Here is a 52983-nt window from a genome sequence, read left to right on the forward strand (position 1 = left end):
GTCGGGTCCAGCGGGCCCATAGACTTCCAGGACCTGGCTGTGGGGGCGGGCGTGGGCGTCCGCTACAATCTGGGCTTCGCGCCCATCCGCATCGACCTCGCCACGCCCGTCGCGCGGCGCAAGGGCGAGCCGGCGATCCAGGTCTACCTCAGCATCGGGCAGAGCTTTTGAGCACGCCCTCCGATACGCCGCCCTCGGGTGGGGACGGTGGCGAAGGCGCGGTCGCCGAGGTCCTGAAGCGGCCGGCGCTGCCCAAGGCCATCACCGCGGTCGCCTTGTCGCTGCTTGTCCTTCTGGTCGGCGCGCTGGCCGTGGGCCGTTACGGGGTGCTGCTGCCGCAGGTCCGGCTGCTCATCGAGGCGCGGACGGACGGCCTGAAGCTGGGCCGGATCGGGCGGCTCAAGGTCGAGGGGCTGAGTGGCGACATCTGGCGCGACGCGCGCGTCCGCCGGCTCACGATCCGGGACGAGAAGGGCGTTTGGCTAGAAGCCAATAATGTCCATATCACATGGCGTTACCTGGAACTTCTCCGACGCCGGTTCGACGCCGACCTGATCGAGGCGCAGAGCGTCCGGGTCATACGCCGCCCAACCCTGGCCCCCAAGGGCAAGGACCGCGGGCTGCCGGTCTCGTTCCATATCGACGAGGCGCGGACGAGACTCGTCCTCGAACCCGCCTTCAGCAGTACGCGCGGCGTCTACGACCTCGGGTTCGACCTGGACATGGAGCGAAAGGGCGGTCGCCGGGGGAAGGTCCAGGCGGCAAGCGTGCTCCATCCGGGCGACCGCCTGCATCTCGACTTCGCCTTCGGCGCCGCCGGGCCGATGCGGATCGTCGCCGACGCGGTCGAAGCCAAGGGCGGAGCCCTGGCAGGCGCCGCCGGCCTGCCGCACGACCAGCCGTTCCGCCTGGCCATCCGGGCCGACGGCACGGTCTCGACAGGACAGTTCTCGGCGACCGCGACGAGCGGGAGGCTGACTCCGCTCTACGCCAGAGGGCAGTGGACGCCGCAGGGCGGACAGGCGGGGGGACGCGTGCTCCTCGTGGCGTCCTCGCTCACCGCGCCCTACGCCGAGCGGGTGGGTCGCGACGTGGTCTTCGGCATCGCCGGGCGTAAGGCGCGCCCAGGCGCCTACGCCCTGGACGCGCGCCTGAAATCCAACGCCGTCACGCTACGCGCCTGGGGTGAGGGGGACCTCGGCAAGAGGGCGTTGGCCCCCTCGGGGATGCGGCTCGACGCGCAGACCGCGTCGCTGAACAAGCTGCTGGGCGGCGGGCCCGGGCTGGGCGCCACGCGGGTCACTGGCCTGGTCACCGGCCAAGCCGCCGCCTGGACTTTCCGCGGCAACGCCGATGTCGCCGATGTTACGCTCGGATCCTACGTCCTCGCGCGTGTCGCGGGGCCTGTGGAAGTCGCGCGCGGCAAGACGGGCCTTGCGGTCAAGGCGAAAGCGCAGGGGGGCGGGGGCCGGGGAGAGGGCTTCGCCGCCGCGTTGCTGGGCGGGGCTCCGGTCGCCGAACTGGATGGCGAGCGGCTGTCCAACGGCCAGCTTCTCCTGCGTCGCCTCGACCTGACCGGCCGGGGCCTGAAGGTGCAGGCCAGCGGCGACCGCAGCCTGCTGGGCGCCGTGAACTTCAAGGGCAAGGCCAACATCTCCAATCTCCAGGCGGCGCGTCTTGGCGCGAACGGAGCGGCCAGTCTCGATGTGCAGGCCTCGCAGGCGGGCTCGGGCGCGCCGTGGACCTTCACGCTCGACGCCCGTGGCGACCGCTTTGCCGTGGGCCTGGCCGAGCTGGACCGGCTGCTGGGCGGAAAGCCGCGGCTGCAGGCCCAGGCAAACTGGCAAGCCGGCCGGCTGTCGGTGGCCAAGGCCAGTCTCGCCGGCGCCTCGCTCGACGCCAACGCGGCCGGGGTCATGGAGGCCGACCGGTCGCTAGCCTTCAAGGCGGACTGGACCGCGACGGGCCCGGTGCGAGCCGGCCCGGTCGAGATCACCGGGCGCATCGAGGGGACCGGCGACGCGACCGGAACACTTAGTGCGCCGCGCCTCGACCTCGTGGCCGACCTGGAGCAGGTGGACGTCCCCCGCCTGCCGCTGAAGGACGCTAAGCTGGCCATCACCTTTCAACGGCAGGCCGATGGCTCGAACGGGACGGCGGCGATCACCGCGGGCAGCGAATATGGCCCGGCGCGGGCAAAGGCCGATTTCCGGTTCCCCCGGGGCGGCGTTGACCTGAGCGACCTGTTCCTCGACGCCGGCGGGGTCAAGGCGTCCGGCACGCTGTCGCTGCGCAGTTCGAGCCCCTCGGCGGCCGACCTGCGCCTCGAGATCGTGCACGGCGCGTTCCTCGACGCCGGGCGGGTCACCGGCACGGCGAAGGTCGTGGACGGCGCGGGCGGTGCGCGGGCCGACCTGTCCCTGCGGGCGGAAGCCGTCAGGGCGCGGAATTCCGCCATCACGATCCAGTCGGCGCGGCTGGAGGCCGACGGACCGTTGGCGCGGTTGCCGTACACGGTGCAGGCGCGCGGCGCGTCGGGACAGGGCGCCTGGACGGTCGACGGACGGGGTGCGCTGTCGGACTCGGATGCTGGTTACGAGCTCGCCTTCGACGGCCGCGGCGCGCTGGGCAAGCGCAACCTTCAGACGACGGAGACGGCCAGTTTCCGCTTCGGCGGCGCCGAGCGATCCGCGCGGGTGCGCCTCGCGGCGTCGGACGGCGGAAAGCTGGACTTCGACGGCCTGCTCCGGGACGGGGTCGCGAACGTTCGCGCACGGGCGCAGGACCTCGGCCTCAACCTCTTCAATGCCGACCTGGACGGTCGCGTGAACGCGACCCTCGCATTGCAGGGGCAGGGCGATCGGCTTCAGGGAAATCTCGACGCCCAGCTCGCGGACGCCAGGGGCCGGGGCACACCCGTGGCCCAGGGCATGGACGGAAGCCTGACGGCTCGCCTTGCGGATTCCTCCGTGGCCCTTGAGATGGCGACCGCCAACGAGCAGGGCCTGAAGGCCAACGCCAGCTTCGTGTTGCCGGCGGAAGCGTCGGCCAGCCCGTTCCGCGTCGCCATCGCCCGCCAGCGGCCGATGCGAGGCCATTTCTTCGCTGCGGGCGAGGTGCGGCCGCTCTGGGAACTGCTGGTGGGCGGCGAACGGTCGCTCTCGGGCTTCGTGCGGACCGAGGCGTCGGTGTCGGGCACGCTTGCCGATCCGCGGGCGTCGGGGAACGTGACCGTGGACAAGGGCCGCTTCGACGACGGCGGCACCGGCCTATCGCTGCGCGAAGTCACCGTGCGGGCCGCGTTCACCGAGGACGACATCGACGTCACCGAGGCCAGCGGCGTGGACGGCAAGGGCGGACAGGTGAGCGGCCGCGGGCGCATGAGCCTGCTGCGGGAAGGCGCCTCCAGCTTCCGCCTCGACCTGCGGAATTTCCGGCTGATCGACAACGAAACCGCGACAGCCTCGGCGACCGGCCGGGCCGTGATCAACCGCGCCGCGGACGGCAAGGTGAAGCTCTCGGGCGACCTGACCATCGACCGCGCCGACGTCGCTGCGGATCCGCCCACGCCGTCGGGCGTGGTGGCGATGGACGTGCGGGAGATCAACCGCCCGGACGACCTGCCGGCCGTGCTCCCCGCCACCGCCAAGCGCGGGCAGGGATGGACGCTGGACGTCAACCTGCGGGCGCCCCGCCGCGTGTTCCTGCGTGGGCGCGGCCTCGACGTCGAGCTCTCGCTGGACGCGCACGTGGGCGGCACCACCTCGCGCCCGGATCTCAGCGGCACGGCGCATGTGGTCCGCGGGGACTACGACTTCGCGGGCAAGCGGTTCGAGTTCGACGATCGCAGCGTCGTCTACCTGTCCACCCGGCCGGCCAACATCCGCCTGCAGCTGGACGCGACGCGGGAGGACCCCTCGCTGACCGTCACCGTCAGGATTCGCGGTACGGCCGAGCGGCCCGAGATCACCCTGGTCTCTTCGCCCAGCCTGCCGAACGACGAGGTGCTGTCCAAAGTGCTGTTCGAACGCTCGGCGTCCCAGCTTTCGCCAGTGGAGGCCGCGCAGCTCGCGTCCGCGCTTTCGGCCCTGGCGGGCGGCGGCGGCTTCGACGTGATCGGCAACCTGCGCAACTTCGCCGGCTTGGACCGCCTGGCGTTCGGCGGCGACGACCAGTCGGGCGTTACGGTGTCCGGCGGCAAATACCTCACCGACGACGTCTACCTCGAGCTGACCGGCGGTGGTCGCGAGGGGCCGTCGGCGCAGGTCGAATGGCGGATCCGCAAGAACCTCTCGATCCTCTCGCGCCTCACCAGCCAGAACGCGGGGACGGGGACCGGGAACCGCGTCGCCGTGCGCTGGCGCAAGGACTACTGACCGCCGGGCCCGGTCGGCCGGAAACGAAATTGCGCCCCTGGAGCCGTTCTCGCATAGATTGCGTGGGCCGCCTGTGCGCGGCGGATTCGGGCGGGGGCTCTCGTATGCGTCTTGGCGTGATGGCGGCCGCCGCCGCGGCCTTCTGCGTGGCCTCTCCAGCTTTCGCGGCCACCTGCAGCTACAGCGAGACGGACGCCGCGGGGCGCGTGGCGGCCTGCGAGAAACTCTTGGCGACGCCGGGCGTCAACGACGACACGGCGGCCCAGGCGCGGGTGGTCCTGGCCGACACCTACCGGACGGCCGGAAAGCTCGATATGGCGCTGGCGCAAGCGGAGATCGCGGTGAAGCTGGCGCCAAGCCAGGCGACGGTGTTCGTGACCCGCGGCCAAATCCTCGAGCTGATGCAACGGCTCGACGCCGCGATGGCGGACTACGACAAGGCGGTCGGCCTCGACCCGCAACATGTCATGGCTCGCGTCAGCCGTGGCCTGGTCCGCTATGACCGCGGGGAATACGAAGCCGCCGTGCGCGACTACACGGCGGCGCTTGAGACATCGCCCGGCGACCCGTCGATCCATCTGGCGCGCGCGCGGTCGGAGTACGCCCTGAACCAGCTTCAGCCGGCGCTGGACGATATCCGAAAGGCCGAGCGCATCGAGAAGCTGAGTGTCGAGGATCTCGCCTTCAAAGGCATCGTGCTGCAGAACGGCGGCCGGTTGCCCGAGGCGCTCGCCGCCTACAACGCCGCGCTCAAGCTCGCGCCGCGCAACGCCGAGCTCATCTCCGCCAAAGGCGCCGTACTCCACCTGATGCGGCTGGATGACGAGGCGGAAGCGACCTACCGCGCCGCGCAGCGCGCGGCCCCCGACAATCCGGCCGGCTATGTTGGTCTCGCGGCTGTCCAACTCGACATGGGGGCTCCGGACAAGGTCAGGGCGACGCTCGATCCGTACCTCAAGCGCAAGCCTGAGGATCCCCAGGCCCGGCTCTTGCTGGCGCAGGCCGCCATCGCCGCGGGGCGGCCCGACGAGGCCCTGCCGATCCTCGACGCGCTGATCGGCGCCGAGCCTGGGTCGGCCGAGTTCCACGTCGAGCGCGGGCGGGCCTGGTACGGTCGAGGCGACGAGGCGCGCGCCCTCGCCGACTTCGACAAGGCGGTCTCGCTCGACGCTCAATCCGTCGAGGCGCTCTTCGCCCGCGGCCGACTGCATGCGCTGGCCAAGCGCTATGCCCTGGCGATCGCCGACCTGGACGCCGTCGTGAAGCTGGATGGTGAAAACGCGACCGTTCTCTGGTGGCGGTCGCGGGCCAAGGTCGGCGCCGGTGACGCCGCCGGCGGAAAGGCGGATCGCGATGCGGCGGTCAAGCTGGCGCCGGACCTCGTGGCCGAGCTCGACAAGGCGGCCTAAGGGACGTGGGCCCTGGAGGCAGGCCGGCCTAGTGGCCGATGCCGGCGCGCAGCTTGTACTGGCCTTCCTTGAAGGCGTCGAAGAGCAGCGAGGCCTGCGGGTGACCGACCGGCTGGCCAGTGTCGTCGACCTCTAGGTTCTGCTCGGAGACATAGGCGACGTAGGCGCTGTCGTCGTTCTCGGCCAGCAGATGATAGAACGGCTGGTCCTTGTGCGGCCGGATGTGCTCCGGGATCGACAGCCAGTACTCCTCGGTGTTCGAGAAGGTCGGATCGACGTCGAAGATCACGCCACGGAACGGGTAGACGCGGTGACGGACGACTTGGCCGATCGTGAATTTGGCGAGTCGCGTGCTCATACCGTCGAATCTACGTCCCCTGTCCTGACTGGAAGGTGAACGTAGCGTCGGAAAGCCGTCATTCAACCGTCGTCGTCTTCCGGGCGCCCGCGACGCTTGCTACTATCGCCGCGAAATGAGGCGCGCGGGGGCGTGCGCCTGCGTAGGACGGATGCAAGTCCATGAGTGAGGCGCTGCGCGCGCCCGGGCCGGTGAGTCGCGGCCGGGAGAGGTCTGTGGTCGATCCGCCGTGCTATGCGGCGCTTGACCTGGGGACCAACAATTGCCGTCTCCTCATCGCGACGCCCAGCCCGTCGGGTTTCCGCGTCGTCGAGGCCTACTCGCGGATCGTGCGGCTGGGTGAGGGGCTTTCGCAGAGCGGCCGCCTTTCGGACGAGGCGATGGATCGGGCCCTGGCCGCCCTGAAGGTCAGTGGCGAGAAGGTCCGCCGCCGCCGGGTGGTGAAATTCCGCGCCATCGCCACCCAGGCCTGCCGGATCGCCGAGAACGGCGAAGCATTCGTGAGCCGCGTGGCGCAGGAAACCGGCGTGAAGCTGCAGATCATCAGTCCGCAGGAGGAGGCGCGCCTGTCGGTGACCGGGTGCCTCAACCTGCTGGACGATCGCCACGACGCCGCCCTGGTGGTCGATGTCGGCGGCGGCTCGACCGAACTCTCGTGGGTGGATCTCAAGGCCACCCCGCCCGGCGGGGCGCCGGTAGTGCGCGCGTGGCAGTCGATCCCCATCGGCGTGGTCACGCTCGCGGAGCGCTTCCCGGAGGGCGACGTGGCCACCGCGAGCTGGTTCCGCCGGATGATCGAGCATGTGAAGGCCGAGGTGGCCGCCTTCCGCCGGGCCGATCCCATGCGGCCGGTCTTCCACGCCGACCGCGCGCATCTCGTCGGCACCTCCGGTGCGATCACCAGCCTGGCCGGCATGCATCTCAGGCTGCCCCGCTACGACCGCAGCCGCGTAGACGGCATCTGGATGAGCCGCGACGATTGCGACGCCGCGGCCGACGACCTGCTGGCCCTGACCGCGGCGCAGCGCGCGGCGCAGCCCTGCATCGGGCCGGACCGCGCCGACCTTGTGCTGGCCGGGGCGGCGATCCTCCAGGCGGTGCAAGAGGAGTGGCCCTGCAGCCGCGTCCGCGTGGCCGACCGCGGGCTGCGCGAAGGCATTCTCCTTTCGCTGATGGCTGAGCGGAGTCAGCGACGCCGCCGCAAGCGTCGCCGCGCGCGCGGCAAGAGCGCGGAGGCGCCCGTCCAATGACCGAGCCGCCTCGCAAGCGCATGGTGAAGCCGCCGACCGGCGGCCTGGAGGGCGGGCGCGGCAAGCCCGCGCGCCTCAAGACCGCCAAGGAACGCACGCCCAGCCAGCAGGCCTGGCTGGAGCGCCAGATCAACGATCCGTTCGCCGCCAAGGCGCGGGCATTGGGATATCGTAGCCGCGCCGCGTTCAAGATCAGCGAGATCGACGACCGCTTCCATTTCTTCAGGAAGGGCGCCCGCGTCGTCGACCTGGGCCTGGCCCCCGGCGGCTGGACGCAGCTCGCCATCGAGCGCGGCGTCACCGACATCGTCGGCGTCGACCTGCTGCCCGTCGACCCGCTGCCGCCCGCCCACATCCTGCAGATGGACTTCACCGACCCGGAGTGCGGGCCGAAGCTGATCGCGCTGCTGGGCGGTCCGCCCGATGTCGTGATGTCCGACATGGCCCCCAACACCATCGGCCACCGCGAGACCGACCACCTGCGCATCGTGGGGCTGATCGAGGCGGCCATCGACTTCGCCGTCGAGGTGCTGAAGCCGGGCGGGACCTTCGTCGCCAAGGCCTTCCAGGGCGGCGGCTCGGACGAGTTGATCGCGCTGCTGAAGAAGCACTTCCGCGACGTGCGCAACATAAAGCCCAAGGCCAGTCGCCAGGACTCATCCGAGGTCTTCTTCGTGGCGACGGGATTCCGGGGGCGTTAGGGGCGGCCCTGGTCCCCGTCCACAGACGCCCGCGCTCCGCCCCACGGCTCTGGCGTCTTCGCGCCCTCAGCCACCAGCCACGCCCGGAACCGCTCCAGCGCCCGACTTTCGGCGCCGGGCGCCGTCAGCATTGCAAACGCGCTGCCCGACCGCAGAAACCCGAGCGGCGCGACCAGTTGCCCCGACTGCACCTCGTGCACGCACAGCGGCCAGGACACGACCGCCGCGCCCAGACCCGCCAGGGCCGCGTCCATCGCGAAGTGCACGTGCGGGAAGGGGCGCTCGTTGGCCGGCGGGAGTTCGATCCCCGCGTGCTCTGCGAAGATCGGCCAGGCCTCCGGGTGGGTCGCCGCGGCGAGACGAGGGGCCTTCAACGGGTCGTTTCCACAGCGCTCGGCCATCTCCGGCGACATCACCGCGCCCAGCGCGTTGCGGATGAACGGTGTGCAGTTCGGATCGGACAGCCGGGAAAGCGGCACGATGCGCACGACGGCTTGCGCGCCCCGGTGCGAGGTCGCGTGCGCCGAAAGTTCCGACAGGTGGAGCCGCACGTCGGGGTGCGCCGCCTGGAAGGTGGCCAGCCGCGGGATGAGCCACTTCACCGACAGGCTGGCGTTGACGGCGATGTGCAGGTCCTCGCCCCCCGCGCGCACGCGGCGCACCGCGGTGGAGATCTGGTCGAACGCCTCGGTCAGCGACGGCAGCAGCTCGCGCCCCGCCGCCGTGAGTTCCAGCCGGTTCTTGGGTCCCGTGAACAGCCGCACGCCGAGGGCCGCCTCCAGCGCCTTCACCTGGCGGCTCACCGCCGAGTGGGTCACGCGCAGCTCTTCGGCCGCGAGCGTGACCCGGCCCGTGCGCGCCATCGCCTCGAAGGCTCTCAGGGCATTCAGCGAGGGCAGGGCGGTAGATGTGAGATTTTCGAACATTAGAGCGCAAATTAGTCGATTTCCTCAAATCAGCAACCCGGGCACTAGCTGGCCATGGAACCCGACCCACCCGCTCCGCCGCTCGCTCCGGTCGACTACAACCAGGTTCAGCACCAGACCTACGCGCAGGGGCGCATCCTGCCCGCTGCGGCGATCGCCAGTTACATGGCGACCTTCGCGGGCCATCTGCCGGATCGCCGGCCCCTCGTCGGCATCGACCTCGGTTCGGGGACGGGCCGCTTCACCCCGGCTCTTGCGGAGACCTTCGGGGGCCCGATCCACGGCGTCGAGCCCGCCGGCGGCATGCGTCGCATCGCAGAGGCGGACAGCCGCCACCCGCGGGTGACCTACCTAGCCGGTCGCGCCGAGGCGATCCCACGGCCGGACGTCTCCGCCGACTTCGTGCTGATGTTCCTCTCGTATCACCATGTGACCGACAAGCCGGCCGCGGCGCGCGAGATCGCCCGGGTTCTGAAGCCGGGGGGCCGCCTGATCCTTCGCAGCACCTTCAAGGATCGCATCCCCGACCACTGGTGGCGCAGGTACTTCCCGCGCAGCCACGACGTCGAGCGCGCGATGTTTCCTACCGAGGCGGAAACGATCGCGTTGTTCGAGGCCGCCGGCTTCCGCACGATCGCCGCCGTCCAGATGGAGGTCCCCTTCGACGGCGAGATCGCCGCCCTTGTGGCGCGGTTGAAGCTGCGCGCCGTCTCGGTCTTCGAGCACATGACCGAGGCCGAGCTCGACGACGGCTTCGCCCGCATCGACGCCGACCTCGCCGCCGGCGCCATCGTGGAGAAGCCGACCTACGGCGACTTCATCGTCTTCGAGAAGCCGGCGCCATGAACCGCCCGCAGAGCCTCGTCGTCGCCGGCTTCGGCCTTGGCCAGATCGCCGCCTTCGCGTCCAGCTTCTACCTGATGGGGGTGCTGGGCGACGCCATCGGTCGGGACCTGCATCTGTCGGCGACGTTCGTCTTCGCCATGGTCTCGGTGTCGCTCGCGGTCCCGGCGCTGATCGCGCCCCAGGTCGCCCGGTTCATCGAGGAGCGCGGCGGCAAACGGGTGCTGCTGGCCTCGCATGTCGCCCTGGCGGCGGGCCTCGTGCTGGTCGGCTTCGCCCGCGATGGCGTCGGCCTTGCCCTCGGGATGGCGGTGGTCGGCCTGGGCCAGGCGCTGGGCCTGTCGCCCACGCCCTTCGCCATTCTCGTCTCGCTTTACGGGGAGAGCGCGCGGCGACCGATCACCGCCGTCGCCCTGATCGGAGGGCTCGGCTCGGTGGTGGGTTGGCCCCTGACGAGCTGGCTCGCCGAGCAGGTGGGCTGGCGCGGGACCCACTTCGTCTGGGCGGTGGTGCAAATCGCCGTCTGCCTGCCGCTGACCGCCTGGGTCTGCCCGAGGACACCAGGCCAGGGCCGGCGTACGGAAGCCCTGCATGCGCAGGTTCGCTGGGATCGCTCGATGATCCAGCTCGCGGTCCTCTTCGCCTGCGCGTGGTTCATCTCGACGTGCATGAGCGCGCACCTGCCCCGGCTGTTGGCCGCCTTCGGCCTGTCGCCCCAGGCCGCTGCGGCGGCCGCCGGTCTCCTGGGCGTGGCCGCGGTGACAATGCGCTTCCTGGAGTTCACGGTGCTGCGTCGCCTGCCGCCGCTCGCCACCACGCGCGTCGCCACCCTGATGCATCCGGCGGGCGCTGCGGCGCTGCTCACCCTCGGCGCGCCTGCCGGGCCGCTGATGGCAATCGGGCAGGGCGCCGGCAACGGCATGCTCACGGTCGCCAAGGGCGTCCTGCCGCTCAGCCTCTACGGTCCCTCGGGCTATGCCTACCGATCCGCCCTGATCGGTAGGCCGGCGCTGATCGCCCAGGTGTTCGGCCCGGCGTTGTTCGCGCTGGCGCTGGAGCGCTCGCCGACCCTCGCCATCGTCGGCACCTCGACCCTCTGCCTGGTCATGTTCGCCATGACTTTCGGCCTCGTCCGCCGCGCCCATTCCGCACAGGAGCCCGCAATCGCATGAACGCCCCCTTCAGGCCCCTTGCTCCCTCGGGCGCCGAGCCCCTATACGCGGATCGCAAAATGGAGAGTCGCATGGAGATCCGAGAAGGTCTCACCTTCGACGACGTTTTGCTCGAACCCGGCCCGTCCGACGTCATGCCCACCCAGGTGGACGTCTCGACCCGCTTCACGCGCGAAATCAGTCTGAATATCCCGCTCGTGTCGGCCGCCATGGACACGGTCACCGAGAGCCGCCTGGCCATCGCCATGGCGCAATCCGGCGGCATCGGCGTCCTGCACCGCAACCTCACCGTCGAGGAGCAGGCCGACCACGTCCGTGAGGTGAAGCGCTACGAGAGCGGCATGGTCATCAATCCGCTGACCATCGCCCCCGAGACCAGCCTCGGCGAGGTCCGCCAGATCAAGGCGCGGCGCCATATCTCCGGCTTCCCGGTGGTGGACGCCCGCGGCAAGCTGGTGGGCATCCTCACCAACCGCGACATGCGCTTCGAGGGCCGCGACGACATCCCGGTCAAGGAGCTGATGACCAAGGAGAACCTGGTCACCGTCCGCGAGGGCGTCAGCCAGGCCGAGGCGCGCGACCTCCTGCGCCGGCACAAGATCGAGCGCCTGATCGTGGTGGACGACGACTACTGCGCCGTTGGCCTGATCACCGTGAAGGACATGGAGAAGTCCCAGGCTCACCCGTTCGCGGCCAAGGACGCCCAGGGCCGCCTGCTGGTCGCCGCGGCCTCCACGGTCGGCGACGCCGGCTTCGAGCGCTCGATGGCGCTGGTGGACGCCGGCGTGGACGTGGTCGTCATCGACACCGCCCACGGCCACAACACCAGCGTCGCCGATGCTGTCCAGCGCGTGAAGCGCGAGACCAACCGCGTGCAGATCGTCGCTGGCAACATCGCCACCTACGACGCCGCCCGCGCCCTGATCGACGCCGGCGCCGACGCGGTGAAGGTGGGCATCGGTCCGGGCTCGATCTGCACCACCCGCATCGTCGCCGGCGTGGGCGTGCCCCAGTTGACCGCCATCGCGGATGCGGTCCGCGCGGCGGAAGGCTCGGATGTGCCGATCGTCGCCGACGGCGGCATCAAGTACTCGGGCGACCTCGCCAAGGCGCTCGCCATGGGCGCCTCGGTGGCCATGATGGGCTCGGTCTTTGCGGGCGTCGACGAGGCCCCCGGAGAGGTCTTCCTGTACCAGGGCCGCAGCTACAAGTCGTACCGCGGCATGGGCTCGGTGGGCGCCATGGGGCAGGGGTCCGCGGACCGCTACTTCCAGAAGGACGTGAAGGACGCGCTGAAGCTCGTGCCCGAGGGCATCGAGGGTCAGGTGCCCTACAAGGGCCCGATCGCGCCGATCCTGCATCAGATGGTGGGCGGCCTGCGCGCGGCCATGGGCTACGTCGGGGCGCCGACCCTGCCAGAGTTCCGCAAGCGAGCGCGGTTCATCCGCATCACGGGCGCGGGCCTGCGCGAGAGCCACGTCCACGACGTGATGATCACGCGCGAGGCGCCGAACTATCCGAGCGCCGTCTAGAACGGACCTGGGAGGCGAGGAATGGGTGGGGATCTTGCCCTGGAGCTGAAGCTCCTGGGCGTTGCGATTGTCGTGGGGCTGGTCCAGCTCCTGTGGGCCGCTGCGGCGGCCCGCGCTCACCAGGGCGACCTGAAGTGGGCGGCCGGACCGCGCGACACGCCCATGCCGCTGGGCGGGGTGGCCGCGCGGCTCGATCGCGCCTTCTGGAACTTCGCCGAGACCTTCCCCTTCTTCGCCGCCGCCGTACTGGCCTGCGCCGTCGCCGGCAAGCTCGGCGGCAGCCTGACGGTCTATGGCTCCATCGCCTACGTCGCGGGGCGAGCGCTCTACGCGCCGCTCTACGCCTCCGGCGTCCCCCTGCTGAGAACCCTCGTCTGGCTCGTCGCCATGATCGGCCTGGTCATGGTGCTCGTGGCCCTCTTCAGGTGACTTGATGCGCGACGGCGGACGCCTTTCGGCGGCCATTGAGGTCCTGACCGAGATCGAGACGCGGCACAGGCCCGTTCGCCTCGCTCTCAAGGCCTGGGGCGACGCCGCGCGGTACGCGGGCGCCAAGGACCGCGCGTGGGTCTCCGGCCTGGTCCTCGACGTCCTGCGCCGCAAGCGCTCGCTGGCCTGGCGCATGGGGGACGAGAGCGCGCGCGCCGCCGTCCTGGGCGTCCTCGCCTTCGCCTGGGGTTGGCCGGTCGAGAAGATCGCCGAGGCCGCGGCCGACGCGCCGCACGGGCCGGGCGAGCTCACCGACGCCGAATGGTCCGCCCTGCGCGGCGCGGCCGACCTCGACGCCGCCCCTCCGGACGTCCGCGGCGACTACCCCGCCTGGCTCGACGCCTCGTTCGCCCGCGCCTTCGGCGACGCACGGGGCGAGGAGGGGGCGGCGCTGGCCGAGCGCGCGCCGGTCGACCTGCGAGTCAACACGCTGAAGACCGATCCTGATCGCGCGCTGAAGGCGCTGGCGCCCTTCGATCCTGAGCGGCCGGGCCTTTCGCCGAACGCGATCCGCATCGCCGCGCCGGACGCCGCCGCCCGGTCGGGCGCGGTCGAGGCGATCCCGCAATTCGGCAAGGGCTGGTTCGAGGTGCAGGACCTGGGCTCCCAGCTCGCCGCCGCAATGGCCGGCGACGTGAAAGGCCAGCAGGTGCTCGACCTCTGCGCCGGCGGTGGTGGCAAGACCCTCGCCCTCGCCGCCGAGATGGCCAACACGGGCCAGATCTACGCCTACGACAGCGATGCGCGCCGCCTCACCGATACTGTCCGCCGGGGAGAGCGCGCCGGCGTCCGCAACCTCCAGGTCCGCACGCCCCTCAACAAGGATCCGCTCAAGGACCTCCAGGGAAGGATGGACCTCGTCTTCATCGACGCCCCCTGCACGGGCACGGGCTCATGGCGTCGCCACCCCGACACCAAGTGGCGCCTGACCCCCGACGCGCTCGCCAAGCGCCAGCAGGACCAGGACCAGGTGCTGGAAGAGGGGACGAAATACCTCAAGCCCGGCGGCCGGATCGTCTACGTCACCTGCTCGGTGCTTCCCGAGGAGGACGAGGACCGCGTCGAGGCGTTCCTCGCACGCCACCCCGATTTCGCACGCAGGCCGGCCGCCTCGGCGCCCGACCTAGCGCGGCTCCTGACCCCGGCCGGCGACCTGCGCCTGACGCCCCGATCCTCCAACACCGACGGCTTCTATGTGGCCGTGCTGGAAAAGGCCCGATGACCCAATCTCCCCACGCCAAAACCCATCACGAACGCGTCCTGATCGTCGACTTCGGCAGCCAGGTGACCCAGCTTATCGCCCGCCGCCTGCGCGAGAGCGGCGTCTATTGCGAGATCCATCCGTTCGACAAGGTCGAGCCGATGCTGGACAGCTTCGCCCCCAAGGCGGTGATCCTCTCCGGCGGCCCGGCCAGCGCCCATGAGGATGACAGCCCCTCGGCCCCGCAGCGCATCTTCGAGCTCGGCGTCCCAGTGCTCGGCATCTGCTACGGCGAAATGACCATGTGCGCCCAGTTGGGCGGCGCCGTGGAGAGCGGTCACGACCGCGAGTTCGGGCGCGCCGAGATCCAGGTGCAGAAGCAGTCGCCGCTGCTGGAAGGCCTGGGGGACCTCGGCCACACCGAGACGGTCTGGATGAGCCACGGCGACAAGATCACGGCCATCCCGCCGGGCTTCGAGGTGGTCGCCACCTCGGAAGGCTCGCCCTTCGCCATGATCGCCGACGAGGGCCGACGCTTCTACGGCATACAGTTCCACCCCGAGGTCGCCCACACCCCGCGCGGCGCGCTGTTGCTGCGTAACTTCACCCACCGCATCGCCGGCCTCTCCGGCGACTGGACCATGGCCAGCTACCGCCAGGAGCAGGTCGCCAAGATCCGCGAGCAGGTGGGCGAGGCCAAGGTGATCTGCGGCCTCTCGGGCGGCGTCGACAGCTCGGTGGCCGCCGTCCTGATCCACGAGGCCATCGGCGATCAGCTCACCTGCGTGTTCGTCGATACCGGCCTGCTGCGCAAGGACGAGGCGACCCAGGTCGTCACGATGTTCCGCGATCACTACAACATTCCGCTGGTTCATGTTGATGCGTCTGATCTTTTCCTGGGTGAACTGGCCGGCGTCACCGACCCCGAAACCAAGCGCAAGACCATCGGGCGCCTGTTCATCGACGTCTTCGACAAGGAGAGCGCGAAGATCGAGGGCGCGGCCTTCCTGGCCCAGGGCACGCTCTATCCCGACGTCATCGAGAGCGTCTCGGCGCGCGGCGGCCCCTCAGCCGTAATCAAGAGCCACCACAACGTAGGCGGCCTGCCGGACTACATGAAGCTGAAGCTCGTCGAGCCGCTGCGCGAGCTCTTCAAGGACGAGGTCCGCGCCCTGGGCGTCGAGCTGGGATTGCCGCCGCAGTTCGTGGGCCGTCACCCGTTCCCGGGGCCGGGCCTTGCCATCCGCATCCCCGGCGAGATCACGCGCGAGAAGGTCGCCATCCTCCAGCAGGCCGACGCCATCTATCTCGACGAGATCCGCAAGGCCGGCCTCTACGACAGCATCTGGCAAGCCTTCGCCGTCCTGCTGCCGGTGAAGACCGTGGGCGTCATGGGCGATGCGCGGACGTACGAAAGCGTTCTGGCCCTCCGGGCCGTGACCTCCACCGACGGCATGACGGCCGACTTCTTCGAATTCCCGTGGGACGTGTTGGGCCGCTGCGCCACGCGCATCATCAACGAGGTCCGCGGCGTGAATCGCGTCGTCTACGACGTCACCAGCAAGCCGCCCGGCACAATCGAGTGGGAATAGGGAATAAGTCGTCTAAATCAGATAGATATAGCGTTGTATTAGCCTACAATGCTGGGCCCCGCGAAGCCAGGCGCTAGCCTAGGGGCTTCTGGTAGATTTCGCCGTCGCCTTTGGGCTCGGCCATCTTGCGATGCATTTCGGCCTTGACGCTTTCGGGCGTCACTGCCCCCATCACGGCCTGAAGCTTGTTCTTCCAGCCGGCGACCACGTCGCCTTCGCCCTTCTTCATGGCCTCGTAGCCGGTTTTGGCGACCATGGCCGGGTGGTCCTTCTTGCCCTGGCCTACCGAGGTGTCGAGCATGTCGGCGCGCTCGAAGAAGTCGGTGTCAGTCGGCCCGGGCAGCAGGGTGGTGATGCTGACGCCGGTGTCCTTCAGCTCGTTGCGCAGCGCCCAGGCGAAGCTGTCGATGAACGCCTTGGTGCCGTTGTAGACCGCCTGGAACGTGCCGGGCATCAGGCCGGCGATCGAGCCCGTGAACAGCACCATTCCCTGACCCCGCTCGGCCATGCGGCGGACGACGTGTTGCGCCAGATAAAGGGTGCCCGTGATGTTGGTGTCGATCACGTGCCGCCAGTCAGCGACGTCCTGTTCCAGGAAGGCATGTCCCAGTCCATGGCCGGCGTTGGCCATGAGATGATCAACCGGACGGTCGCCGATCACCGACAGCAGGCGATCGACGCCTTCGATGGTGGAAAGGTCGACTTGCACCTGCTCGACCCGCGCCCCTAGCGCCTCGAGCGCCTGCGCGGCCTCGACCAACTCCGGCCGGTCGGCGGCAATGATCAGGTCGAACCCATCCTGTGCGCAGAGCTTGGCGAGTTCGTACCCGATGCCCGACGAGGCGCCGGTGACGACGGAGAGGGGGCGGATCATTTCAGACATCGTGCGACTTCCTTGCCCACGTGGCGCGATGGACCCCGGCAGTCAGGCGACTCGTCCGGCTCGCGCTCGGCGTATCCGTCCGACATGTCGACTCCCTTGAATGGGAACCGAAAGCGGCTCGTGTTGGGCGCTGTTCCGGCGGGCCTCATATGTTGCCTTGATCGGCCCATCGCGCGGCCCACCAAAGCCCCGCGTGGCCCCGACATGCACCAGCCCGCCAGGAATCCACATGAGCAGGCCCGCGAGTTGCTGGTCCTCCGCCGGGCTCAGTCCGAACGGCGGCCATGCCGGGCATCGCGTAGCGCGCCTACCAGGGGCTTTCGGAGAAGGCCGTCAGGGCGCAGAGCGCGCCGACAATCAGTGAGGTCGCGAACGGGCAGACGTCGGCAAGGCCCAGGTTGCGCCATCGCGCTCTAAGACGTTGCCCTAGCCTGAGTTATCCAACCAGCCCTGCTGGTCGGTTCCATACGGCTGCGCAACCCTCGGCTTCGTCAAGGCGTTAGCCGCGCCATGCTTTTCCTTCTCCTGTTCGGCGCCCCGTCCAGTTTCCTGTCGCTCTTCGCGCCCGCGCCTCCGGCCGCCGAAAACTAGAGCCGCCGGCTCCTACCATTTGAGGCGACCAGGAACAGGGCGGCGCCGGCGCCGTTGCGGCTGAACCTTTCAGCCCAGGGTTCCAAAACATGGCCAAGACGCCTCCGAAAACCACGTCCCGCAATAAGGGCAAGGTGGCCGATCCACCTGCCAAGCCGCCGCTTGGCCCGAAGCTGTCCGAAAGCTACGCAGAGCCCCAGGCGTTGGGGGGCGAGACCCATCAGATCGCTGGCGCCGATGTCGCGACCCTGACCACGAGCCAGGGCGCGCCGGTTGCGGACGATCAGAACACCCTCCGCCAAGGCGCGCGGGGGCCCGCGCTGCTGGAAGACTTCCATTTCCGGGAAAAGATCTTCCACTTCGACCACGAACGGATCCCAGAGCGGGTCGTTCATGCGCGCGGCTATGGCGCTCACGGCTTCTTCGAGTTGACGGAGTCGCTGGCCGACATCACCCGCGCGGACATATTCCAGCGTGTCGGCGAGCGGACGGAGGCCTTCGTCCGCTTTTCCACCGTCGTCGGCAACAAGGGGTCGTTCGACCTGGCGCGAGACGTGCGCGGCTTCGCCGTCAAGCTCTACACCCGCGAAGGCAACTGGGACCTGGTGGGGAACAACATCCCCGTCTTCTTCATCCAGGACGCGATCAAGTTCCCCGACGTTGTGCACGCCGCCAAGCCGGAGCCGGACCGGGAATTCCCGCAGGCGCAGACCGCACACGACAACTTCTGGGACTTCATCTCGCTAACGCCTGAGAGCATGCACATGGTCATGTGGATCATGTCCGACCGGACGATCCCGCGATCGTATCGGTTCATGGAGGGGTTCGGGGTCCACACGTTCCGCCTGCTCGATGCGGAGGGACGCTCGACGTTCGTGAAGTTCCACTGGAAGCCAAGACTGGGCCTGCAGTCGGTGGTCTGGAACGAGGCGGTGAAGATCAATGGCGCCGATCCGGACTTTCACCGCCGGGATCTTTGGGACGCGATCAACCTGGGGGCCTTTCCCGAATGGGATCTCGGGCTGCAACTGTTCGACCAGGACTTCGCCGACCAGTTCGACTTCGACGTGCTCGACCCGACGAAGATCATTCCCGAGGAAATCCTTCCGGTGCGGGTTGTCGGCCGGCTGGTGCTGGACCGGGTGGTCGACAACTTCTTCGCGGAGACTGAACAGGTGGCGTTCTGCACCCAGAACGTTCCGCCCGGGATCGACTTCTCGAACGATCCGCTGCTCCAGGGGCGGAACTTCTCGTACCTGGACACCCAGCTGAAGCGGCTGGGCGGCCCGAACTTCACCCATTTGCCGATCAATGCGCCGCGGTGCCCGTTCGCGAACTTCCAGCAGGACGGCCACATGGCCTTCTTCAATCCGAAGGGGCGCGTGAACTACGAGCCCAATAGCTGGGGCGCCGAAGGCGGCCCGCGAGAGAACCCCGAGCGTGGCTTTCGCAGCTTCACCGAAGAGGCGGACGGGCCGAAGGTTCGGCTGCGGGCGGAAAGCTTCGCTGACCACTACAGCCAGGCGCGCCAGTTCTACCTCAGCCAGACGGCGATCGAGCAGAAGCATATCGGCGACGCCCTGACCTTCGAGCTCAGCAAGGTGGAGCGGCCCGACATCCGGGCGCGGATGGTCTCCCACCTGATCAACATCGATCCCGGCCTCGCCGGCACGGTCGCCAACGGCCTCGGCCTGACAGAGCTGCCGCTGCCCGCCCAGGCCGCCCAGCCGACCCGCGAAGACCTGCCCCCGTCACCCGCGCTTAGTATCGTCCAGCGTGGGCCCGGCTCGCTGATGGGCCGCAAGCTGGGTGTCCTGCTCACCGACGGCGCCGACGCGGCGCTTTATGACGCCCTGGTGAAGGCCGCGGCGAAGGCCGGTGCTGTGGTCGAGGTCGTGGCCCCGAAGATTGCCGGCGCGGTCCTCTCCGACGGCCAGCTCGTTCCGGCGCGGCAGAAGATCGATGGCGGACCGTCGGTGCTATTCGATGCCGTGGCCGTGCTGGCCTCTCCGGAAGGGGCGGCGCTGCTGGCGGGTGATGGGGCGGCGAAGGACTTCGTCAACGACGCCTTCGGCCACTGCAAGTTCATCGGCTACAGCGAAGCGGCCGAACGGCTGTTCGAGAAGGCTGGCCTGCTGCCGGACCTGGACGAAGGGTGCCTGAAGCTGGCGTCGGCGAAGGATGCGAGAGCCTTCATCGACGCCTGCGGACCGCTGCGGTTTTGGCCGCGCGAACTCAAGGTCGACCTGGACGCGAAGGCCTGAAGGAAGGGTGGCGTCGGTGCGAGCCGGCGTCACCGCCTAGGCTGCCTGCGAAGCGCAGCTCCGTTCGCTGCGGGTGATCTCGCGCACCACGAAGGCGGCGGCGGTCGCTCTTGTCGGCGCCCGACCGGATGCGCGCAGCCGGCCGTCGGGGCCGTATGACTCCCACACCCAGGCGTCCCCTTCCTGGAAAATGGCGAAGCCGTAGGCGGCGCAGTGGGCGCGCGTCATGGGCACTCGATGAACCTCGCAAAACGGATGGGGCGAACGTGACGCGGTCCGGCCCGTTCCAGCAGCCTGCAACTGGCGAGGGGAGGGGGCATGTCAGGATGCCGCCCTGGGCCGGCGGGTCTGCAAGCAGAGTTCGTCGCCGGCGCTCAGCACGTGCAGTGCGACGTCGTGCATCGACAGCGCCTGCTCAGTCTTGCCCTCGGCGATGTTGGAGTGGCTGAGCGAGGCCCCGTCGACGCAATAGACAGCGCCGGAGCCGATCACCCGCATCAGTCCGCGTTCGATTATGACCGCGGTGTCCTCATCGATACCAACGCCGAGCACCCGCGGATTGTGCGCCACGGCCCCCAACAGGCGGCCGATCCGACCGCGCTCGGCGAAGTGCTGGTCGATGATCATGTCGCGCACCAGGCCCAGCCCCGGCGCCATGTGCAGGTCGCCAATGCGGTAGGATTCCTGGTTCGCCCCGCGCACCAACATGGTGTCGCTCATCATGGACGCACCGGCCGAGGTTCCAGCGACCACGCCGCCCTCGGCGAGGAGCTTGCGAACAGCGGCCTCGACCGGCGTGTCGCCGATCTGGCTCGAGATGCGCAGTTGATCGCCGCCGGTGAAGAACACGCCTGCGGCGCCTTCGAAGACCTTCAGCTTTTCCGCGTCGGCCGCCTCGGGGCGCTCCTGGACGTAAAGCTCGCGCAACTCCTTGACCCCGAGATCGGAGAAGGCGCGCTCGTAGGCTTCGAAGTAGCCCTCCGGCTCATGGCTCGCGACGGTGGCCAGGACCAGCACGTCTCCCCGCATCCGCTGGGCGACCTCCTTCAGGATCGTCCGCTCTCCGTCCTTGTCCTCATGGCCGCCGATCGCGATCAGAACACCCTCAGCCATGCGTATCCTCTACGCCGGCGATCTCGACGTGAAGGATCGGCGATGGGCCGCGCGCCCATCCGACGGCGAACTGGTCGCCGGTATGGCTCCATCCGATCTGGCCGGTGCGATCCATGGCGATCAAACCCGCGTCTCCACCTACGCGAGCGAGGTGGAGCAGCGCCGCCTCCACGGCCGCCTGCGGAGGCTGGCTGGCCTCCAGCGCCACGATGGTTCGGGCGGCCAGCAGCGTGCGGCTGATGCTTTCGCCGACACCCGTCGCCGCCACGCCGCCGACGAAACTATCGGCGTAGAAGCCGCAGCCGGGCAGGGGCGTGTCGCCGATCCGGCCAGGTCGTGCGTGGGTCAGCCCGCCGGTCGACACGGCGACGGCGATGCGTCCCGCCGTATCGAGCGCGACGCAGCCGACCGTATCGCCGCCGGCAAGCGCGGTAGGCCCGACCGCCGGTGAACGTGTCGGCGCGAGCTGCGCGGCGTTCTCCCCTGCGATCAGCGTCTCCCGCGCGTCGAGCAACTCGCGGGCGATGCGGACGGGATTGCGTACGTCTCGGACGACGCAGACCGCGCCGATGGACAAGTCCGTCCCGTCCATGATCGCCGCATCCATTTCGACTGAACCGTCAGCGCGTCGAACCGAACCCTGGCCGGCGTTGAAGGTGGGATCGTCCTCCATCCTCATCACCGCGGACTCGACGGCGTCGAGTGCCGATCCTCCAGATTCCAACCAGCCCACGGCCGCGCTCAGCGCCGCACTGAGGCCGGCGCGGTTCGGCTCCATTTGGTCTCGGCCGATGGGCTTGCAGCCGCCATGCAGGATGACAGACCAGCCGGTCCGCTCACGCATGCCGCACCCAAGACGCAGGCGTCTCCGCGTATATGGCCGGAATTTCCGGCTTCGACGCTCCGGGCCGAAGAATTTCCGGCGGCGGGATCTCCTCGGGCCGGTTCGTGGCGCTAAAGGCCAGCACGTGGCGCCACATCTCGTCGACTTCAGTCGGTGTGAGCACCACCAAGTCGCCAGGCCGCGCCATGCTCATGCAGGCTTCCGCCGCCGCCAGTTCGTCGGGCACGCGGTGGATCCTGTGCGCTGGGGCGCCGGCGCGTTGCGCGCCCTCGGCCATCAGCGCGATGATCTCGCCTTCCGCGCGGCCGCGACGGCCGGGATCTTCCCGCAGCACGATCTCGTCGAAGGTGTGGGCGGCGATTTCGCCCATCGCCCGCAGGTCCTCGTCACGCCGATCACCCGGCACGCAGACCATGCCGATCTGGCGCCGGTAGGTCGGTCTCAGCTTCACCAGCAGATCGCGCAGCGCCACCAGGCCGGCGGGGTTGTGCGCGTAGTCCATGATCACCCGGAAGCCGTGTCCGTCGAAGATGTTGAGCCGCCCGGGATTCTGCTCGTAGGAGGCGCCGAACGTGGCAAGCGCGAGGCGCACCGTCTGCAGCGAAGCGCCGCCGCCGATCGCCATGCCGGCCGCGGCCAGTGCGTTCTGCACGTTGAATTCGGCCAAGCCGCCCAGCGTGGCTGGGATCTCGCCAGCCCGCATGAGCGGCCTGCGGCGGCCATCCTGGTGGACCACGATCTCGCCGCCAGCGCCGCTGGCCTCGCGCACGACCGCTAGGCCGCCACGCTCGATATGCTCGCGAAGGAACGCCGGCATGGTTTCGCCGCCGCGCAGCGAGAAGAAGGCTGGACTTCCGCCGGCCCTGCGCCGCATGCGGGCCACTAGCACGTCGTCAGCGTTGAGGACGCTGACGCCCGACGGGGCGACGTTCTCGACGACCACCGACTTCACCCACGCCAGGTCTTGGACGGTGTCGACCCCTTTCACGCCGAGGTGGTCGGGAGCGATGTTGGTCACGGCTCCGACGTCGCAACTATCGAAGGCGAGCCCTTCGCGGAGTAGGCCCCCGCGCGCCACTTCGAACACGGCCGCCTCGACCATCGGGTCGCGCAGCACCATGCGCGCGCTGCGGGGACCGGAGGCATCGGCCTTCATGACCAGCTCGGAGTTGACGTACACGCCCGAGGTCGTCGTGAGGCCGACGCTCCGTCCCTCTTGACGCAGGATGTGGGCCAGCATCCGGGCGGTTGTGGACTTCCCGTTGGTGCCAGTAACGGCGAATATCGGAATGCGGCCCGTTTCACCGCTCGGGAACAGCATCCGCACGACGGCCGGCGCCACCGGCCGCGACCGCCCCTCGCTCGGCTCCAGGTGCATGCGGAATCCTGGCGCCGCGTTAACTTCGACCACTCCGCCGCCGATCTCGCGGCAGGACTTGGAGATGTCGGGGCACATGAAATCGATGCCCGCGATGTCGAGCCCGAGCGTCATCGCAGCTCGCACCGCGATGCAGGCGTTGTCCGGGTGGATGTCGTCGGTGCGGTCAACCGCCGTGCCCCCCGTCGAGAGGTTGGCTGTGTTGCGCAGCAACACGCGCTGGCCCGCCGCCGGCACGTCGTCGAGGCTCAGGCCGTGCGCCGCAAGCAGGCTCTTCACCAGCGCATCGACCTTGATCCGCGTCAGCATCTTCTCGTGTCCGTCACCTCGGCGGGGGTCGCGGTTCACCTCGTCGATCAGCTCCGCGATTGTCCGCTTGCCGTCGCCCATGACATGCGCGGGAACTCGCTCTGCGACCGCCACGAGCTCGCCATTGACCACGAGCAGACGGTGGTCGTTGCCATCGAAATGCTGTTCGACGACGACCCTGGGGCTGATTGCAGCCGCCACGACGAAGGCGCGGCGGATGCCCTCGTCGTCCACGAGGTTGGTGGTCACGCCTCTTCCATGATTGCCGTCCAGGGGCTTTACGACCACCGGGCCAACCAGACGCCGAGCTTCTTTGATCGCCTCGTCGGCGCTACGCACCACCGCGCCCCGGGGAACGGGGATACCGGACTGGGCGAGGAGCGTCTTGGTGAGATCCTTGTTCGACGCGGTGTCCACACCGACGAAGGAGGTCCGGCCCGTAATACTGGCGCGGATCCGCTGCTGGTGTCGTCCCCAGCCAAGCTGGACCAGGCTTTGCTCGTCCAGCCGCATGACGGGGATGCCGCGCCTCTTCGCCTCCGCGACGATGGAGCCGGTGGTGGGGCCCAGACCCCGGCGCCGTTCCAGGCGACGTAGCCGCTCGACGGCGGCGTCAGCCGTGAACGGCTCCAACGCCGGCTCGCGCGACAGGAGCTCGAGCCCGACCAGGCCGCGAAGCTTGGCCGGCAGCAAGCCATGCGCAAGCTGTAGCGCAAAGCGCCCGGCCAATAAGCCGACTTCTTCCTCGGCGTACTCGAAGAGGATGTCATAGACGCCGGCCCGCCCCTTGACCGAACGAGTTTTGCCCTTGCTGACGCCGAGGCCGGCGCGCGCCTGCAACTCGATGGCGACATGTTCAACGACGTGCCCGAACCAGGTGCCTTGGTTCAGCCGTTCAACGAAGCCCCCCGCGCGTCTCAGGCTGCAAGCGTGGCCCGCGAGACCCGGCAGCGCCCCCAGTAGTGCGGCGTTGAATCCCTCAAGGGTGTTGGAAGGCCAGGCCTCCAGCGCGCCGAGGTCGACGCGGATGCGCACCATGGGGATCGGGCCATAGACATGTGGCCCCCGGTAGACGGCGCGCTCCAATACATGGATGGGCCCGGCGGGCTGCGAAACTTCAAACGCGACAGACACATGACCTCCCACACTCTGGCCTAGCGAGAATGTCAGGTTGGGCACGGCGTTCCTTGCCGCATCAAATGAGAAGCTACTGATTTAGTTGTATTTTCGTAAGGTTGGCGCTCAGCGCAAAGACGCGGCAGGGCGATTCTAGATGTTTCGCAAACGCCGGAACTTCTGCGGCGGCCGAGCTTTGCGTCACGGATTTCCAGTGTTTTTCCCTGGGGGCTTTCCTGACGGCCAGCATCACCATCTCGGCGCAACGGCGCAGGCGTATCGCGTCGTGATCCCGCAAGCCTTGCCGTCAACGACGGACGCCACCGCCATGCCAAATCGCGAGCACTGGCTGACCCATGTTGCGGTGATGCTGCGGCCGATCTTCTCCCGCAACGGGCTGGAGATCCCCCTTCGGGTGCGGCTCGGTGTCGGCGCGCTGGCGCCCGCGCGCCGCACGCTGGGGGCGTGCTACACCACTTGCGACCGTATGGGCTTTCGCCATGTGACGATCTCCCCCTTCATCGACGATCCGGTCATGGTCGCGGCTGTCCTCGCGCACGAACTCATCCACGCCGCGCTGCCGGCCGACGAGGGCCATGGCCCGCGCTTCCGCGCGGCCGCGCGCGCACTGGGGTTCGAAGGTCGCGCCACGGAGGTGACGATCGGTCCGGCCTTGCGCAGCGAACTGGAGCAGATCGTCGGGCGGGCAGGGCGGTACCCTCACGCGGCGCTCGTCTAGCCATATCGGGCGCGGATTGAGGCGTCGCGCCGAACTTCTCCCGGGCGCAATCCCGGGCCCTCAACGTCCCTCGGCGGGTGGTTCAGCTCATCCAAAGACATGCGAGTGAACCGACGATCCCTTCGGGAATTGCAGTCGGCGAAAGTGCGGGAAGGGAACCATGGATCCTGTGGAGTTTCGCGTGCGGCCGGTCCCCGCCGGGTGGATTCTGGAGGCGTCGGCAAGTCTGGCGCCGTTGGCGTTCCGGGCAGGCGGCGCGGCTGAGCGCAAGGCCGATGCGTTGGCCCAGGCGATGACCTCGGCCGGCGTCGACGCGAAGGTGATCGTCCTCGATCGGGCGGGACAGGTCGCGGGGGTCCGATGGTACTGGGCCGCCGAGCCAGACCTGGCGTTGGCCTAGATGGCCGCCTCCGTGCTCCTGATCGGCGGCTGCGGGTGCGGGGCAGTCCGGTACGAGATTTCCGCCGCGCCGATCGACCCTGGGTACTGTCATTGCGAGACCTGCCGGCGTGTCTCCGGGGCGCCCGTCCTGGCCTACGCGAGCGTGCCAACAGCCGCCTTTCGCGTCACCCGAGGCGCGCTGCGCATCTGGCGCTCCTCGTCGTTCGGGCGGCGAGGCTTCTGCGAAGCCTGCGGGGCGCACCTCACCATGCAGGTCGACGAAGAGCCGGATGTTATCGACGTCACATTGGCATCTCTCGACGATCCGTCGGCTGTCGTGCCGCAGTTCCACATCTGGACGCGCAGCCAAATCCCATGGTTCGAGATCGCCGACGAGAAGCCTCGCTATGCGACCAATCGCGCGGGCACGGCCGGGACGGCCGGCGGCTGAAGCCTCAAACGTTGGTCCGCGGAACGCGCCCCGGCGCCTGCGCGTAGGGTCGGGAGTTTCAGCCGCCGCAGGAGAGCCGCCATGGACACCGAAGAGTCCAGCACCGAAGCCATGGACGACACCCACGCCCGCTTGCTGGCCCTGGAGATGGTGACGTCGGCCGTGCTCAATCAGATCGCGCGAGAGGATTCCCGGGTGATGTCTGTGCTCGAACAGTTGGCCTCGCCCACCAAGCTGCCCGACAGCGAGGCGGCGGGCGGAGCTGACGGCCTGGCGCGCCTGCAGGCGAACGTCGCGCGCCTCGCGTCGGCCATCACGGCGCGACTGTAACCATCGCCGCCGCAAGCGCGCGGCGCCGAACCTGCTCGCGATGGAGTGTGTAGGCGCTCGACGCCAGGATGATCGCGATCCCGCCCAGCGTGACCCCGTCCGGCACGGCTGCGAATACGACCCATGACAGTCCCGTCGATGTGACGAGCTGCGCATAGGTCAGGGGCGCGAGCAGCGAGGCCTCGGCCTGCCGATAGGCGAGGATCATCGAGAGCTGGCCCAGCGCGTAAGCCACGCCCATGGCCGCCGCGAGCATCACCTGGCGCGGCGTGGGCGGCTCGAACCAGGCCGGAGCCGTGAGGCTGAGCAGCGCGAGTCCTGTCAACGCCGACCAGAGCAGGGTGGTGCGGGCGCGCGTCTTCGGTCCCAGTCGCCGCGTCGCCACCATCGCCAGCGCTCCGCACGCCGCCGACGCCAGCGAGAACATTGCCGCGGGATGGAAGGTCTCGCCGCCGGGTCGCACCACCACGAGGACCCCCAGGAGGCCCAGCAGGACCGCGGCCCACCGACGGACGCCGACGGTCTCGCCCAGCAGCGGCACGGACAGGGCGGTGATCAGCGCCGGCGTCACAAAGGATATAGCCGTCGCCTCGGCCACGCCGAGGCGGCTGAGCCCGAGCAGGAAGAAGCTGGCGGACCCCAGCAGAGCGAGGCCCCGCACGAGCTGAAGACGCGGCTGGTGGGCGCGAAAGACCGTCCAGCCGCCCCTGAGCGCAAAGGCGACAGCGACGGCCGAAAGCATCACGTAGCGCAGCCATGTGATCTCCAGTGACGGCAGGTCTGCGCTCAGCCGCTTGGCGGCGATGTCGGATATCGAGAAGAGCGTCACGCCGCCGAGGACAAGGGCCATCGCCGCCCCCGTGGACGACGGGCCCTGAACTCCGAGAAGCGGTCGTAGGGCGATCACGACCCGTCAGCGGGCTCGAGCCGAGCGCGCTCGCCGTGCCTGGCGATCAGCCGCATCGGCTGCCCACGCACCCAGATGCGATCGATTTCGATGGCTTCCCACCCGGCGGGCAGCACGGCGTCCCGGCGGGCCCAGCGTTCGGGATCGCCGCCGTCGGGGATCAGGCCTGGGAAGCCTAACATCAGACCGAGGGCGAACCCGCCGATGTTGGCGAAGAACGGCCCGGCGAGCGGCTGGCCGTCGGAGCGGTCCGGCCGGTACTCCAGGATCTGGCCGAAGCGGCCGTGTTCGAACTGGCCGTAGCCCGCGTCGAGGAGCTGGAGCGCCCGGTCGCGGTCGCCGCACCATGACGCCCAGACGCCGAGCAGGGCCGACAGCATGGGGCTGCCGGCATATTCGTCAGCCCTGGCGAGGTAGAGCTCCAGCGTGGCCTGCGCCTGGTCCGCCGAGAGTCCGCCATCCAACGGGAAGATCCCCATCAGCGGGTCGGGCGTCTCGCCCTTCTCCTCGTCCGGCGCGTAGCCGTCGTGTGACACCACGGCGTTACCATCCATGGGCAGGACGAGCCTTTCAGCGATCTCGGTCCAGGCCGGGTCCACAGGAAGTCCGGCGTCTCCGCAGATCCGCACCGCTTCGCGGAGGACGACCTTGGCCGACAGGTTGACGAAGGCGGGATTGTCCGAGGGCTCCTTGCGCTCAGCCACGCCCATGGCGCGGGGAATCTCGAAGCCGCGCTGCGTACGGCGCGCGCGGGACACCAGCCAATCCGCGACTCCGGCCAGCACGGGCGCGGCCTTCTCCCGCCGAAACCGTTCGTCGCCCGTCAGGTCAGAATAGACGGCGAAGGCGTGCGCGACGTCGAGCGAGACGTGGTCTTCGCGCCAGCTTGCGGACCCTGGCAGGGGCGCCGCCTCGTGGCCGGTGGAGCGGCCGCTTTCCCACGGATACTGGAGACCACGGCGTCCGAAGAGCGCGGCATTGGCGCGCGCGCCTTTCCGATGAGCGTATCGATAGTTGAGAAGCGCGACAGCGGCGTGCGGCTGCAGCAGCGTGACGGGCGGGACGACGAAGGTCTCGATGTCCCACATCACGTGGCCATAGTAATAGTGATAGTCCGGCCAGGCCGCGAGCCCGAAGATCGAGGTCGACGCCAGGGCCGAGGAATGGGTCGAGGCGTTGAGGTAGTACCAGGCCGCATCGGCCAAGGCCTGCCAGCGGGGCTCTGCCCCGACGAGCCGAACCCGGCTCTTCCAGAGCTCCGCCCACTCGTCGCGGTTTTCCTGGCGAAGGGCGTCGAAGCCATCACGCCGCGCCATCGCGGCCAAGCGCGCCGCCTGCAACTCCGGCTGGTGATGCTCTCCGTCCGATACGACGCTGGTGATCTGGCGCAGGCGATAGGTGCGGCCGGGTTCGGCGTCGAACTCGTACGCACTCTCCAAGAGTTGCTCGTGCGCGTCGGGTATGCGCTCCGCCTTCTCGTCGCCGAGGAATTCCGTCACGAACGCAAGGCCTGCGGCTGCTAGGCCGCCGTGACTCGCCCATCGCAGGGCGCCATCGATCTCGGCCTTCTCGAGGCGCGCCTTGTCAGCCAGCAGACCGTCCTCGCGACCATATACCCCCCGCCCATCCAAGCCCGCGCTGAGCCGCAACTTGCAGGCGGCGTCGACCGTCACCCTGATCTCCTGGCAAACCAGGGTCGGACGTCGGCGGCTGCAGAACATGAGTACTTCGATCTCGGCCCTCGCCGAGGCGGTGCGGAAGCCGCCGCGAGTGGTCAGCTCGCCGCTTGAGAAGTCATGGCTCTGCCGCGTGGCGGTGGCCAGATGAGGCGACTGCGACATCCGCACACCGTCGATGCTCAGGTCGCCGCTCAGGGGGAAGGGGGTCCGCGCGGCCGCCTCGATCTTCTCTTCCGGATGTTCGCCGACGAAGCCGTTCAGCATCGCCACGCCCCCGCCCAGCGGAGCCTCGACCACCTTCAGCCCGATAAGGCCATTGGAGATGTAGGCCGGCAGCTCGAAGCGGTCCGTCGAGACCGCATCAGGCGGATTGATCGGCCGATGGGGATCGCTCTGCGGGTCTTGGCTAGGCGGCGACCCTGAGGCCTTGCGCCCGTCCATCAGGTCCATGTGGCGACGTCCGCAGCGTCGATGCTCAATGTATCGCCGCTGATGAAGCGGGCTTCGTCGGTGAGCAGGAACAGCGTGGCGGCGGCCACGTCTTCGGCCTTTACCCACGCATAGCCCATCGGCGTGGCGTCCTTCTTGGCCTCAATGTAGTCGGCGCGGGTCGGATTGTCCTTCTCGGGGACGGCCTCCTTCCAGCGTTGGGGCCCATCCATCATCGGCGTATCCGTCGGTCCGGGCAGGACTACGTTGACCGTTACCCCACTCTCGGCGGCTTCAAGGGCAGCGGTCTTGGCAAGGCCGATGAGGGCCCACTTCGAAGCGACGTAGGGCCCGGCCTCGGGCTCGCCCTTGCGGCCAGCGCCGGAGGCGATCACGACGATGCGGCCACGCCGCTGCGCCGTCATGGCTTTGAGCGCTGGAGCCAGCACGTGGAAGACGCCGTTCACGTTCACCCGGAGCACCGTGGCGAAGGTTACGGGATCCATATCCGCGAGCTTCCCTTCGAGGGTGAGCGCGGCGTTGGCCACGAGAAAGTCCAGCCGACCCAGTTGCTGCGTCGCCCGTTCGACGAGATCCCGCCCGGCGACGGGATCGGCGACGTCGGCCTTGACCGCAACGCACCGCACACCCTCGGTCTCCACCTGACGCACCGTCTCGTCGAAGTCGGCCTGCGTCGCCTTCTCGTATGGCGTGCCGTCCGGCAGGTCTTCGAGGATGTCGCAGAGCACGAGGTCGCAGCCCTCCCGCGCGAGGTAGACCGCGTGCGCGCGGCCGATCCCTCGCGCGGCGCCCGTGATGACGGCGACGCGGCCCTGGAATCGTGGGGTCGACGTGGGCCGCGGCGGAGGGACAGGGTCAGGACTATGGTCGGCCATCACGGCTCCTCGGCAGATTGCGCCAGCGGTGACGAGCGCCGCCGGAGATGTGGCGGCTAGTGGAGTCGCCGCGTGAAGCACACAGCGAGGTCCACGATGTCTGAGGTCTTGCCCCACGGGCCGAGCGCTTCCACGGCGCGACACAGCGAGCCCAGGCGGTGCTCGAGGCTCGCCGCATCCACCGCGGGACAGGCGTCGAGAAGCTGGTCAGCCATGGCCTGAAGCTCAGCCAGCCCGGCCTCGTCTCCCTCTGGGGCCATGATTTCGCACATCCGCCGCAGCGCCGCGGCTATGCCCGTCTCGCTTCCGGGCCAGCCTGGGAGGTCCTCAAGTGTGCGTATCGACATGGTCCGGCAACGCCGTGCGTGGGGGCCGGTTCGGGCGATTCACAAAGGATGGAGGGCCGGTCCGGCGGACGCGGGGCGGCCGAATATGGGCATCGGACAGCTCCCCGGTCAAACATCTCCACCCGGTCGCGCGTTGTGTTCGGCCTGGTCGGGAGACCCTTGCTTGCCGGATTGGCCGAAGCTGTCTTGGCTGGTCCCGCCGGTCGGGGTCTGGCTGGCGAGGTTGCCGCCTCCGCTCGTCTGGGGGTCGTGATGCTTCTGCTGGGATTGTTGCTCCGGCTGCCGCTGTTGGGTGTCGCCGGCTTGCTGTTCGGGACGGCGTTCAGGGTTCTGGTCGGACATCGGTATCTCCATGGATGATCCCGTTTCAACGGGCCGCAAGGGCTCAGGTTCGAGCTTCGCCGATGAAATCGAGGATCAGGCACGGGTGACGACCGCCCCGATCGCCGCGATGCGTTCGACCGTCGCGTAGGCCGGTCGGCGGAGCTCGCCGCCGAAGATGTCCGGATCGATTTCTTCGTACTCCAGACGACAATCGCGACCGGCGGTCTCGTACTCCAGCTTCGCGCGCAGCCGGTCCTCACCGTCCACGACGGGGGCGCCTGTGTACAGGAGCAGCCTGCCCCCCGGTATGAGCCGTTCCATGGCTTGTGCCGCCCAGGCGACGGACAGCTCGATGCCTAGCTCGTCCCCGCCGTCGCTGTACGGGCGTTGGCTGTCTGCGATGAACGGCGGGTTGGCCAGGATCAGGTCGAAGCTTGCATCGTCGGCGCCGGCGCCCGAGGCCTGGAGGGGTGTCGCTGCGACCCCGGCGTGGACCGCGTTGATCCGTGCGAAGCGGAGCGCCGTCGGATTGACGTCGGTAAGGCGAAGTTCCTCGAACTCCCCCAGGGCTTTCGCGGCCGTGATGCCCCCAACCCCAGCGCCAGCGCCCATGTCACACACACGCCGGACCTGACCGCCGTGTAGCTGGGACCGCGTGAAGCGCGCGAAGCGATAGCTGTCGGGGCCTAGGAAAACCCCGCCGTTCTCCCCAGGCGGATAGGCGGAGTGAAGGAAGAGAGCGCCTTCCACGCGGGAGACCCGGATGGTGACCCTGCGCTGCGCGCCCGCATCGCGAACGGCGTCGGCAGCGAGCAACAGGTCTTCAATCTCGCTGCCCAGGCTTCCTGGGCTGAACGGAAGGCTCCAGCCCAGGACGTCCCTGAGATTTCCCGCGCGCGCAACCTCCCGGCGCGACCGCACCGTCCGAAGGGTGGAATTGAGCGGCGTCACGAAGTCGTATCCAAGCGCTTCCAGTGCGCCCAACAGGGAAAGAAGCGCATCGTCGGCGGCGCCAGCGGTCTCAGCGCTCACCGGTTGCGCTTCTCAAGGTAGAGATAGGCCGGGTCGAAGCCCGCAACACGGCGAAGGCTGGCCAGGTCGAAGATGGCAAGCCGGCCGCGACGCAGCTCCGCGACCCCATCGTCCTTGAGCTGCTTGAGCGTACGATTGACGTGGACCGTCGTCAGACCGAGGCACTCGGCGACCGCGCCTTGCGTCAGCGGCAGGGCGTAGCCGCCGTCGTCGGCCAGGCCGACCAACTTGAGGCGCACCTGAAGCTCGCAGAACAGATGCGCCATCCGTTCAAGTGCGGTGCGGCGGCCGAGGGATACCTCCCACTCGCGATGGATGGCGGCGTCAAGGTTGGTCAGGAACCAGTACACGCGACCCAGGTGAGGGTGTTGCTCGGTGATCTCCTGAATTCGGCGATGCGGAAAGAGGGCGATCGAACAGGCGGAGAGGGCGACGACGTCGTGATCCAGTCGCTTCAGCGTGAAGCCGTGAAGGTCGGTGAAGTCGCCCGCGACGTGGAGTTCGGTGATCTGGCGCCGGCCGTCCAAGAGATCCTTCTGCCGGGCTATGACGCCAGACAGCAGGAGGATGGAAACGTCGACCTCCTCGCCGGCCCTGACGAGCACGGTTCCGGGCGATGCGGGCCGGATCACGGAGACGGCGCCGCGGATGGCGGCTTCCTCGGCGGCGCCGATATCGTCGCGCGCCCGCAGCCGCATCAGGTGCCGCTCGATCACCCGTTCGGCTCCGGCGATTTGATTGTCACGGCCTCGGCGTAGGCGACGACCAGAAGGAGCTGCCCGGCGGCGTCCGCAATTTCGATGCGGCCACGCAGGTCCATGACGCCCTCCAAGACCTCGGCGCTCAAGATCGACCGGATGCCCATGACGGCCTGCTCTTTCGCGGCGTCGATGTCGGCGAGGTCCTGACCGGATTCATCAGGAACGGGGCCGGATCCGTTGAAGATGTTGAGATGGAAGCGAGGCATGAGCAGCCAACGTCCGGCGCGTATGCCGGCTCCGGACATCCACCTATGTTGGCGGTGGAGGGTGGTAAGGTGCGGCTTCGCATCGGGAAGCGCCTCGGAGACGCGCCGACGTTCACCTCGCTCATCAGGAGCACCAGGCGGCGGACCCCAATCCGCCGCCTGGCCTGTCGGAGTCTACAGTCCTAGAAGTTCGCCGTGATACCGACGAACAGCCGCCGGCCCAGCAGGTCGTACAGCGGATAGGTATTCGGCAGACCGCCGCCGACGACGGCGCTGGGGACGAGCGGCGGATTGACGTCGAACACGTTGTTGACGCCCGCCCGCAGTCGGACCTTGTCGTTCAGGTCCCAGATGCCCGCGACGTCGAAATAGTTCACCGCCCGGATCTTGCTGATGAACGGGTTCGGCGGGCCGGCGAGCTGGTCGTCACTGGACAGGTTCTCGTACTTGGTCTTGCCCCAGTAGCGCCACGCAACCGACAGCGTCGCGTCCACGCCCGGGATCGTCCAGTTCACCCGCGCAGTGTGGCGCCACTTCGGATAGATCGTCCCGCAACTTGAGCCGAAATAGCCGGCGCAGTCGTAGGAGGGGTCGCCGGGCAGCGAGGTATTCGACTGTTTGGTGAGCAGCGATCCTGCCAAGTCGAACGAGATCCCGCCCCACTTGTCCACGCCCCAGTCTTCGAGCGGCAGCCTGTAGTTCGCTTGGATGTCGAAGCCTTCGTTGACGCTCTTGGCGACGTTGACGGTCTGGCCGTTGATGAAGCCGCCCGACGCCGCCGTCGTCCCGAACAGCGTGCCGTTCACAGGGTTGCGCACCACCTGCGAGCAGAAGAACTCGTCGCCCGTCTCCAGGCAGCGATCGAGGATGATCTCCAGCGGGATCGTCCCGATGATGTTGCCGATCTTGATGCGGTAGTAGTCGACGCTCGCCGTGAAGCCCGGCAGGAAACCGCGGCCGGGTGGTGAAGCCCACGGTGAAGGTCTTGGCGACTTCCGGCGTCAGGTCGGTGTTGCCGCCGGTCAGCACGGCGCACTGGTTGGCGGGGCACTGCGGGATCACGCCGTACTGCGCCGCCGTGACGCCAGTGTTTGCGCAGGCCGCCGCGGAGGCGGGGCTCGCGGCGTTCCGCGCGCAGGGATCTTCCGGCACGTCGCTGGTATTGGTCACCGACTGCGGCGTGTAGAGCTCAAGGATGTTCGGGGCGCGGATGGCCTTGTTGTAGGAGCCGCGGAACCGGATGTCTTCGATCGGCTGCCACTGCAAGCCGACCTTGTAGGTCTTGGCCTGGATCCCGGTGGAGTAGTCCGAGTAGCGATAGCCGCCTTCGAAAAGGATCTCCTGGGCGAACGGCATGTCGTTGATCAGCGGGGCCCGCACCTCGGCGTAGGCCTCGGCCGCGCGCAGGCTGTTGTTGATCCGCACCGAGGCGCCGCCGGAGCCCGAGAGGTCGCCGCTTTCGGACGCTGCGTCCGGCGAGAACTCCAGGTGGTCACGGCGCTGCGTCACGCCGAACGCGACGCCGACTCCGTTCGTGGCCCACGGCGACTTGATGCCGTATTCGCCCAGGTCGCCGTTGACGGTGGCTTCGATGATGCGTTCGGTCGTCGTGCCGCTCTGGGTTCCGAGGATCGTCAGCGCGCTGGCGGCCTCGGGGCTGACGCCGCCGTCGGCGAAGATGTTGTAAGGCACGCAGCCGGCGTTCCCCGACAGACACGTCGGATTGGCCGCGGTGCCGCCGACCAGCAGCGCGTCCTGGATCCGCTGGAGGCTCAGGTAGTTCTCGACCCGGCTGGCAAGCTTCGTGCGGTAGTAGGACCCGTAGATGTCGTACGACCAGGGCCCGGCGATCTTGCCCCGCGAGCCGAAGACGACGCGATAGTTCGTGTGGTCGTAGAACGAGTTGCGAGGCCCGCCTTCTACGTTCCGGCGGCCGAAGTACAGGTCGACCGTGTCGCCCGCGGCGATGTTGGCCGGCGTGCAGCCCAGGGCCGTCTGTTGCTGGCCGCTCAGGAAGGGGTTGTTGCAGTTGACGAGGAAGCCGCCCGAGGCGGTCACGCCGCTGCCCTGGAACAGTGCGCTGGGCGCAATGTTCACGTTCGACTCGCTGCTCATGAAATTGAAGCTCGAGTAGAGCTCGGCGTGTTCGTTCAGCTTGTAGTTGGCGAAGTAGCCGGCCGTGTACCGCGTATTGTCCTGGATCAGGTACATGTAGGGGTTGGAATTGAAGACGGCCGGAGGGGTGGTGCCCGGCGTGCCGTAGGGCACGAACCGATTGCCCAGCACAGCGGCCGCGTCGGACTCCGGCACGCCATCGCCGTCCAGATCCAGCAGCGCGCCACTTGCCGGGTAGAGGATGTTCGAGTTGGACGAGCCGCCGCAGAAGCCGTTCCCCGAGGCGTCGACGTTCAACTGGCAAGCCGAGTAGTCGCGCGCGCCCTGCCGCACCGGCTTCTGCTTCGAATAGGTGAAGAACGCGGTGACGTTGCCCCGACCCTCCGGAGCGTTGAAGCCCATGAGGATGCTGTAGTCGGCCGACTTGCCGTCCCACCGCTTGCCCGGAATGAACTGTCCGCTGTCGGACAGGATGTCCTGCATGCGGTCGCTATGCTGGCTGTGCTGGTAGACGCCGTATTGGGCGTCGAGTTGCACGCCCTCGAAGTTCCGCTTCATGATGAAGTTGACGACGCCCCCGACAGCGTCCGAGCCATAGACGGCCGAGGCGCCGCCCGTCAGGACTTCCACTCGCTCGATCAATTGCGACGGGATTTGGTTGATGTCGGGCGCCGGATTGGGATTGCCGGTGTTCGGGTCGCCCAGTCCAAGGCGACGCCCATCCACCAGCACGAGGGTGCGCTGAGGGCCAAGGCCGCGCAGATTGACCGTCGAGACGCCGCCAGGCCCGCTCAGCGGATCGGAAGTCGGGCCGAGGTCGACGCCGGGGTTCTGCGTGACCTGGGGTAGTTGGTTCAGGATGTCGATGGTCTGGGGCCGGCCGCCCAGCAGGACCTCCTGGCTGCCAACGACCTGGATCGGGCTGGCGCTCTCCATGTTCGGCTGCGGGATCCGCGTGCCGGTGACGACGATTTCCGAGACCTCACCGCCCGTGTCCGCCGTCTGGGCTGCGGCCTGCGTCGCGCCCAGGCCGAGAACGGCCACGCTGCAAATGAAGGTCGACGCCAGAAGGCGCTCCCGCTGAGTCTTGATCTTCACGCTACATCCTCCCGTGGCGCGCCTCGCGGCGGCCGCCCCGTATCGAAATGACGATTGTCGAAAACAAACTGGTTCCGGTTAGCCAGCGGGTTCGGAAATGCGTCAACTTACATCAGATGGGCGAGAGTAATGGTCTGATTGGTGTCGCATTATGGTCACATAAATCGCGTCCAGGGCGACACGAATAAAATATTTCGATGTGCGATGAGTGGTGTTCGTGGAACCAATGTGCCTCGACGAGAATGAGGTGACGCTTCACAGAAGCATGTAAGGCGACAAAATACAGTCGAGCTTGTTCAAGCGAGGAAAGTTATGGTCAAGGTTGCTGGGTGTTGAAGATCGCTTTGCTGATCACACTCGCGCTTGCGGCGCCCGCCGCGGCGCCCGCCAGGTTCGAGACGGGCGAGGTCATGCTCAAGGACCTCGCGGAATGCGGGAAGCTCGCCGACGGCGCCGCTGAGCTCGACTGCTACCGGAGGGCGGCGGGCGCGTTGGTCCGAGCCGAGGCGACCGGGGCGATCATCGTCGTGGACCGCGAAGAGGCGAGAGAGGTGCGCCGCCAGAGCTTTGGACTCTCGCTGCCCTCGCTTGCGCTTTTCGACAAGGGTTCGCCGGACGCCGAGCTGGACTCGGTCGTCGATCAGGTCCGCGCCGCGCGTCAGGATGGCACGGGACGCTGGGTGCTGCAGCTGAACAGTAGCGGAACCTGGATACAGGTCGAGACTGTCCCGCTCCGGACCAGACCGACGACCGGCTCGACGGTCGCCATCAACCGCGCCGCGCTCGGAAGCTATAAGATGAGGATCGGCGACCAGAACGCCGTGCGGGTGAGACGGATAGAGTAGCGGCCGGCTGCGGTCGTCCGTCGTCACCCGCACGTCGCGCGCCCAGCATGATCCCAGGCGCTCCAGGATCGAAAGAGCTGGTCGGCTCATCGGCGCCTTCCGGACCTCGCCGCGCCAGATAAGTCGATCGCAAACCACCTCGGGGCCGGCGCCTTCGGGGCGCGGCGTACCGGCGCGCCCGATGCCGAAGCAATCGGACCCACCCATCAATTCCAAAGTCCGGGAACCAACCGGGGCGCGACGGGCTGAGGGTGGCCCGCGAATAGGAGAGCCACATGAGCCTCGATGCCCCACCGCCCAAGGCGCGCCGCCGCAAGCCTGCGGCGGCATCGCCGCCTGGATTCCATGAGGCTGCGCCGTCGGCGGAGGCGCCGGCGACCGCACCAACCCGGGTCTTCAACCTTCCGGGCGGCAAGACCATGACCTTGTCCACCGATCGCGTGCGCGCCACGCCGGCGATCGCGCCGCAAGTCTCGTTCGCCCTGGGACAGAACGCTTTGGGGCTTGGGCTCTGGGGCCTGTTCGCACCCAAGGGAGTCAACAGCTTCCTGGGCCTGACCAACAGTCCACAGGCGACGCAGGTGCTGTTCGGCGCTCGCGAGCTGGCGACCGGCATGGTGCTGTTCTCGGATCCCACGCGGGCCAGCGCGCTCTGGGCGCGCGTGGCGGGCGACGCCTTCGACATCGCCCTGCTGAGCCGCCTGACGCGGCGCGACAATCCAAAGCGCGGGAACGCCCGCCTCGCTCTGGGCGTGGTGTTGGCGGTCGCGGCGCTCGACCTGTTCGCCGCCATTCGAATGTCGAACGTGAAACGGGCCGGTTGAGGAGAGACGGGATGAAAGCGATCTGCTGGCAAGGCAAGAAGGATCTTCGTTGCGAGGAGGTCCCCGACCCGATCATCGAAGATCCGAAGGACGCGATCGTCCGCGTCACCTCGACGTGCATCTGCGGCTCCGATCTCCATCTGATGAACGGCTTCGTTCCCACGATGTGCGCCGGTGACGTGATGGGGCACGAGCCGATGGGCGAGGTGGTCGAGGTCGGCGCCGAGGCTCGCGCGCGCGGCCTGAAGGTGGGCGACCGGGTCGTGGTCCCGTTCCAGATGATCTGCGGCGAGTGCGAGCAGTGCCAGGCAGGCAACTATTCTGTCTGCCAGGTCACCAACCGCAACGCCGATCTGGCGAAGGCCTTCTTCGGTGACACGACGGCGGGCCTGTTCGGCTATTCGCACATCACCGGCGGCTATGCCGGCGGACAGGCGGAATACATGCGGGTGCCGTTCGCGGCGACGACGCTCATCAAGGTGCCGGATGTCGGCGAGGACGAGAAGTACCTGTTCCTGAGCGACATCCTTCCCACCGGGTGGCAGGCGGCGGCCTACGCCGACATTCAGCCTACGGATACTGTGGCGGTCTGGGGATGCGGTCCGGTCGGCCTATTCACAATCCAGTCGGCGCTGGTGCAGGGCGCACAGCGGGTGATCGCGATCGACGATGTGCCCGAACGCCTGGAGTTGGCGCGCGGCCTTGGGGCCGAGGTGCTCGACCGGAGCAAAGATAAGGTCATACCGTCGCTGAAGGCCCTGACCGGCGGCCACGGGCCGGAGAAATGCATCGACGCCGTTGGCATCGAGGCGCATGGCCCGACGGCGGTGCTCGAGCTGATCGATCGGGTGCAGACCGCGCTGAAGCTGGAGACCGAGCGACCCATCGCGCTTCGCGAGGCCATCATGGCGTGCAAGGCGGCCGGAACCATCTCGATACCGGGCGTCTACGGAGGGCTGTCCAACATGATCCCGATGGGCGCGATGATGAACAAGGGCCTGACCGTACGGACTGGCCAGACCCATGTGAAACGCTGGAGTGACGACCTGCTCCGCCGCATCGACGAGGGCGAGATCGACCCGACATTCCTCATCACCCACACCGTGCCGCTGAGCCGCGGTCCCGAGATGTACAAGACTTTCCGGGACAAGCAGGACGGTTGCGTCAAGGTCGTGCTGAAGCCCTAAGCCGCGAACTGCCGGACACCTGGACGGGGCGCTCGCCGTCACCGAGGGGGCGAACGCCCCGTCCAGCATGCCATCTACACCGTGGGATTGGTGAACCTCGGCGCGGGGGTGGGCGACAAGTCCGTTCCGAATTAATCGACGGTTCGGCTAGGTTCACACCGAGAGTCGTGCGCTGAGGTTCGGGGATCGTCAGGCGCGCCCATTCACGGGCTCGCCGTGCCATTGGCAATCGAGTGGGAGTAGGGGCCATGACCGCCGACCGCCGCATCGTCCTTTCCAGCGACCACGCCGCCATTCCGCTCCGGCTCGCCGTCGCCGCCCATGTGACCGCCCAGGGCTGGGAGGTGGTGGACTTGGGCCCCGCGACGCCGGAGAGCACCAACTATCCCGAGCGGGGCGCCGAGGCGGCCCGCCGGGTGGCCTCCGGCGACTGCCGCTTCGGCATCATCCTGTGCGGCACCGGACAGGGCATCATGATGGCCGCCAACAAGGTGAAGGGCGTCCGCTGCGGCGTCTGCTCCGACACGTTCTCGGCGCGGATGATCCGCCAGCACAACGACGCCAACATGCTTTCGATGGGCGCGCGGGTCGTGGGCGAAGGCCTGGCCCTCGACATCGTCGACGCCTTCCTCTCCGCGCCGTTCGACGGCGGCCGCCACGCGCCGCGCGTCGAGATGATCAAAGCGCTCGAGGCTTAGGCGCGGCCCTAGCTCGCGAGGATCGGGAGCCGCACCTGGAACGTGCTGCCGGCTCCCGGCTGGCTGGACCTTAGCGAGATCGTGCCGCCGTGGAGTTCCACCAGCTGCTTCCCCAGCGCCAGGCCGATGCCCAGGCCCTCCTGCGCCCGTTCCGTAGGGCTCTTCACCTGGGCGAAAAGCTCGAAGATCTTGGACTGCATGTCCTCGGGGATGCCGATCCCCGTGTCGGTGACGTTGATCTCGGCGAAGCCGTCGGCCGCGCGCGCCGCCAGCGAGACGCGCCCGCCGGCCGGCGTGTACTTGGCGGCGTTGTTCAGCAGGTTGCTGACCACCTGGGCCAGGCGCGTGGGGTCGGCGTGCAGCCACACCGGAGCCTGCAGGATCTCCACGTTGAGCTGATGTCCGGCCGCGTCGATCTGGGGGCGGCTGGCCTCCACGGCGAAGTCGAGGACGGTCTGCAGCGCGACCCGGTCCTTGTTGAGCGCGATCTTGCCCTGGTCGATGCGCGAGATGTCGAGCATGTCGTCGACCAGCCGCGTCAGGTGGGAGACCTGTCGCTCCATCTGGGCATGGATCTCCTCGGACGTCTGGGGATCCTTGCGCCGCCGCAGAAAGTGAAGGCCGGCGCTGAGCGCCATGACCGGGTTGCGGATCTCGTGCCCCAGCACCGCCAGGAACTCGTTCTTGTGGCGGTCCACGGTCTTCAGCGCCTCGGCCAGCGCCTCCAGTTCGTCACGCTGGGCGACGATCTGCCGGCGCTGCTGGTGGAGGTCGAAGAAGACGTTGGCCTTGCTGCGCAGGATGTCGGCCTCAATCGGCTTCTGCAGGAAGTCGACCGCGCCGGCTTCGTACCCCCGGAAGCTTCTCCGGCGATCGGCGGCGCCCGCCGTCAGGAAGATGATCGGGACATGGCGCGAGATCTCAGCGCCCCGCATGAACTCGGCGAGCTGAAAGCCGTCCATGCCTGGCATCTGGACGTCGAGGAGCGCGAGCGCGACGTCGTGGGTCAGCAGCAGTTCCAGCGCCTCGTCGCCCGAGCGCGCCTTCAGGCAGATCAGGCCGTCGCGCTGGAGCAGCGCCTCCAGCGCCAGGAGGTTCTCCTCCAGGTCGTCGACCAGCAGGAAGTGGATGGGGTCGTCAGCGCGCGTCATGCCGTTCTCAAACTCGACAGGTAGGACGCGATCGCATCCAGGTTCATGGTCTTCGCTTCGGAGCAGGCTCGCAATGCCGCCACCGGCATGGCCGAGGCGTAGGCGCTCGCCGGATCTTCGACGATCGCGACGCCGCCCGCGTCGGCCGCCGCCCTCAGGCCCTGTGCGCCGTCGTGGTTGGCGCCCGTGAGCATCACGGCGACAAGCGATGGCCCGTAGGCGTCGGCCGCGCTCTCGAACAGCACGTCGATCGAGGGGCGCGAGAGGTTCACGAGCTCGTCCGACGACAGCGACAGCGTGCCGTCCGCCTCCACGAGCAGATGGTAGTCCGAGGGCGCGAAATAGACGACGCCCGGCCGCGCCGGCTCCTTGTCCTCCGCCTCCTTCACCTCCACCTGGCACTTGGCGTCGAACAGCGCCACCAGGGCGTTGTCCCGATCGGGTGGGACATGCACGACCACCAGCACCGGCAGCGGATAGTCCGCGGGCAGCCCGGGCAGAATCCGCGAGAGCGCCTGCACCGCGCCCGCAGAGCCGCCGATGGCGACGGCGCTGAGACCGGCTGCGCTCACGGGTCTTGCCTCTGGTAGATCTTCTCGTCGCGGACGAACTCCGAGAAGGCGGTCGCATGCTTCGAGAAGCGGAGGCTTTCCTTGGAGCCCAGTCCCAGGAAGCCCTTGCGCGCGAGAGAGTCGCGGAAGAGGCCGACGGCACGATCCTGCAGCGCGCGGTCGAAGTAGATCAGGACGTTGCGGCAGGAGATCAGGTGCATCTCGCCGAACACCGCGTCGGTGACGAGGCTGTGGTCGGAGAACACCACCTGGCTGCGCAGCGTCTTGTCGAACATCGCTCGTCCGTAGTCGGCCGTGTAGTAGTCTGAAAGCGAGGACTTGCCGCCGGATTTTTGATGGTTCTCGGTGAACTTACGCAACCGGTCCAGCGGGTAGACACCGGCCTCCGCAGCCTGAAGCGCCACCGGATTGATGTCGGTCGCGTAGAAGATCGTCCGCTCCTCGAGGCCTTCTTCCCGGAACAGGATGGCGAGCGAGTACAGCTCCTCGCCGTGGCTGCAGCCGGCCACCCACACCTTGAGCGAAGGATAGGTGCGCAGGTGCGGCGCGACTTTCTCCCGCAAGGCGCGGAAATAGGCGGGATCACGGAACATCTCGCTGACCTGGACCGTGAGGTAGCCCAGCAGGCGGCTGAGCATCTCCGGCTGATGCAGCAGGCCATCCTGAAGCGCCGAGATGCTGGGGAAGCCCATCTGCAGCCGCGCCTGGGTCAGGCGGCGCTTGATCGACGCCCGTGCATAGTTGCGGAAATCGTAGTGGAAGCGCTGGTACAGCGCCTCCAGCAGGAGCTGGATCTCAATGTCCTCGAGGTCGTCACGCATGGTGGCGCTCACCGCGGCATCCAGACCCGGACCAGGGAGAGCAGCTTGTCCACGTCGATGGGCTTGGCCATGTAGTCGTTCGCCCCGGCCTCGAGGCAGCGTTCCTGGTCGTCGGGCATGGCCTTCGCGGTCAGCATGACGATCGGCAGGTCGGCCCACGGTGCTTCGGCCCGGATCCGGCGCGTCGCCTCCAGCCCGTCCATCACGGGCATCATCACATCCATCAGGACCAGATCGATCGCGCCCGCGGGATCGTCGGACGCGCGGCGCAGGGCGTCGATCGCTTCCTGTCCGTTCCGGGCGATCTGCACCACGGCCCCACGCGGCTCGAGTACGCTGGTCAACGAATAGATGTTCCGCACGTCGTCCTCGACGATCAGGATCCGGCGGCCTTCCAGCACGGCGTCGCGGTTGCGCGCCTTGCGGATCATCTTCTGCTGCTCGGGCGGCAGGTCGGCCACCACCTGGTGCAGGAAGAGCGAGACCTCGTCGAGCAGTCGCTCGGGCGACTTGGCGCCCTTGATGATGATCGAGTTGGAGTAGCGGCGAAGGCGTTGCTCGTCGTCCGGCGACAGTTCGTGGCCGGTGTAGACGATGACCGGGGGAAAGGCGTGGTCGCCCTCGCTGAGGGTCTCGAGCAGGGAGAAGCCCGAGGCGTCGGGCAGCGACAGGTCGAGCACCATGCAATCGAAGGTTTGCGACTTCAGTTGGTCCAGGCACTCGGCCGCCGTGCCGACGCCCACGGTCTCCACGTCGCCGGAGGCCAGCAGCCGGCCTACGGCGTCGCGCTGGACGGCGTCGTCCTCGACGATGAGCACCCGACGGACCGTGCGCGTGAGCTTCGACTCGAGGTTCTGCAGGACCTCCGCCAGTTGCTCGCGTTGGACCGGCTTGATGAGGTAGCCGACCGCCCCAAGCGAAAGCGCCGTCTGGCTGTGGTCCGCGCCCGAGACCACGTGGATCGGAATGTGGCGGGTCTGCTCGTCGCGCTTCAGCCGGTCGAGGACCGTGAGCCCGGACTGGTCGGGCAGGCCCACGTCCAGGACGATGGCGTGGGGTTTGAACTGCGACGCCAGGTCGAGCGCTTCCTCCGCCGTCCCCGCGACGATGCACTGGAACCCGAGGTCGTGGGAGAGGTCTCGGACCACGCCCGCGAACGACTCGTCGTCCTCGACGACAAGCAGGAGGCGGCGCGCGTCGGTGATGACGTCGCGGTCGTCTTCCACCGGCTGGGGCAGGGGGCCTCGCCGCGGCTTCTGCGTTCCGGCCGGCGCGGGCGGATTCTGAGGCGCCGCAATGGGATCTCGCGGCGCGATCCCGGCTGGATCGTAGGTGATCGGGATCGTGACGGTGAAGGTGCTGCCACGACCCGGCTGGCTCTGGACCGATATGGTCCCGCCCAGCAGTCGCGCCAGTTCGCGGGAGATCGAAAGGCCGAGGCCGGTGCCCCCGTACCGTCGGCTGATCGTCCCGTCCGCCTGGCGGAACGCCTCGAAGATGCCCTGCTGCTGGTCCTCCGGGATGCCGATGCCGGTGTCTTCCACCGCGAACGCGAGGCGATCCTGGTCGGTCCGGGCGACCGCGAGCCGCACGCTGCCGCGCTCGGTGAACTTGAAGGCGTTGGAAAGCAGGTTCTTCAGGACCTGCTCCAGCCGCTGCCGATCGGTCTCGACGGTGGCGGGCGCGTCGTCGGCGAGTGCGATCTCGAAGGTGAGTTTCCGCTCGTCCGCCACCGGCTGGAAGAGGGCGCGCAGGTCGTTCGTCAGCCGAGCCAGCGGTACGTTCTCGGGCTGGATCTGCAGCCGGCCGGCCTCGATCTTCGACAGGTCCAGGATGTCGTTGATGAGCGTCAGCAGGTCGTTGCCGGACGACTCGATCGTCCGCGCGTACTTGACCTGGTCGTCCGAGAGGTTGCCGTGCGGGTTGTCGCCGAGGAGCTTGGACAGGATCAGGAGCGAGTTCAGCGGCGTCCGCAGCTCGTGGGACATGTTGGCGAGGAAGTCCGACTTGTACTGGCTGGCCTGCTCCAGCTCCCTCGCCTTGAGCTCGACGGCCGCCGCGGTCCGCTCCAGCTCGTCGCGCTGGGCCTCCAGCGTCTGGGCCTGCTCTTCGAGCTGGCTGTTGGTCTGTTCCAGTTCGACCTGTTGCTGTTCCAGGCGCAGTTGCGATTCCTTCAGCGCGCGGCCCTGTTCCTCGAGCTCCTCGTTGGAGACGCGCAGTTCCTCGCTCTGGACCTGCAGTTCCTCCGACTGCCGCTGGGTCTCCTCCAGCGCGTCCTGCAACTGGGTGCGATAGCGCGCCGAGCGGAGCGCGATGCCGATCGACCGCTCGCTGGCGATCAGGAGCTCCAGCACCAGTTTGTCCACGGGCTCGAGGAAGCCCAGCTCGATCACCGCGTTCACCACGTCGTCGGCGAGCGCCGGCACGATCACCAGATGCCGCGGCTTGTCGCGTCCGAACCCGGAGCCGAAGGTCAGATAGCCATCCGGAATGTCTTCGAGTAGCCGCGGCTGCCGGTCGGCGGCCACCTGGCCCAGCAGTCCCTCGCGCAGGCCGAACCGCGATGGCAGCTCCGCATCCGCCGGTACGCCCAGCGTTGCGACCCGCCGGTAGTGGCCCGCCTCACCCTTGAAGAGCGCGCCGGCCTGCGCGCCGACATAGCCGCCGAGGAAGTCGAGGACGGCCTCGGCGAGCTGTTCGACCGTCTTGTCGCCCATCATCGCGTCGGCCAGACCCACCTGGCCGGCCTGCAGCCACTCCGCCCGGGCCCGGGAGCGCGCATTGCGCCGGATGAGCGTGAAGACGACGACGGTGAGCGCCGATCCGACCAGGCCTGCCAGGACCCCGCTGAGCACCGCCGTCCGATGGGCGCTCTCCATCTCGGCCATCCGAACGCCCCGCAGACGCTGCTCCTCCCGGCGCATCACGTCGAGCCGGGTCCGGATGGCGTCCATCTCCACCTTGCCGCGGTCGCTGGCGACGACGGCTAGCGCAGCCGCGGGGCCGCGCCCCTGGCGGAGCGCGACGGTTTCCCGGAGCTCCGCAAGCTTGGCTTCGAGGCTGCGCCGCAACTGGGCGGCGTTCGTCTGCTGGACCGGGTTGTCCTGAGTCAGCGAAATGACCGTCTCGACGCGCGGCGCGATCTCGCTGGCCGCGCGGCGGTAGGGCTCGAGATAGCGGTCGTCGCCCGTGAGCAGGTATCCGCGCTGTCCCGTCTCCGCGTCCTGGACCGTAGAGAGCAGGTCGTCGAGCGCGACGATCACCGTGTGCGAATGTCGAATCCGCGCGTTGTTGGCCTGCAGCGTCTCGATGTTCAGATAGGCAATGGAACCGCTGACCAGGAAGAACAGCAGGACGGCCACGAGCCCCACCGTCGTCCACACCTCCATCCGCTGACCAAGCTGCGACGCGGTGTGGGTACGATTCAACGGCATGGGCATCCTGGACGACGAGATGGCGGCGCTCGCCTAGCGGATGTCCTGGCGAAAACGCAAGTCTTCGTCGGGGCTTAGCGCAGGCATGAAGGCTTTAGGCGCGCGCCGGCACGCAAAATTGGGACGCGCCCCCCTTTCGGACGCAACGCTACGAACGGCTCAGCTTGATTTCGGTTCCATTGGGGGGCGCCGGAAGCGCGTCGCGGCCGGCGAAACTACCTGTCGACAGCTCTGGACTCCCGCCGGGTCAACGCCGGCGAGCATGGGGCGCGCCGGGAGGAGTTCGCCATGTCGTTTCCGCTGCCCAATGCGTCGACCGACCTCAGCGGTCAGGTCGCGCTCGTCACCGGCGCCTCGTCGGGGCTGGGCTATCGTTTCGCCAGGGTGCTGGCGAGCCAGGGGGCCAAGGTGGCCATCGCCGCCCGCCGGCTCGACAAGCTGCAGGCCCTGGCTGAGGAGATCCGCGCCGCGGGCGGCGTCGCGCTGCCCATCGAGATGGACGCCACCGACGCCGACCAGCTCGTGGCCGCCGTCGCCAAGGCCGAGGCCGAGCTCGGGCTCGTCACGATCCTGGTGAACAACGCCGGGATTCCCGACGCCCAGCGCGCCCACAAGATGCCTTTGGAGCTGATCGACCGGGTGCTGGACGTCAATGTCCGCGCCCCCTTCATCCTGGCCTGCGAAGTGGCCCGCCGGCTGATCGACGCCGGCAAGCCTGGCCGGATCGTCAACATCGCCTCGGTGGCGGCGTTCAGCTACTCGGGCGGCGGGGCGGCGCTCTATTCGGTCAGCAAGGCCGCCGTGGCGCGTAGTGCCGAGGTGCTGGCGGTCGAATGGTCCCGCTACAACATCAACGTCAACGCCATCGCGCCGGGCGCCTTCGCCTCCGAGATGATGGACGGAATGCTGAGCCGGGTCGGCGACATGACCCAGCACTTCCCGCGCAAGCGTCTCGGCGATCCCGCCCAGCTCGACTCGACCCTGCTCTACCTGGTGGGCCCGGCGTCCGAGGCGGTCACCGGGACGGTTATCCGCGTCGACGACGGGCAGGGCGGGCGCTGAAGGCCTACGCCGTCGCCCGCACCGGCAGCTTCCAGTTCGGCCGGATGAAGTGGCAGGTGTAGCCGTTCGGGATCCGCTCCAGGTAGTCCTGGTGCTCCGGCTCCGCCTCCCAGAAGGGGCCTGCCGCGGTCACCTCGGTCACCACCTTGCCGGGCCACAGCCCCGAGGCGTCCACGTCTGCGATGGTGTCCAGCGCCACCCGCTTCTGTTCCTCGTTCGTGTAGAAGATCGCGGAGCGATAGCTGGTCCCGATATCGTTGCCCTGGCGATTGACAGTGGTCGGGTCGTGGATCTGGAAGAAGAATTCCAGAAGCTGGCGGAACGAGATCGCGTCGGGGTCGAAGACGATCTCGATCGCCTCGGCGTGGGTCCCGTGGTTGCGGTAGGTGGCGTTCGGCACGTCGCCGCCGGAATAGCCCACGCGAGTCTTCAGCACCCCCGGATAGCGCCGCAGCAGGTCCTGGACGCCCCAGAAGCAGCCTCCGGCGAGGATGGCGGTCTCGGTCTTGGCGGTCATGACGGGCTCCTTCGAATTCGACCCCGCCGATATAGGAAGACGTGGCCGGGAATTGAACCGTTCGCCCTGATGTAGATCGCGCTGTGGTGGTGTGACTTTTCTCACGAAGATTGTGGGTTGCGATTCCGCGTAACGAGGTTCAAGTTTTGCGCCTCGTCCTTCGGGGGAAGGCGCTGTGACATCGGACTTGCCGATCAGTTTGCAGCAATTGGCTGGCGCCGGGCAGGCCGGTCTCGAGCTGTGGCTTCTCGTGCTCGCTGTCCTGGTCGGCTGGCGGGTTCTGATCGTCGACGATCACCTGCGCGGCATGCTCGCCACACACCTGGGCGACGGCCTCCAGCTCGACCGGCTTCAGATGCTGCTGTCGATGCTCGGCGGCGCGGTGGCCTACGCGATCATCTGCGCCGATGGCTGGCAGCATGCGCTCGCCATCAAGGAACTCCCGGAAGCGCCGGATTCGCTTCTCACCATCGTGGCCGGAAGTCAGGCCATCTATCTCGGCGGCAAGGTCAGCCGAAACAGCCTAGGGGGCGGTTGAATGGAGACGTGGCACGATCTCGCGATGATCATCGGCGGGGGTATCACCTTCGTGATCCTCGGCATGGCGCTGCTTGTGCTCTGGAAGATCTTCCGGAACGACATCGACCTGGAGGGCCTGATCCAGGAGGACGGCAAGGCCAGCCTGTCCCGCTTCCAATTCCTGGTGTTCACCTTCGTGGTGGCCGGCGTCTTCCTGCTGCTCTCGATCGAGAGCGGCACGTTCGTCGATCTGCCGAACAACGTGCTGATCCTGCTCGGCCTCAGCGGCGGCAGCTATGTGGTCTCCAAGGGCATCTCCACCAGCGCGAAGAAGGCGCCGCCGCCGGAGGACGGCCAATGATCCGCGCCGCCGGCCTCCGGGCGGCGGTCGCGGTCATCGCACTCGCGGTCCTGGTGGGCCCCGCCGGAGCCCAGGCGCCGTCGGCGCCCCAGCCCGCGGCCCAGGACCCGAGACAATTGCTGGCCTGCCTCGCCCGCTTCAATGCGATCGGCGTACCGCTACTGCGTTCCGAGGAGGCCCGTGCCGACCAATTCGCCCGGGTGATCTGCCGCCGCGGCTATGCGCTGTCGTTCGACGTTCGCACCCTGAACCCCTCGTGGGTGATCGAGCGGCTCACGCCCGAGGCGTTGAAGGGATCGGCCGTGCGCAGCAACCGGTTCCTGGCCGACCCCATCCTAGGTGGCGTGAGCCCGGTGGCGGACGACTATACCGGCAGCGGCTTCGATCGGGGCCACCAGGCGCCCGCCGCGGACTCCCGCTTCGACCAGCAGGTGATGAATGAGAGCTTCTACATGTCCAACATGTCCCCGCAGGTGGGCATCGGTTTCAACCGGGGACAATGGAAGTATCTCGAGGAGGCGGTGCGCGCGTGGGTGCTGTGCGGCGGCCACGACGACGTAATCGTCATGACGGGGCCCGTCTACGGCGACTCCGCCAAGACGATTTCCGCACGTAAGATCGTCGTCCCGGAGGCCTACTATAAGATCGTCTACGACGTGCGCGCCGGCCGGGCTGTGGGCTTTCGCCTGCAGAACAGCAAGCACAAGAAGTCGGACCTGCAGAGCTTTGTCGTGCCGATCAGCGAGATCGAGGACGAGACCGGCATCGACTTCTTCCCGGCGCTGACCCGCCGCAGGCAGAACCAACTCGAAACCCCGCGCGGGATCGTCTGGGGCCACGACCAGGGCTGCACCAGCGTCAGCGAGTAGGCGCTATTTGAAGAAGCTCTCCGGCGCGACGGCGCCGTTCTCGGCCAGGCGCTGCATCAGGGCCTCGTAGAGCGCCGCGTCGTGCCGCGAGGTTCCGGGTTCGCCTGCGTCGATATTGAGCTCGCCCGCGAGGGCCTGTCGCCCCCGCGCCGAGTCCTCGATCCCAAGCAGGGCGAGCAACCCCTCCAGCGACCGCCGCCACGCGTCGCCCAGGCCCTCGCGCTCGGCGCGGGCCGCGAGGACGAGCGCCACGTCGGCGGGCGGCGCCATGGCGGTGCGCTCGTACGGCGGGGGCTGGTGGTCGCCGAACTTGGCCGCCGACGCCCATTCGCGAGACGCGAGGCCCGTATCTCCGTGGAAGACCCTGGCTGCGATCCGTTGCAGGCGGCTCATGGCGGCTCCTTCGCGTGCTTTCGCAGGAACACCGCCTGCCGGCGCAGGTTCCGGATGCCGAGGACGCTTGGCTTGGCACCCTGGGCAGGGCATGGGGGCGCATGGTTCGTGGCAAGCACGTCGTCTATCTGGCCCTGCAGCCGACCCCCGAGGCCGCCGTCGAAGCGCTGGCTCGGCTGGACGCCTTGCCCCAGCGCCGGCGGATGAGCGCCAAACCTACCGCGCCGAACCGCGTGCACGTTTCCCTGGCCGGGATCGGGGATTTCAAGCGCCCGCCGACTCCGGTGTTCGAGAAGGTGATGGAGGCCATCGCCGACGTGGCGGTCGCCCCCTTCGTGGTGGAGTTCAACCGCATCGCCACGTGGGGCGGCGCCGACCCGCCCTGCGTGGTCCTATGGGGCGACGAGGGCGTCATCGGCGTCCACGCGCTCTTTTCCGAGATCCACAAGGCGTTGTGGCGCGCCGACATGGCGCCGCGCCGCGAGCCCGAGTTCACGCCGCACATGACCCTGATCTACGACCGTACGGAGGTTCCCGAGACTCCGGTCGAGCCGGTCCGCTGGACTGCGACCGAAGTCGTCCTCATCCACTCGGTCCACGGCGAGGGCCGCCACGAGGTGATGGGCCGGCTGCCGCTCACCGCGTGAGCGTCGTACGCTTCTCAAGCGACAGGATGGCCTCGCCCAGGTCGTCCAGCTTCTTCGACAGCACGGCCTGGGCGTCGGCGAGGCCCTGGTTGTAGAAGTAGGGGCCGAAACGCTCGGTGACGAAGTCGGTGAGGAAGACGGCGTCGAATCCGGCCACTTCCAGGTCGAGCTCGTCCTTCAGATAGCGGCTCATCGCGGCGGCAAGGGCGTCGCGGGTCTCTTTCGGAAGCTCGATCGTGGACATAGGGAACCTCTGATGGCGACGACGCTGTACGGCATCCGCAACTGCGACACGATGAAGAAGGCCTGGACCTTCCTCGACGGCGCCGGCGTCGCCTACGACTTCCACGACTACAAGAAGGCGGGGCTCGACCGCGCCACCCTGGAGGGCTGGGTGCGCCAGCTCGGTTGGGAAGTCCTGCTCAACCGGGCCGGAACCACCTTCAAGAAGCTGCCGGACGCCGACAAGCAGGGGCTGGACGAAGCGAAGGCCGTAGAGCTCATGCTGGCCCAGCCGTCCATGATCAAGCGGCCGGTGCTCAGCCACGGCGGCAAACTCTACGTCGGCTTCAAGCCCGAAACCTACGCGGCGCTCTCGAACTGATCATATTCCGGGAGCCTGCATCCGATCGGGGGGCCGGCGGCGACTAAGGGACGAAAGCGCGCCGCGGAGGGCCTCGGCGCGTCGCCTGGAGCCCTTTCGATGGAACACTTCGTCTTCAGTTTCTGGTGGCTGATCTTCCCGATCGGCTTCTTCCTCGCCGCCGGCTTCGACCGCTGGCTGGCCTATCGCAAGAGCCAGGACCGGCTACAGATCCTGCGCAGCTACACCGATGCGGGGAAGGACCCGCCGCCCGAACTCATCAAGGCGCTGGCCCGCGATGAGGAAGAGGACGAGGAGTCGGCCTACGCGCCCTACGATCGGTACGGCCGCTATCCGCGCCGGTACTACCGCCGCTACTGGCGCCAGGGCCCGTACTGGGCGTGGCGGACCGCGATCGTCACCGGCGCGGTGGCCGGCGGCTTCTGGCTGGCGTCGGAATATGCCGACCTGCCGGGCATCGACTGGCCGTTTCGGCTGGTGGCGATCATCATGACCTGCGTGGCGGCCGGCCATCTGGTGCTGGCGATCTTCTCCTCGGCGTTTCGGGGCCGATGAGCCCCGAAGGGCTCGACGTCGAGTTGGTCGAGGCCGCCAGGCGAGGCTCGGCCAGCGCGTTCGCCCGCCTCGTGGAACGCCACCAGCAGGCCCTTCGCGCCTTCCTGCGGCGGACCTGCGGGAACTGGGCGCAGGCCGACGACCTTGCGCAGGAGACGTTCCTGTCGGCGTGGGAGCGGATCGGCAAGCTGGAGGCGGGCGCCAGCGTCCGCGCCTGGCTTTGCGGCATCGGCTACAACAAACATCTCACGGCCCTCCGCTCCGCCGGTCGCAGTCGCGCAAGGGAGAAGGCATGGGAGGCCGAAAAACCGCCATCAAGCGGGGCCATGAGCGACGAGCGGCTGACGCTCGAAGCCGCCCTGTCCGAGTTGCCGCCGGACCAGCGCGCCTGTGTGGCGTTGTGCCTGGCGGCGGATTTCAGCCACGCGGAGGCCGCCGAAGCGCTGGGCCTGCCGCTGGGCACAGTGAAGTCGCATGTCACGCGGGGCCGCGCGCGGCTCCTCGAAGCGTTGGGAGGTTCGGATGACGGACGCTGATTCTCGGCTGAAGGCCCTGTTTGCCGAAGACGAGCCGCCGGCCCGCGATCCGGTGTTTTCGACGGCGGTGATGGAGGAGCTGGCCCGGCGTCGCTTCGTGGCCGACATGGCGCTGATCGCGGCGCTGGCGGTCGGTTGCGGCTTCGCCCTGTGGCTCGCCTGGCCGCGGCTGGCGCCTGTCTGGCCGGTGCTGGCGCAAGGCCTGGCGCCGCTGGGCGCCTGTGCGACGCTGGCCATCGGCGCCGTCATGCTGCTGGACGGACGCATCCCGGCGGCGCGGCGGAATCATGGATAAGGTTTCATCCTCGCTGTTGCATCTGCGGACGGGGCGCCGGGTCTCTTAGGGTCAGAGACGGGCCGTTCCCGTCCATCGACTTGGAGAGGAGAAAACAACAATGGAAGGGATCCTCGTCCCCATCGCGTTCTTCGCGATGATCGCGGCCATCTTCATCGCGCCGCGCTATTTCAAGAGCCAGGAGCGCCAGAAGATGGCCGAGACGCTGCGCGTCGCCATCGAAAAGGGCCAGCCCCTGCCGCCGGAGGTGATCGACGCCATGTCGAGCAACGTCCGCAACCCCGGCCTGCCGCCGTCGCCGCAGCGCGACCTGCGGACCGGGATCATCTGGCTGGTCGTCGGCGTCGGCTTCGCGGCCCTTGGCCTGGTGATCAGCTTCGAGGAGCCGGACGTCCTGTTCCCGTTCCTGGGCCTGGCCACGTTCCCCACCTTCATCGGCTTGGCGTTCATCGCGCTCGGCCTGCTCAACAAGAAGAAGCCCTGAGGCCGCAACGGGGGAATGAAGCCCATGTCGGGCGTCAACTCATCGAGCTTCGCCAGCCTGCACGACGTCGAGCTCTGCTCGTACGCGGCGGCCGGTGAGCGGCGCGCCTTCGGGGAGCTGGTGCGTCGTCATGGCTCCAGCATACGCCACCTGCTGCGCCGGATGGGCGCCCAGGCGGCCGAGTCCGACGACGTGGCCCAGGACGCGTTCCTGGCGGCGTTCGAGCGGATCGCCGAGTTCCGGGGGGAGGGGACCTTCGCGGGCTGGGTGAAGAAGATCGCAGCCAGGCTCTACCTGCGCCGGCTGCAGCGCGAGAAGCGGCTCAGCGCCATCGCCGCCGAGGGGAGCGTCGAGGAAGCCGACGCGACCGTGGGCGACGCCGACCATCGTCTCGACCTGGACGAGGCCCTGCGAGGGCTCTCGCCGGCGGAACGGCTGTGCGTGTCGATGTGTTACGGCGCGGGCCTGTCACACGGGGAAGCGGCGGACGCCTTGAATCTGCCGCTTGGAACGGTCAAGTCCCATGTCAAACGTGGTCTGGAGAAGCTCCGAGCGCGACTGGCGCCG

Annotated in this window: 54 protein-coding genes and 1 pseudogene (1 of these 55 cut by a window edge); 31 read left to right on the top strand and 24 right to left on the bottom strand. The window is 68.4% G+C overall.

Annotation, left to right across the window (positions count from 1 at the left end; translation table 11 throughout):
- The 3 genes from Q0L11_RS21480 to Q0L11_RS21490 all read left to right on the top strand — a co-directional run.
- A protein-coding gene (locus Q0L11_RS21480; protein WP_296599988.1) for an autotransporter assembly complex family protein crosses the window boundary here: on the top strand, nt 1-171 show its 3' end. Its footprint begins 1605 nt before the window's first position; the window shows 171 of its 1776 coding nt (coding positions 1606-1776); its start codon lies beyond the left edge, outside the window; its stop codon occupies nt 169-171.
- The gene (locus Q0L11_RS21485; RefSeq protein WP_296599989.1) at nt 168-4376 is read left to right on the top strand and encodes a translocation/assembly module TamB domain-containing protein; all 4209 of its coding nucleotides are present in this window, start codon (nt 168-170) and stop codon (nt 4374-4376) included. The genes Q0L11_RS21480 and Q0L11_RS21485 overlap by 4 nt, the downstream gene beginning before the upstream one ends.
- 104 nt (nt 4377-4480) lie before the next feature.
- Entirely contained in the window at nt 4481-5785 is a 1305-nt protein-coding gene (locus Q0L11_RS21490; protein WP_296599991.1) for a tetratricopeptide repeat protein, read from the top strand.
- A gap of 28 nt (nt 5786-5813) precedes the next feature.
- On the opposite strand, the gene hspQ is transcribed toward Q0L11_RS21490, so the two are convergent.
- On the bottom strand, nt 5814-6143 hold the full coding sequence (gene hspQ / locus Q0L11_RS21495) for a heat shock protein HspQ (protein WP_296599992.1): 330 nt from the start codon (nt 6141-6143) through the stop codon (nt 5814-5816).
- A 161-nt stretch (nt 6144-6304) separates the two neighbouring features.
- Between hspQ and Q0L11_RS21500 the strand changes: the two genes are divergently transcribed.
- Nucleotides 6305-7393: a Ppx/GppA phosphatase family protein gene (locus Q0L11_RS21500; RefSeq protein ID WP_296599993.1), complete on the top strand. Its 1089-nt coding sequence runs from the start codon at nt 6305-6307 to the stop codon at nt 7391-7393.
- On the top strand, nt 7390-8094 hold the full coding sequence (locus Q0L11_RS21505) for an RlmE family RNA methyltransferase (protein WP_296599995.1): 705 nt from the start codon (nt 7390-7392) through the stop codon (nt 8092-8094). The genes Q0L11_RS21500 and Q0L11_RS21505 overlap by 4 nt, the downstream gene beginning before the upstream one ends.
- On the opposite strand, the gene Q0L11_RS21510 is transcribed toward Q0L11_RS21505, so the two are convergent.
- Complete coding sequence (locus Q0L11_RS21510) at nt 8091-9020, bottom strand: LysR family transcriptional regulator (RefSeq protein WP_296599997.1); 930 nt, start codon at nt 9018-9020, stop codon at nt 8091-8093. The genes Q0L11_RS21505 and Q0L11_RS21510 overlap by 4 nt on opposite strands.
- A gap of 54 nt (nt 9021-9074) precedes the next feature.
- Between Q0L11_RS21510 and Q0L11_RS21515 the strand changes: the two genes are divergently transcribed.
- The 6 genes from Q0L11_RS21515 to guaA all read left to right on the top strand — a co-directional run bounded on the left by Q0L11_RS21515 (nt 9075) and on the right by guaA (nt 15849).
- A complete protein-coding gene (locus Q0L11_RS21515; protein WP_296599998.1) occupies nt 9075-9866 on the top strand; it encodes a class I SAM-dependent methyltransferase in 792 nt (263 codons plus the stop codon).
- Nucleotides 9863-11035: an MFS transporter gene (locus Q0L11_RS21520; RefSeq protein ID WP_296600000.1), complete on the top strand. Its 1173-nt coding sequence runs from the start codon at nt 9863-9865 to the stop codon at nt 11033-11035. The genes Q0L11_RS21515 and Q0L11_RS21520 overlap by 4 nt, the downstream gene beginning before the upstream one ends.
- Before the next feature lie 71 nt (nt 11036-11106).
- On the top strand, nt 11107-12567 hold the full coding sequence (gene guaB / locus Q0L11_RS21525) for an IMP dehydrogenase (RefSeq protein WP_296600001.1): 1461 nt from the start codon (nt 11107-11109) through the stop codon (nt 12565-12567).
- A gap of 21 nt (nt 12568-12588) precedes the next feature.
- Nucleotides 12589-12996, top strand: a complete 408-nt coding sequence (locus tag Q0L11_RS21530) for an MAPEG family protein (RefSeq protein ID WP_296600003.1) — start codon at nt 12589-12591, stop codon at nt 12994-12996.
- 4 nt (nt 12997-13000) lie between these two features.
- Nucleotides 13001-14278: an RsmB/NOP family class I SAM-dependent RNA methyltransferase gene (locus Q0L11_RS21535; RefSeq protein WP_296600005.1), complete on the top strand. Its 1278-nt coding sequence runs from the start codon at nt 13001-13003 to the stop codon at nt 14276-14278.
- On the top strand, nt 14275-15849 hold the full coding sequence (guaA, locus tag Q0L11_RS21540; protein ID WP_296600007.1) for a glutamine-hydrolyzing GMP synthase: 1575 nt from the start codon (nt 14275-14277) through the stop codon (nt 15847-15849). The genes Q0L11_RS21535 and guaA overlap by 4 nt, the downstream gene beginning before the upstream one ends.
- A gap of 73 nt (nt 15850-15922) precedes the next feature.
- Here guaA and Q0L11_RS21545 read toward each other — a convergent pair whose 3' ends face one another.
- Nucleotides 15923-16723 carry an SDR family oxidoreductase gene (locus tag Q0L11_RS21545; protein WP_296600009.1) on the bottom strand — a complete coding sequence of 267 codons (801 nt, stop codon included), beginning with the start codon at nt 16721-16723 and terminating at the stop codon, nt 15923-15925.
- Nucleotides 16724-17496: 773 nt separating this feature from the next.
- Here Q0L11_RS21545 and Q0L11_RS21550 point away from each other — a divergent pair.
- Nucleotides 17497-19587, top strand: coding sequence for a catalase (locus Q0L11_RS21550; RefSeq protein WP_296600077.1), 2091 nt, complete (start codon nt 17497-17499; stop codon nt 19585-19587).
- 36 nt (nt 19588-19623) lie between these two features.
- Here Q0L11_RS21550 and Q0L11_RS21555 read toward each other — a convergent pair whose 3' ends face one another.
- From Q0L11_RS21555 to cphA, 4 genes are all read right to left on the bottom strand, one after another.
- Entirely contained in the window at nt 19624-19815 is a 192-nt protein-coding gene (locus Q0L11_RS21555; RefSeq protein WP_296600011.1) for a hypothetical protein, read from the bottom strand.
- Nucleotides 19816-19908: 93 nt separating this feature from the next.
- On the bottom strand, nt 19909-20700 hold the full coding sequence (locus Q0L11_RS21560) for a cyanophycinase (RefSeq protein WP_296600012.1): 792 nt from the start codon (nt 20698-20700) through the stop codon (nt 19909-19911).
- Nucleotides 20693-21544, bottom strand: coding sequence for an isoaspartyl peptidase/L-asparaginase family protein (locus Q0L11_RS21565; RefSeq protein ID WP_296600013.1), 852 nt, complete (start codon nt 21542-21544; stop codon nt 20693-20695). The genes Q0L11_RS21560 and Q0L11_RS21565 overlap by 8 nt, the downstream gene beginning before the upstream one ends.
- Nucleotides 21537-24365, bottom strand: coding sequence for a cyanophycin synthetase (gene cphA, locus Q0L11_RS21570; protein ID WP_296600014.1), 2829 nt, complete (start codon nt 24363-24365; stop codon nt 21537-21539). Before cphA ends, Q0L11_RS21565 begins: the two co-directional genes overlap by 8 nt.
- Nucleotides 24366-24504: 139 nt before the next feature.
- Here cphA and Q0L11_RS21575 point away from each other — a divergent pair, with 139 nt between their 5' ends.
- The 4 genes from Q0L11_RS21575 to Q0L11_RS21590 all read left to right on the top strand — a co-directional run bounded on the left by Q0L11_RS21575 (nt 24505) and on the right by Q0L11_RS21590 (nt 26248).
- On the top strand, nt 24505-25086 hold the full coding sequence (locus Q0L11_RS21575; protein ID WP_296600015.1) for a SprT-like domain-containing protein: 582 nt from the start codon (nt 24505-24507) through the stop codon (nt 25084-25086).
- Between the two features lie 160 nt (nt 25087-25246).
- Complete coding sequence (locus Q0L11_RS21580) at nt 25247-25486, top strand: hypothetical protein (RefSeq protein WP_296600016.1); 240 nt, start codon at nt 25247-25249, stop codon at nt 25484-25486.
- Nucleotides 25487-25918, top strand: coding sequence for a GFA family protein (locus Q0L11_RS21585; RefSeq protein WP_296600017.1), 432 nt, complete (start codon nt 25487-25489; stop codon nt 25916-25918).
- A gap of 81 nt (nt 25919-25999) precedes the next feature.
- Nucleotides 26000-26248 (top strand): hypothetical protein, encoded by a 249-nt coding sequence (locus tag Q0L11_RS21590; protein WP_296600019.1) that lies wholly within the window; start codon nt 26000-26002, stop codon nt 26246-26248.
- Here Q0L11_RS21590 and Q0L11_RS21595 read toward each other — a convergent pair.
- The 10 genes and pseudogenes from Q0L11_RS21595 to Q0L11_RS21640 all read right to left on the bottom strand — a co-directional run.
- Nucleotides 26232-27098, bottom strand: coding sequence for a DMT family transporter (locus Q0L11_RS21595; protein WP_296600021.1), 867 nt, complete (start codon nt 27096-27098; stop codon nt 26232-26234). The genes Q0L11_RS21590 and Q0L11_RS21595 overlap by 17 nt on opposite strands.
- 53 nt (nt 27099-27151) lie before the next feature.
- Nucleotides 27152-29284: a glycoside hydrolase family 65 protein gene (locus tag Q0L11_RS21600; protein WP_296600024.1), complete on the bottom strand. Its 2133-nt coding sequence runs from the start codon at nt 29282-29284 to the stop codon at nt 27152-27154.
- The gene (locus Q0L11_RS21605; protein WP_296600026.1) at nt 29275-30159 is read right to left on the bottom strand and encodes an SDR family NAD(P)-dependent oxidoreductase; all 885 of its coding nucleotides are present in this window, start codon (nt 30157-30159) and stop codon (nt 29275-29277) included. The genes Q0L11_RS21600 and Q0L11_RS21605 overlap by 10 nt, the downstream gene beginning before the upstream one ends.
- Before the next feature lie 56 nt (nt 30160-30215).
- Nucleotides 30216-30419: a hypothetical protein gene (locus tag Q0L11_RS21610; protein ID WP_296600028.1), complete on the bottom strand. Its 204-nt coding sequence runs from the start codon at nt 30417-30419 to the stop codon at nt 30216-30218.
- 195 nt (nt 30420-30614) lie between these two features.
- A complete protein-coding gene (locus tag Q0L11_RS21615) occupies nt 30615-30848 on the bottom strand; it encodes a hypothetical protein (protein WP_296600029.1) in 234 nt (77 codons plus the stop codon).
- Between the two features lie 75 nt (nt 30849-30923).
- A complete protein-coding gene (locus Q0L11_RS21620; protein ID WP_296600031.1) occupies nt 30924-31862 on the bottom strand; it encodes a methyltransferase in 939 nt (312 codons plus the stop codon).
- Nucleotides 31859-32578 carry a Crp/Fnr family transcriptional regulator gene (locus tag Q0L11_RS21625; RefSeq protein ID WP_296600033.1) on the bottom strand — a complete coding sequence of 240 codons (720 nt, stop codon included), beginning with the start codon at nt 32576-32578 and terminating at the stop codon, nt 31859-31861. The genes Q0L11_RS21620 and Q0L11_RS21625 overlap by 4 nt, the downstream gene beginning before the upstream one ends.
- Entirely contained in the window at nt 32575-32868 is a 294-nt protein-coding gene (locus tag Q0L11_RS21630; protein WP_296600036.1) for a hypothetical protein, read from the bottom strand. The genes Q0L11_RS21625 and Q0L11_RS21630 overlap by 4 nt, the downstream gene beginning before the upstream one ends.
- A gap of 143 nt (nt 32869-33011) precedes the next feature.
- Nucleotides 33012-33776, bottom strand: coding sequence for a TonB-dependent receptor (locus tag Q0L11_RS21635; protein WP_367183475.1), 765 nt, complete (start codon nt 33774-33776; stop codon nt 33012-33014).
- 28 nt (nt 33777-33804) lie between these two features.
- Nucleotides 33805-35880 (bottom strand): annotated as a pseudogene (locus Q0L11_RS21640) (TonB-dependent receptor); the annotation flags it as partial.
- 506 nt (nt 35881-36386) lie between these two features.
- Here Q0L11_RS21640 and Q0L11_RS21645 point away from each other — a divergent pair.
- The 4 genes from Q0L11_RS21645 to rpiB all read left to right on the top strand — a co-directional run bounded on the left by Q0L11_RS21645 (nt 36387) and on the right by rpiB (nt 39596).
- Nucleotides 36387-36887: a hypothetical protein gene (locus tag Q0L11_RS21645; RefSeq protein WP_296600038.1), complete on the top strand. Its 501-nt coding sequence runs from the start codon at nt 36387-36389 to the stop codon at nt 36885-36887.
- A 275-nt stretch (nt 36888-37162) separates the two neighbouring features.
- A complete protein-coding gene (locus tag Q0L11_RS21650) occupies nt 37163-37711 on the top strand; it encodes a hypothetical protein (RefSeq protein ID WP_296600041.1) in 549 nt (182 codons plus the stop codon).
- Between the two features lie 11 nt (nt 37712-37722).
- Entirely contained in the window at nt 37723-38898 is a 1176-nt protein-coding gene (locus Q0L11_RS21655) for a zinc-dependent alcohol dehydrogenase (protein ID WP_296600042.1), read from the top strand.
- A 248-nt stretch (nt 38899-39146) separates the two neighbouring features.
- Complete coding sequence (rpiB, locus tag Q0L11_RS21660; protein WP_296600043.1) at nt 39147-39596, top strand: ribose 5-phosphate isomerase B; 450 nt, start codon at nt 39147-39149, stop codon at nt 39594-39596.
- Between the two features lie 8 nt (nt 39597-39604).
- On the opposite strand, the gene Q0L11_RS21665 is transcribed toward rpiB, so the two are convergent.
- Genes Q0L11_RS21665 through Q0L11_RS21680 form a run of 4 tightly spaced genes read right to left on the bottom strand, consistent with a single transcriptional unit; the run spans nt 39605 to nt 45568 of the window.
- Entirely contained in the window at nt 39605-40747 is a 1143-nt protein-coding gene (locus Q0L11_RS21665; protein ID WP_296600044.1) for a hybrid sensor histidine kinase/response regulator, read from the bottom strand.
- Nucleotides 40744-41319: a chemotaxis protein CheB gene (locus tag Q0L11_RS21670; RefSeq protein ID WP_296600045.1), complete on the bottom strand. Its 576-nt coding sequence runs from the start codon at nt 41317-41319 to the stop codon at nt 40744-40746. The genes Q0L11_RS21665 and Q0L11_RS21670 overlap by 4 nt, the downstream gene beginning before the upstream one ends.
- The gene (locus Q0L11_RS21675; RefSeq protein ID WP_296600047.1) at nt 41316-42140 is read right to left on the bottom strand and encodes a CheR family methyltransferase; all 825 of its coding nucleotides are present in this window, start codon (nt 42138-42140) and stop codon (nt 41316-41318) included. Before Q0L11_RS21675 ends, Q0L11_RS21670 begins: the two co-directional genes overlap by 4 nt.
- Nucleotides 42141-42148: 8 nt before the next feature.
- On the bottom strand, nt 42149-45568 hold the full coding sequence (locus Q0L11_RS21680) for a response regulator (RefSeq protein ID WP_367183474.1): 3420 nt from the start codon (nt 45566-45568) through the stop codon (nt 42149-42151).
- 294 nt (nt 45569-45862) lie between these two features.
- On the opposite strand from Q0L11_RS21680, the gene Q0L11_RS21685 reads away from it, so the two are divergent.
- Complete coding sequence (locus Q0L11_RS21685; protein ID WP_296600049.1) at nt 45863-46636, top strand: SDR family NAD(P)-dependent oxidoreductase; 774 nt, start codon at nt 45863-45865, stop codon at nt 46634-46636.
- Between the two features lie 4 nt (nt 46637-46640).
- On the opposite strand, the gene msrA is transcribed toward Q0L11_RS21685, so the two are convergent.
- Entirely contained in the window at nt 46641-47153 is a 513-nt protein-coding gene (gene msrA, locus Q0L11_RS21690; protein ID WP_296600050.1) for a peptide-methionine (S)-S-oxide reductase MsrA, read from the bottom strand.
- Between the two features lie 187 nt (nt 47154-47340).
- Here msrA and Q0L11_RS21695 point away from each other — a divergent pair, with 187 nt between their 5' ends.
- The 3 genes from Q0L11_RS21695 to Q0L11_RS21705 are packed head-to-tail and all read left to right on the top strand — an operon-like array spanning nt 47341 to nt 48902.
- Entirely contained in the window at nt 47341-47691 is a 351-nt protein-coding gene (locus Q0L11_RS21695; RefSeq protein WP_296600052.1) for a hypothetical protein, read from the top strand.
- Nucleotides 47692-48033 carry a hypothetical protein gene (locus Q0L11_RS21700; protein ID WP_296600053.1) on the top strand — a complete coding sequence of 114 codons (342 nt, stop codon included), beginning with the start codon at nt 47692-47694 and terminating at the stop codon, nt 48031-48033.
- Complete coding sequence (locus tag Q0L11_RS21705; RefSeq protein WP_296600055.1) at nt 48030-48902, top strand: DNA/RNA non-specific endonuclease; 873 nt, start codon at nt 48030-48032, stop codon at nt 48900-48902. Before Q0L11_RS21700 ends, Q0L11_RS21705 begins: the two co-directional genes overlap by 4 nt.
- A 3-nt stretch (nt 48903-48905) precedes the next feature.
- Here the strand turns inward: Q0L11_RS21705 and Q0L11_RS21710 are convergent, their stop codons facing one another.
- Nucleotides 48906-49295: a DUF3597 family protein gene (locus tag Q0L11_RS21710; protein WP_296600057.1), complete on the bottom strand. Its 390-nt coding sequence runs from the start codon at nt 49293-49295 to the stop codon at nt 48906-48908.
- Nucleotides 49296-49396: 101 nt separating this feature from the next.
- On the opposite strand from Q0L11_RS21710, the gene Q0L11_RS21715 reads away from it, so the two are divergent.
- Nucleotides 49397-49942 carry a 2'-5' RNA ligase family protein gene (locus Q0L11_RS21715; RefSeq protein ID WP_296600060.1) on the top strand — a complete coding sequence of 182 codons (546 nt, stop codon included), beginning with the start codon at nt 49397-49399 and terminating at the stop codon, nt 49940-49942.
- On the opposite strand, the gene Q0L11_RS21720 is transcribed toward Q0L11_RS21715, so the two are convergent.
- The gene (locus tag Q0L11_RS21720) at nt 49932-50186 is read right to left on the bottom strand and encodes a DUF2164 domain-containing protein (protein WP_296600061.1); all 255 of its coding nucleotides are present in this window, start codon (nt 50184-50186) and stop codon (nt 49932-49934) included. The genes Q0L11_RS21715 and Q0L11_RS21720 overlap by 11 nt on opposite strands.
- Before the next feature lie 12 nt (nt 50187-50198).
- Here Q0L11_RS21720 and Q0L11_RS21725 point away from each other — a divergent pair, with 12 nt between their 5' ends.
- The 6 genes from Q0L11_RS21725 to Q0L11_RS21750 all read left to right on the top strand — a co-directional run.
- Nucleotides 50199-50546 (top strand): ArsC family reductase, encoded by a 348-nt coding sequence (locus tag Q0L11_RS21725; protein WP_296600063.1) that lies wholly within the window; start codon nt 50199-50201, stop codon nt 50544-50546.
- A gap of 99 nt (nt 50547-50645) precedes the next feature.
- Nucleotides 50646-51101 (top strand): hypothetical protein, encoded by a 456-nt coding sequence (locus Q0L11_RS21730; protein WP_296600065.1) that lies wholly within the window; start codon nt 50646-50648, stop codon nt 51099-51101.
- A gap of 23 nt (nt 51102-51124) precedes the next feature.
- A complete protein-coding gene (locus tag Q0L11_RS21735) occupies nt 51125-51637 on the top strand; it encodes an RNA polymerase sigma factor (protein ID WP_296600067.1) in 513 nt (170 codons plus the stop codon).
- Nucleotides 51624-51932 carry a hypothetical protein gene (locus Q0L11_RS21740; RefSeq protein ID WP_296600069.1) on the top strand — a complete coding sequence of 103 codons (309 nt, stop codon included), beginning with the start codon at nt 51624-51626 and terminating at the stop codon, nt 51930-51932. The genes Q0L11_RS21735 and Q0L11_RS21740 overlap by 14 nt, the downstream gene beginning before the upstream one ends.
- A 100-nt stretch (nt 51933-52032) precedes the next feature.
- A complete protein-coding gene (locus Q0L11_RS21745) occupies nt 52033-52416 on the top strand; it encodes a DUF6249 domain-containing protein (RefSeq protein ID WP_296600070.1) in 384 nt (127 codons plus the stop codon).
- Nucleotides 52417-52440: 24 nt separating this feature from the next.
- Nucleotides 52441-52983 (top strand): sigma-70 family RNA polymerase sigma factor (locus Q0L11_RS21750; RefSeq protein WP_296600072.1); only part of this gene is annotated, 543 nt, incomplete at its 3' end.

It is taken from the genome of Phenylobacterium sp., assembly GCF_024508875.1.
Classification (GTDB): Bacteria; Pseudomonadota; Alphaproteobacteria; order Caulobacterales; family Caulobacteraceae; genus Phenylobacterium.

What these genes read in the sequence shown, in the direction of transcription:
- Q0L11_RS21490 (WP_296599991.1), top strand. Translation starts at nt 4,481, where the DNA reads ATGCGTCTTGGCGTGATGGCGGCCGCCGCCGCGGCCTTCTGCGTGGCC.
- hspQ (WP_296599992.1), bottom strand. Translation starts at nt 6,143, where the DNA reads ATGAGCACGCGACTCGCCAAATTCACGATCGGCCAAGTCGTCCGTCAC.
- Q0L11_RS21500 (WP_296599993.1), top strand. Translation starts at nt 6,305, where the DNA reads ATGAGTGAGGCGCTGCGCGCGCCCGGGCCGGTGAGTCGCGGCCGGGAG.
- Q0L11_RS21505 (WP_296599995.1), top strand. Translation starts at nt 7,390, where the DNA reads ATGACCGAGCCGCCTCGCAAGCGCATGGTGAAGCCGCCGACCGGCGGC.
- Q0L11_RS21510 (WP_296599997.1), bottom strand. Translation starts at nt 9,020, where the DNA reads ATGTTCGAAAATCTCACATCTACCGCCCTGCCCTCGCTGAATGCCCTG.
- Q0L11_RS21515 (WP_296599998.1), top strand. Translation starts at nt 9,075, where the DNA reads ATGGAACCCGACCCACCCGCTCCGCCGCTCGCTCCGGTCGACTACAAC.
- Q0L11_RS21520 (WP_296600000.1), top strand. Translation starts at nt 9,863, where the DNA reads ATGAACCGCCCGCAGAGCCTCGTCGTCGCCGGCTTCGGCCTTGGCCAG.
- guaB (WP_296600001.1), top strand. Translation starts at nt 11,107, where the DNA reads ATGGAGATCCGAGAAGGTCTCACCTTCGACGACGTTTTGCTCGAACCC.
- Q0L11_RS21530 (WP_296600003.1), top strand. Translation starts at nt 12,589, where the DNA reads ATGGGTGGGGATCTTGCCCTGGAGCTGAAGCTCCTGGGCGTTGCGATT.
- Q0L11_RS21535 (WP_296600005.1), top strand. Translation starts at nt 13,001, where the DNA reads ATGCGCGACGGCGGACGCCTTTCGGCGGCCATTGAGGTCCTGACCGAG.
- guaA (WP_296600007.1), top strand. Translation starts at nt 14,275, where the DNA reads ATGACCCAATCTCCCCACGCCAAAACCCATCACGAACGCGTCCTGATC.
- Q0L11_RS21545 (WP_296600009.1), bottom strand. Translation starts at nt 16,723, where the DNA reads ATGATCCGCCCCCTCTCCGTCGTCACCGGCGCCTCGTCGGGCATCGGG.
- Q0L11_RS21555 (WP_296600011.1), bottom strand. Translation starts at nt 19,815, where the DNA reads ATGACGCGCGCCCACTGCGCCGCCTACGGCTTCGCCATTTTCCAGGAA.
- Q0L11_RS21560 (WP_296600012.1), bottom strand. Translation starts at nt 20,700, where the DNA reads ATGGCTGAGGGTGTTCTGATCGCGATCGGCGGCCATGAGGACAAGGAC.
- Q0L11_RS21565 (WP_296600013.1), bottom strand. Translation starts at nt 21,544, where the DNA reads ATGCGTGAGCGGACCGGCTGGTCTGTCATCCTGCATGGCGGCTGCAAG.
- Q0L11_RS21575 (WP_296600015.1), top strand. Translation starts at nt 24,505, where the DNA reads ATGTTTCGCAAACGCCGGAACTTCTGCGGCGGCCGAGCTTTGCGTCAC.
- Q0L11_RS21580 (WP_296600016.1), top strand. Translation starts at nt 25,247, where the DNA reads ATGGATCCTGTGGAGTTTCGCGTGCGGCCGGTCCCCGCCGGGTGGATT.
- Q0L11_RS21585 (WP_296600017.1), top strand. Translation starts at nt 25,487, where the DNA reads ATGGCCGCCTCCGTGCTCCTGATCGGCGGCTGCGGGTGCGGGGCAGTC.
- Q0L11_RS21590 (WP_296600019.1), top strand. Translation starts at nt 26,000, where the DNA reads ATGGACACCGAAGAGTCCAGCACCGAAGCCATGGACGACACCCACGCC.
- Q0L11_RS21595 (WP_296600021.1), bottom strand. Translation starts at nt 27,098, where the DNA reads ATGGCCCTTGTCCTCGGCGGCGTGACGCTCTTCTCGATATCCGACATC.
- Q0L11_RS21600 (WP_296600024.1), bottom strand. Translation starts at nt 29,284, where the DNA reads ATGGACCTGATGGACGGGCGCAAGGCCTCAGGGTCGCCGCCTAGCCAA.
- Q0L11_RS21605 (WP_296600026.1), bottom strand. Translation starts at nt 30,159, where the DNA reads ATGGCCGACCATAGTCCTGACCCTGTCCCTCCGCCGCGGCCCACGTCG.
- Q0L11_RS21610 (WP_296600028.1), bottom strand. Translation starts at nt 30,419, where the DNA reads ATGGCCCCAGAGGGAGACGAGGCCGGGCTGGCTGAGCTTCAGGCCATG.
- Q0L11_RS21615 (WP_296600029.1), bottom strand. Translation starts at nt 30,848, where the DNA reads ATGTCCGACCAGAACCCTGAACGCCGTCCCGAACAGCAAGCCGGCGAC.
- Q0L11_RS21630 (WP_296600036.1), bottom strand. Translation starts at nt 32,868, where the DNA reads ATGTCCGGAGCCGGCATACGCGCCGGACGTTGGCTGCTCATGCCTCGC.
- Q0L11_RS21650 (WP_296600041.1), top strand. Translation starts at nt 37,163, where the DNA reads ATGAGCCTCGATGCCCCACCGCCCAAGGCGCGCCGCCGCAAGCCTGCG.
- Q0L11_RS21655 (WP_296600042.1), top strand. Translation starts at nt 37,723, where the DNA reads ATGAAAGCGATCTGCTGGCAAGGCAAGAAGGATCTTCGTTGCGAGGAG.
- rpiB (WP_296600043.1), top strand. Translation starts at nt 39,147, where the DNA reads ATGACCGCCGACCGCCGCATCGTCCTTTCCAGCGACCACGCCGCCATT.
- Q0L11_RS21665 (WP_296600044.1), bottom strand. Translation starts at nt 40,747, where the DNA reads ATGACGCGCGCTGACGACCCCATCCACTTCCTGCTGGTCGACGACCTG.
- Q0L11_RS21675 (WP_296600047.1), bottom strand. Translation starts at nt 42,140, where the DNA reads ATGCGTGACGACCTCGAGGACATTGAGATCCAGCTCCTGCTGGAGGCG.
- Q0L11_RS21685 (WP_296600049.1), top strand. Translation starts at nt 45,863, where the DNA reads ATGTCGTTTCCGCTGCCCAATGCGTCGACCGACCTCAGCGGTCAGGTC.
- msrA (WP_296600050.1), bottom strand. Translation starts at nt 47,153, where the DNA reads ATGACCGCCAAGACCGAGACCGCCATCCTCGCCGGAGGCTGCTTCTGG.
- Q0L11_RS21700 (WP_296600053.1), top strand. Translation starts at nt 47,692, where the DNA reads ATGGAGACGTGGCACGATCTCGCGATGATCATCGGCGGGGGTATCACC.
- Q0L11_RS21705 (WP_296600055.1), top strand. Translation starts at nt 48,030, where the DNA reads ATGATCCGCGCCGCCGGCCTCCGGGCGGCGGTCGCGGTCATCGCACTC.
- Q0L11_RS21710 (WP_296600057.1), bottom strand. Translation starts at nt 49,295, where the DNA reads ATGAGCCGCCTGCAACGGATCGCAGCCAGGGTCTTCCACGGAGATACG.
- Q0L11_RS21715 (WP_296600060.1), top strand. Translation starts at nt 49,397, where the DNA reads ATGGTTCGTGGCAAGCACGTCGTCTATCTGGCCCTGCAGCCGACCCCC.
- Q0L11_RS21720 (WP_296600061.1), bottom strand. Translation starts at nt 50,186, where the DNA reads ATGTCCACGATCGAGCTTCCGAAAGAGACCCGCGACGCCCTTGCCGCC.
- Q0L11_RS21725 (WP_296600063.1), top strand. Translation starts at nt 50,199, where the DNA reads ATGGCGACGACGCTGTACGGCATCCGCAACTGCGACACGATGAAGAAG.
- Q0L11_RS21730 (WP_296600065.1), top strand. Translation starts at nt 50,646, where the DNA reads ATGGAACACTTCGTCTTCAGTTTCTGGTGGCTGATCTTCCCGATCGGC.
- Q0L11_RS21740 (WP_296600069.1), top strand. Translation starts at nt 51,624, where the DNA reads ATGACGGACGCTGATTCTCGGCTGAAGGCCCTGTTTGCCGAAGACGAG.
- Q0L11_RS21745 (WP_296600070.1), top strand. Translation starts at nt 52,033, where the DNA reads ATGGAAGGGATCCTCGTCCCCATCGCGTTCTTCGCGATGATCGCGGCC.